At 50.5% G+C, this 57,671-nt stretch carries 52 protein-coding genes, 2 tRNA genes and 1 other RNA gene (2 of these 55 cut by a window edge); 31 read left to right on the forward strand and 24 right to left on the reverse strand.

Annotated elements, in window-relative coordinates:
• On the forward strand, window positions 1-1,061 hold the 3' portion of the coding sequence (gene dtpA / locus J1778_RS09270) for a dipeptide/tripeptide permease DtpA (protein WP_217172930.1). 454 nt of this gene lie to the left of the window's left edge; only the last 1,061 of its 1,515 coding nucleotides appear in the window; its start codon lies off the left edge, out of view; its stop codon occupies window positions 1,059-1,061.
• A 119-nt stretch (window positions 1,062-1,180) separates the two neighbouring features.
• Here the strand turns inward: dtpA and J1778_RS09275 are convergent, their stop codons facing one another.
• Window positions 1,181-3,076 carry a diguanylate cyclase domain-containing protein gene (locus J1778_RS09275; RefSeq protein ID WP_217172931.1) on the reverse strand — a complete coding sequence of 632 codons (1,896 nt, stop codon included), beginning with the start codon at window positions 3,074-3,076 and terminating at the stop codon, window positions 1,181-1,183.
• Between the two features lie 164 nt (window positions 3,077-3,240).
• Window positions 3,241-4,272 carry a helix-turn-helix domain-containing protein gene (locus tag J1778_RS09280; RefSeq protein ID WP_217172932.1) on the reverse strand — a complete coding sequence of 344 codons (1,032 nt, stop codon included), beginning with the start codon at window positions 4,270-4,272 and terminating at the stop codon, window positions 3,241-3,243.
• 304 nt (window positions 4,273-4,576) lie between these two features.
• Between J1778_RS09280 and J1778_RS09285 the strand changes: the two genes are divergently transcribed.
• The 5 genes from J1778_RS09285 (at window position 4,577) to gstA (ending at window position 9,755) form a co-directional block, all read left to right on the forward strand.
• The gene (locus J1778_RS09285; RefSeq protein ID WP_217172933.1) at window positions 4,577-4,846 is read left to right on the forward strand and encodes a hypothetical protein; all 270 of its coding nucleotides are present in this window, start codon (window positions 4,577-4,579) and stop codon (window positions 4,844-4,846) included.
• Between the two features lie 265 nt (window positions 4,847-5,111).
• A complete protein-coding gene (locus J1778_RS09290; protein WP_217172934.1) occupies window positions 5,112-6,122 on the forward strand; it encodes a GGDEF domain-containing protein in 1,011 nt (336 codons plus the stop codon).
• Between the two features lie 189 nt (window positions 6,123-6,311).
• On the forward strand, window positions 6,312-7,985 hold the full coding sequence (locus J1778_RS09295) for a putative bifunctional diguanylate cyclase/phosphodiesterase (RefSeq protein ID WP_217172935.1): 1,674 nt from the start codon (window positions 6,312-6,314) through the stop codon (window positions 7,983-7,985).
• Window positions 7,986-8,109: 124 nt separating this feature from the next.
• Window positions 8,110-8,976 carry a 4-hydroxy-tetrahydrodipicolinate synthase gene (gene dapA / locus J1778_RS09300; protein ID WP_217172936.1) on the forward strand — a complete coding sequence of 289 codons (867 nt, stop codon included), beginning with the start codon at window positions 8,110-8,112 and terminating at the stop codon, window positions 8,974-8,976.
• 173 nt (window positions 8,977-9,149) lie between these two features.
• Window positions 9,150-9,755: a glutathione transferase GstA gene (gene gstA, locus J1778_RS09305; RefSeq protein WP_217172937.1), complete on the forward strand. Its 606-nt coding sequence runs from the start codon at window positions 9,150-9,152 to the stop codon at window positions 9,753-9,755.
• Between the two features lie 86 nt (window positions 9,756-9,841).
• On the opposite strand, the gene pdxY is transcribed toward gstA, so the two are convergent.
• The 5 genes from pdxY to anmK all read right to left on the reverse strand — a co-directional run bounded on the left by pdxY (window position 9,842) and on the right by anmK (window position 14,656).
• Window positions 9,842-10,702 carry a pyridoxal kinase PdxY gene (gene pdxY / locus J1778_RS09310; RefSeq protein ID WP_217172938.1) on the reverse strand — a complete coding sequence of 287 codons (861 nt, stop codon included), beginning with the start codon at window positions 10,700-10,702 and terminating at the stop codon, window positions 9,842-9,844.
• Between the two features lie 102 nt (window positions 10,703-10,804).
• Window positions 10,805-12,079 (reverse strand): tyrosine--tRNA ligase, encoded by a 1,275-nt coding sequence (gene tyrS / locus J1778_RS09315; RefSeq protein ID WP_095921484.1) that lies wholly within the window; start codon window positions 12,077-12,079, stop codon window positions 10,805-10,807.
• 162 nt (window positions 12,080-12,241) lie between these two features.
• Window positions 12,242-12,907: a pyridoxamine 5'-phosphate oxidase gene (pdxH, locus tag J1778_RS09320; protein ID WP_217172986.1), complete on the reverse strand. Its 666-nt coding sequence runs from the start codon at window positions 12,905-12,907 to the stop codon at window positions 12,242-12,244.
• A gap of 235 nt (window positions 12,908-13,142) precedes the next feature.
• Entirely contained in the window at window positions 13,143-13,454 is a 312-nt protein-coding gene (locus tag J1778_RS09325) for an MliC family protein (RefSeq protein WP_217172939.1), read from the reverse strand.
• Between the two features lie 83 nt (window positions 13,455-13,537).
• Window positions 13,538-14,656 (reverse strand): anhydro-N-acetylmuramic acid kinase, encoded by a 1,119-nt coding sequence (gene anmK / locus J1778_RS09330; RefSeq protein ID WP_217172940.1) that lies wholly within the window; start codon window positions 14,654-14,656, stop codon window positions 13,538-13,540.
• A 396-nt stretch (window positions 14,657-15,052) separates the two neighbouring features.
• Here anmK and J1778_RS09335 point away from each other — a divergent pair, with 396 nt between their 5' ends.
• A complete protein-coding gene (locus J1778_RS09335) occupies window positions 15,053-15,523 on the forward strand; it encodes an outer membrane lipoprotein (protein WP_217172941.1) in 471 nt (156 codons plus the stop codon).
• Between the two features lie 104 nt (window positions 15,524-15,627).
• On the opposite strand, the gene slyA is transcribed toward J1778_RS09335, so the two are convergent.
• A complete protein-coding gene (slyA, locus tag J1778_RS09340) occupies window positions 15,628-16,062 on the reverse strand; it encodes a transcriptional regulator SlyA (RefSeq protein WP_101077051.1) in 435 nt (144 codons plus the stop codon).
• Between the two features lie 194 nt (window positions 16,063-16,256).
• Between slyA and J1778_RS09345 the strand changes: the two genes are divergently transcribed.
• The 3 genes from J1778_RS09345 to J1778_RS09355 are packed head-to-tail and all read left to right on the forward strand — an operon-like array spanning window position 16,257 to window position 19,401.
• Window positions 16,257-16,481: a DUF1656 domain-containing protein gene (locus J1778_RS09345; protein WP_217172987.1), complete on the forward strand. Its 225-nt coding sequence runs from the start codon at window positions 16,257-16,259 to the stop codon at window positions 16,479-16,481.
• 1 nt (window position 16,482) lies between these two features.
• The gene (locus J1778_RS09350; RefSeq protein WP_217172942.1) at window positions 16,483-17,340 is read left to right on the forward strand and encodes an efflux RND transporter periplasmic adaptor subunit; all 858 of its coding nucleotides are present in this window, start codon (window positions 16,483-16,485) and stop codon (window positions 17,338-17,340) included.
• 9 nt (window positions 17,341-17,349) lie between these two features.
• Complete coding sequence (locus J1778_RS09355; RefSeq protein ID WP_217172943.1) at window positions 17,350-19,401, forward strand: FUSC family protein; 2,052 nt, start codon at window positions 17,350-17,352, stop codon at window positions 19,399-19,401.
• Between the two features lie 54 nt (window positions 19,402-19,455).
• Here J1778_RS09355 and J1778_RS09360 read toward each other — a convergent pair whose 3' ends face one another.
• Together J1778_RS09360 and J1778_RS09365 are read right to left on the reverse strand one after the other, a co-directional pair.
• Window positions 19,456-20,352, reverse strand: a complete 897-nt coding sequence (locus J1778_RS09360; RefSeq protein ID WP_217172944.1) for an aldo/keto reductase — start codon at window positions 20,350-20,352, stop codon at window positions 19,456-19,458.
• A 129-nt stretch (window positions 20,353-20,481) separates the two neighbouring features.
• On the reverse strand, window positions 20,482-20,721 hold the full coding sequence (locus tag J1778_RS09365) for a DUF1289 domain-containing protein (RefSeq protein WP_112287932.1): 240 nt from the start codon (window positions 20,719-20,721) through the stop codon (window positions 20,482-20,484).
• A gap of 193 nt (window positions 20,722-20,914) precedes the next feature.
• On the opposite strand from J1778_RS09365, the gene nemA reads away from it, so the two are divergent.
• The 3 genes from nemA (at window position 20,915) to rnt (ending at window position 23,389) form a co-directional block, all read left to right on the forward strand.
• Entirely contained in the window at window positions 20,915-22,012 is a 1,098-nt protein-coding gene (gene nemA / locus J1778_RS09370; protein ID WP_217172945.1) for an alkene reductase, read from the forward strand.
• 161 nt (window positions 22,013-22,173) lie between these two features.
• On the forward strand, window positions 22,174-22,581 hold the full coding sequence (gene gloA / locus J1778_RS09375) for a lactoylglutathione lyase (protein WP_112287933.1): 408 nt from the start codon (window positions 22,174-22,176) through the stop codon (window positions 22,579-22,581).
• Between the two features lie 91 nt (window positions 22,582-22,672).
• On the forward strand, window positions 22,673-23,389 hold the full coding sequence (gene rnt / locus J1778_RS09380; RefSeq protein ID WP_217172946.1) for a ribonuclease T: 717 nt from the start codon (window positions 22,673-22,675) through the stop codon (window positions 23,387-23,389).
• Between the two features lie 95 nt (window positions 23,390-23,484).
• On the opposite strand, the gene J1778_RS09385 is transcribed toward rnt, so the two are convergent.
• On the reverse strand, window positions 23,485-23,826 hold the full coding sequence (locus J1778_RS09385; RefSeq protein WP_015697793.1) for a Grx4 family monothiol glutaredoxin: 342 nt from the start codon (window positions 23,824-23,826) through the stop codon (window positions 23,485-23,487).
• Between the two features lie 470 nt (window positions 23,827-24,296).
• Here J1778_RS09385 and J1778_RS09390 point away from each other — a divergent pair, with 470 nt between their 5' ends.
• A complete protein-coding gene (locus J1778_RS09390; RefSeq protein WP_217172988.1) occupies window positions 24,297-25,202 on the forward strand; it encodes a C40 family peptidase in 906 nt (301 codons plus the stop codon).
• A gap of 175 nt (window positions 25,203-25,377) precedes the next feature.
• Here the strand turns inward: J1778_RS09390 and cydH are convergent, their stop codons facing one another.
• Entirely contained in the window at window positions 25,378-25,539 is a 162-nt protein-coding gene (gene cydH, locus J1778_RS24855) for a cytochrome bd-I oxidase subunit CydH (RefSeq protein ID WP_112287936.1), read from the reverse strand.
• Window positions 25,540-25,801: 262 nt separating this feature from the next.
• Between cydH and purR the strand changes: the two genes are divergently transcribed.
• Complete coding sequence (gene purR / locus J1778_RS09400; protein WP_217172947.1) at window positions 25,802-26,827, forward strand: HTH-type transcriptional repressor PurR; 1,026 nt, start codon at window positions 25,802-25,804, stop codon at window positions 26,825-26,827.
• Window positions 26,828-26,877: 50 nt separating this feature from the next.
• Here purR and punR read toward each other — a convergent pair whose 3' ends face one another.
• Entirely contained in the window at window positions 26,878-27,783 is a 906-nt protein-coding gene (punR, locus tag J1778_RS09405; RefSeq protein WP_217172948.1) for a DNA-binding transcriptional activator PunR, read from the reverse strand.
• Window positions 27,784-27,919: 136 nt separating this feature from the next.
• Between punR and punC the strand changes: the two genes are divergently transcribed.
• Together punC and cfa are read left to right on the forward strand one after the other, a co-directional pair.
• Window positions 27,920-29,113, forward strand: a complete 1,194-nt coding sequence (punC, locus tag J1778_RS09410; protein ID WP_217172949.1) for a purine nucleoside transporter PunC — start codon at window positions 27,920-27,922, stop codon at window positions 29,111-29,113.
• 379 nt (window positions 29,114-29,492) lie between these two features.
• Window positions 29,493-30,644 carry a cyclopropane fatty acyl phospholipid synthase gene (gene cfa / locus J1778_RS09415; protein ID WP_217172950.1) on the forward strand — a complete coding sequence of 384 codons (1,152 nt, stop codon included), beginning with the start codon at window positions 29,493-29,495 and terminating at the stop codon, window positions 30,642-30,644.
• Between the two features lie 97 nt (window positions 30,645-30,741).
• Here cfa and J1778_RS09420 read toward each other — a convergent pair whose 3' ends face one another.
• Window positions 30,742-31,395 (reverse strand): riboflavin synthase subunit alpha, encoded by a 654-nt coding sequence (locus J1778_RS09420; protein ID WP_217172951.1) that lies wholly within the window; start codon window positions 31,393-31,395, stop codon window positions 30,742-30,744.
• Between the two features lie 256 nt (window positions 31,396-31,651).
• Here J1778_RS09420 and J1778_RS09425 point away from each other — a divergent pair, with 256 nt between their 5' ends.
• The 5 genes from J1778_RS09425 to J1778_RS09445 all read left to right on the forward strand — a co-directional run bounded on the left by J1778_RS09425 (window position 31,652) and on the right by J1778_RS09445 (window position 35,919).
• Window positions 31,652-33,025, forward strand: coding sequence for an MATE family efflux transporter (locus J1778_RS09425; protein WP_217172952.1), 1,374 nt, complete (start codon window positions 31,652-31,654; stop codon window positions 33,023-33,025).
• A 218-nt stretch (window positions 33,026-33,243) separates the two neighbouring features.
• A tRNA-Val gene (locus J1778_RS09430) sits at window positions 33,244-33,320 on the forward strand.
• 28 nt (window positions 33,321-33,348) lie between these two features.
• Window positions 33,349-33,425 (forward strand) — tRNA-Val (locus J1778_RS09435).
• A gap of 551 nt (window positions 33,426-33,976) precedes the next feature.
• Window positions 33,977-35,389 (forward strand): pyruvate kinase PykF, encoded by a 1,413-nt coding sequence (gene pykF, locus J1778_RS09440; protein WP_112287943.1) that lies wholly within the window; start codon window positions 33,977-33,979, stop codon window positions 35,387-35,389.
• Window positions 35,390-35,682: 293 nt separating this feature from the next.
• Complete coding sequence (locus J1778_RS09445; protein WP_056773575.1) at window positions 35,683-35,919, forward strand: major outer membrane lipoprotein; 237 nt, start codon at window positions 35,683-35,685, stop codon at window positions 35,917-35,919.
• A 207-nt stretch (window positions 35,920-36,126) separates the two neighbouring features.
• Here the strand turns inward: J1778_RS09445 and J1778_RS09450 are convergent, their stop codons facing one another.
• From J1778_RS09450 to sufA, 7 genes are all read right to left on the reverse strand, one after another.
• The gene (locus tag J1778_RS09450) at window positions 36,127-37,143 is read right to left on the reverse strand and encodes a L,D-transpeptidase family protein (RefSeq protein WP_217172953.1); all 1,017 of its coding nucleotides are present in this window, start codon (window positions 37,141-37,143) and stop codon (window positions 36,127-36,129) included.
• Window positions 37,144-37,404: 261 nt separating this feature from the next.
• On the reverse strand, window positions 37,405-37,818 hold the full coding sequence (gene sufE / locus J1778_RS09455; protein WP_217172954.1) for a cysteine desulfuration protein SufE: 414 nt from the start codon (window positions 37,816-37,818) through the stop codon (window positions 37,405-37,407).
• A 28-nt stretch (window positions 37,819-37,846) separates the two neighbouring features.
• Entirely contained in the window at window positions 37,847-39,067 is a 1,221-nt protein-coding gene (gene sufS, locus J1778_RS09460; RefSeq protein WP_217172955.1) for a cysteine desulfurase SufS, read from the reverse strand.
• A complete protein-coding gene (gene sufD, locus J1778_RS09465; protein WP_217172956.1) occupies window positions 39,067-40,368 on the reverse strand; it encodes a Fe-S cluster assembly protein SufD in 1,302 nt (433 codons plus the stop codon). Before sufD ends, sufS begins: the two co-directional genes overlap by 1 nt.
• A complete protein-coding gene (gene sufC, locus J1778_RS09470) occupies window positions 40,343-41,089 on the reverse strand; it encodes a Fe-S cluster assembly ATPase SufC (RefSeq protein ID WP_112287948.1) in 747 nt (248 codons plus the stop codon). The genes sufD and sufC overlap by 26 nt, the downstream gene beginning before the upstream one ends.
• Before the next feature lie 121 nt (window positions 41,090-41,210).
• Window positions 41,211-42,734 (reverse strand): Fe-S cluster assembly protein SufB, encoded by a 1,524-nt coding sequence (gene sufB, locus J1778_RS09475; RefSeq protein ID WP_120131974.1) that lies wholly within the window; start codon window positions 42,732-42,734, stop codon window positions 41,211-41,213.
• A gap of 52 nt (window positions 42,735-42,786) precedes the next feature.
• Window positions 42,787-43,158 (reverse strand): Fe-S cluster assembly scaffold SufA, encoded by a 372-nt coding sequence (sufA, locus tag J1778_RS09480; protein ID WP_217172957.1) that lies wholly within the window; start codon window positions 43,156-43,158, stop codon window positions 42,787-42,789.
• Window positions 43,159-43,616: 458 nt separating this feature from the next.
• Between sufA and J1778_RS09485 the strand changes: the two genes are divergently transcribed.
• Window positions 43,617-44,021, forward strand: a complete 405-nt coding sequence (locus J1778_RS09485; protein ID WP_112287950.1) for a hypothetical protein — start codon at window positions 43,617-43,619, stop codon at window positions 44,019-44,021.
• Window positions 44,022-44,126: 105 nt separating this feature from the next.
• Here J1778_RS09485 and J1778_RS09490 read toward each other — a convergent pair whose 3' ends face one another.
• On the reverse strand, window positions 44,127-44,555 hold the full coding sequence (locus tag J1778_RS09490) for a hotdog fold thioesterase (RefSeq protein ID WP_217172958.1): 429 nt from the start codon (window positions 44,553-44,555) through the stop codon (window positions 44,127-44,129).
• A 16-nt stretch (window positions 44,556-44,571) separates the two neighbouring features.
• Window positions 44,572-47,628 (reverse strand): D-2-hydroxyglutarate dehydrogenase YdiJ, encoded by a 3,057-nt coding sequence (gene ydiJ / locus J1778_RS09495; RefSeq protein WP_217172959.1) that lies wholly within the window; start codon window positions 47,626-47,628, stop codon window positions 44,572-44,574.
• A gap of 343 nt (window positions 47,629-47,971) precedes the next feature.
• Here ydiJ and ydiK point away from each other — a divergent pair, with 343 nt between their 5' ends.
• Both ydiK and rprA read left to right on the forward strand, forming a co-directional pair.
• Complete coding sequence (ydiK, locus tag J1778_RS09500) at window positions 47,972-49,069, forward strand: AI-2E family transporter YdiK (protein ID WP_217172960.1); 1,098 nt, start codon at window positions 47,972-47,974, stop codon at window positions 49,067-49,069.
• A gap of 195 nt (window positions 49,070-49,264) precedes the next feature.
• Window positions 49,265-49,375: antisense sRNA RprA (gene rprA, locus J1778_RS09505), an RNA gene on the forward strand.
• Window positions 49,376-49,555: 180 nt separating this feature from the next.
• On the opposite strand, the gene ppsA is transcribed toward rprA, so the two are convergent.
• On the reverse strand, window positions 49,556-51,931 hold the full coding sequence (ppsA, locus tag J1778_RS09510) for a phosphoenolpyruvate synthase (RefSeq protein ID WP_217172961.1): 2,376 nt from the start codon (window positions 51,929-51,931) through the stop codon (window positions 49,556-49,558).
• Window positions 51,932-52,451: 520 nt separating this feature from the next.
• Here ppsA and ppsR point away from each other — a divergent pair.
• The 6 genes from ppsR to J1778_RS09540 all read left to right on the forward strand — a co-directional run.
• The gene (gene ppsR / locus J1778_RS09515; RefSeq protein WP_112287956.1) at window positions 52,452-53,273 is read left to right on the forward strand and encodes a posphoenolpyruvate synthetase regulatory kinase/phosphorylase PpsR; all 822 of its coding nucleotides are present in this window, start codon (window positions 52,452-52,454) and stop codon (window positions 53,271-53,273) included.
• A 128-nt stretch (window positions 53,274-53,401) separates the two neighbouring features.
• Entirely contained in the window at window positions 53,402-54,448 is a 1,047-nt protein-coding gene (locus J1778_RS09520) for a 3-deoxy-7-phosphoheptulonate synthase (protein ID WP_217172962.1), read from the forward strand.
• Window positions 54,449-54,781: 333 nt separating this feature from the next.
• Entirely contained in the window at window positions 54,782-55,816 is a 1,035-nt protein-coding gene (locus J1778_RS09525; protein WP_217172963.1) for a hemin-degrading factor, read from the forward strand.
• On the forward strand, window positions 55,813-56,643 hold the full coding sequence (locus J1778_RS09530; protein WP_217172964.1) for a heme/hemin ABC transporter substrate-binding protein: 831 nt from the start codon (window positions 55,813-55,815) through the stop codon (window positions 56,641-56,643). Before J1778_RS09525 ends, J1778_RS09530 begins: the two co-directional genes overlap by 4 nt.
• Window positions 56,640-57,668, forward strand: a complete 1,029-nt coding sequence (locus J1778_RS09535) for a FecCD family ABC transporter permease (RefSeq protein ID WP_274388743.1) — start codon at window positions 56,640-56,642, stop codon at window positions 57,666-57,668. The genes J1778_RS09530 and J1778_RS09535 overlap by 4 nt, the downstream gene beginning before the upstream one ends.
• Window positions 57,661-57,671, forward strand: partial view of a heme ABC transporter ATP-binding protein gene (locus J1778_RS09540; RefSeq protein ID WP_217172965.1) — the 5' end (the start) only. The gene runs 778 nt beyond the window's last position; only the first 11 of its 789 coding nucleotides appear in the window; the start codon lies at window positions 57,661-57,663; its stop codon lies beyond the right edge, outside the window. Before J1778_RS09535 ends, J1778_RS09540 begins: the two co-directional genes overlap by 8 nt.

Consider the following 57,671-nt stretch of genomic DNA (forward strand, 5'->3'; position numbering starts at 1 on the left):
CATTTACCATGTATTACATGTCCGTCAATATCGGCTCATTCTTCTCCATGCTGGCAACCCCATGGCTTGCCGCGCAGTATGGCTGGAGCGTCGCGTTCTCTCTGAGCGTGGTCGGTATGTTAATCACCATCGTGAACTTCATGTTCTGTCGCAAATGGGTAAAACGTCAGGGTTCTAAACCAGACTTCTCCCCGCTGCAGTTCAAAAAGCTGCTGATGGTCCTGGTCGGTGTGGTTGCACTGGTCTTCCTGTCCAGCTGGTTGCTGCATAACCAAACTATCGCACGTATGGTTCTGGGTGTGGTTTCCGTAGGGATCATCATTGTCTTTGCGAAAGAAACCTTCTCTATGAAGGGTATCGCACGTCGTAAGATGATTGTGGCGTTCCTGCTGATGATGGAAGCCGTCGTGTTCTTCGTGCTGTACAGCCAGATGCCAACGTCTCTGAACTTCTTTGCTATTCATAATGTCGGCCATGACCTGCTGGGTATCAGCTTCCAGCCTGAACAGTTCCAGGCCCTGAACCCGTTCTGGATCATGGTAGCCAGCCCGATTCTGGCCGCGATATACACTAAAGTAGGCGACCGTATGCCTATGCCGCACAAGTTTGCCATTGGTATGGTGCTCTGTTCAGGCGCGTTCCTGGTTCTGCCATGGGGTGCAAGCCTGGCAAATGAACAGGGCATCGTTTCTGTTAACTGGCTGGTGCTGAGCTATGCACTGCAAAGTATCGGTGAACTGATGATTTCCGGTTTGGGTCTGGCGATGGTTGCACAGCTGGTACCACAGCGTCTGATGGGCTTCATCATGGGCGCATGGTTCCTGACTACCGCGGCTGCGGCGATTATCGCGGGCTACGTGGCGAACCTGACGGCTGTGCCTTCCGACATTGAAGATGCGCACGCTTCTCTGGCAATTTACAGCCATGTGTTCCTGCAAATTGGTATTGCGACCGCTGTGATTGCCGTGCTGATGCTGGTAACTGCCTCTAAGCTGCACCGCATGACGCTGGATCGTGACACTGACGAGAAGCAACCTGAACTGGCTTCTGCTGCTCAGTAAACGCAGAACGTCATTCTTGATGGTTGACGAACGCCTCCCCCGGGAGGCGTTTTTTATGGACGCATTTTTATGGACGCGTTTTTATGGACGCGTTTTTATGGACGAACGTCTCCCACGATTTACCCGAGATAATAACGCCCTTTTCCGCTTTGTTTTGCCCGATACATGGCGGCATCAGCGCGCGCCATCAGCGTATCGGGTAACAAAGGCTGACGCGCACGCCCTACCGCCACGCCAATACTGGCTGACAGCGAAACCGGCACGTCCGCTACGCGCTCCACACTGCGTAATGCGTTCATGAGACTGATGCAAATCCGGCTGACGTCGCTTTCCGTATTCACTAAATGACCCAGCAGGACCGTAAACTCATCCCCCGCCAGACGTGCAACCACGTCATGAGAACGCAGATTATCGCGCAAGGTATGTCCGAAAAACTTCAGGATCAGGTCGCCAAATTCGTGCCCGTAGGTGTCGTTGTAAGCTTTAAAGTTATCAATGTCTAAAAAAAGTAAGGCTATGTCTTTGTCTGCTTTTTCTTGTTGTCTGGCCGCGTAAATCAGGGATTGCTGAAATGCACGCCGGTTAGGAAGTCCGGTCAGCGAATCATGATTGGCTTCGAATTCCAGCTGCGCCTGGAGTTCTTTAATCTCACTGATGTCGGTCGAAAGGCCATAGTAGCCGCGGCCACCGTCATCACAAGGGATAAGCGTCGTGTGTAAAACGCCCCCCTTTCCGTGACGGGAATAACCGGGTAACTCGATGTCATAACTGACGGCAACGCCTTGCAGAACCTGACGAATATAAGGCTCGATTTGCTGGTACGTTGTATGCCCGACGACGTCTTTCACCTGCCGGCCACGCACTTCATCTTCTGCCACGCCATACCAGCTGGCATGAAAGTGGTTCACAAAAATGTATTCTTCATTCGCATCCACATGACAAATCAGTGCCGGAATGTTGTCGGTTATGGCCCGCAGCCGGTTTTTGCTTTCCGTCAGTTCCCGTTCCCGGTTCAGACGTTGTGCAATTTCCTGATGCAACTGATCCATCGCAACCTGCAGTTCATTGGTGCGCGCAGCCACCCGTCTCTCCAGATCGCCCTGCAACGAATACAGCGTCTGCTCAATGTTTTTGCGCTCAGTAATGTCGCTGATCACCACAATATAGTGGTGTGCCTCGCCGGCTGCGTTACGTACCAGAGAAGCGGTCAGCGTCACCCACAGCGTGCTGCCATTAGATCGCTGAAGCAGTTTCTCAACGCTGAAACTGTTAATTTCACCCGAGAGCAAACGAGGGATCAGACTATCTTCTGCATAGAGATCTTCAGGATGGGTAACGTCATGAAGCAGGCAACTGCGTAGCTGGTATTCGGCGTAACCCAGCATGTTACATACCTGAGGATTAATACGCAGCCACCGCCAGTCGAGTCCGACCAGAGAAAACCCGACAGCAGCGTGAGCGAATGTCTGCTCAAATAAGGCTTCGCTTTTCGCCAGATTATCCTCCACCCGCGCCGTGTACTGCCGGTTTTCCAGATGAAAAATGTAGCTTTGTACCAGCGCGGTCATATCCAGCAACGTTTGCCCGTCTTCCTCACTCCACTCTCTCGCCCGGTCATCAATCAGACACAGTGCTCCCAGAGCGGCACCCTGCTGGGAGTGCAGTGCGCAACCAGCATAGAACACAATATGCGGTTCGCCGGTGACAAGCGGATTATCGTGAAACCGTAAATCCAGCCTGGCATCTCTGACAATCAGGGGGCCGGTTTCAAGAATGGTATGGCCACAAAATGAGGTATCGCGCGGGGATTGATTGATATCAATGCCGGTATGGGACAAAAACCACTGCCGGTCGGCATCAATCAGTGAAACAACAACGGCTTTAGCCTGAAACTGGCGCGCAGCCATGCGGGTGATACGGTCGATCTCCTCAATTCTGGGGGAATCTAAGATGCCCAGAGAAGCCAGTATCGCAAGCCGAGCCTGTTCATCAACTGCCTGTTGAGGGACTAACATAATGCACTCTCAATGATAACTGGTGGATATGTCATCAAGTCTACTGCGTTTAACCGGAAAACCGGCTCTGATTCCGCCCGTGCCGGGCAAAAATCAGAATAGTGACAGATCACTAAAAACATCTTTATTTAACGAAATTGGTACAAACAGCGGCAAATTAACGGCTAAAGTGAGCTGACCCAATTCACATGCGTGGCATCAACCTGGTCGGATTGTTCTGCGTCACGGCGGTATTTCTGTCGCATTTCTGACGGCGTGGCGCCATAAAACTCCAGAAAGTAACGGCGCAGCGCAGCCGGTTCAAGCCCGCACTGACGGGCGATGACAGCCAGGCTCTGATCAGACATGGATGACGTACGCAGCAGACGTTTGGCGAGCAACAGACGGCGGCTGCGGATAAACTGCGCAATGCCACCCAGTGGCTCAAACAGCCGGTATAACCCCGAGCGCGAGATGGCAAAGTTTTTACACAGCACATCGACGCTCACCGGATGACTCAGGTGTTTTTCGATGAACAAACAAATGCGTTCCAGACGGGCACTTTGCTCAAACGGATGCTCAACTTTTTTGCCCGCCACCAGATGCAGAGTTTGCAGGAAAACAGAGGCCGCACCTTCACCGGTACTCAGCACTTCCTGCTCAGTCATCTGATCAAAGACCTGTACCATCGTCGCAAAATGATTGCGCAAAATGATGTTGACCGGCGATGTCGCAGGAATGCGTTTACCGTGCAGGGCAGCAATATCGACATTAAAATGCAGGCTGTGTTTGGGCATAATAATGTACTGATAGGAGCCCAGACGTGGTTTCTGATCACCCGGATACACATGAATTTTGATTGGCTGCGACATATCCTGGATCAGGATATCGCCCTGTGCCAGCGTGAAGCGCTCACCAAAACACTGGCACTCCATTCCGCCGATGATAATGATGAAAATGACAATGTGATCGGGCATGGAAAACAGATTGCCATACTGGCGGTTAATGTCGTGCTCGCTGACGGTCAGAACGCCGCCGATGACGCGCCCGAAATTGTATCCGGTTACGCCCCAGTCAAATTCATCCCTGTGACGATCGGGCAGTTCCAGCTTAAAGCCTGCGCTGGACATCCCGTCCTCCCATTCATAGAAACGGGTCTCGAAGTCCTGATAGATGTTGGCACCGTCTACTATCTTTCGTGAAGATGAATCGCTCATTTTCTCACCGAAAATTAAGATAATTCTGAAACGATAATCTACCTCCTGCTGATAAATCAATGCGTAGCAGCAATTGGCAATACTTTTTTCCTGAATTCTTATATTTTGGAGGGCGGAATAAACTGCGCAAAGGGTTGTAAAATCAGGGATTAAGCGCCGTTAATCACACGATTGATTTGTCAGGTTATTCGCGATAATTATTTTGGGATCGGTTAATATCATGTTGAAGATCCTCACTTTCGTGATTTGCTATTCTTAAAAAAACACGATCCATTTTTCACCCAACCGTCGCCAGGAAATGCCCATGGAAAAAAGAAAGGTCCTGGATGAAGGACGTCAGCTCAAGCGTATAAATGCGGAAACCCGCAGACAATCGCACATGCACAAATGGTTTGCCATAGTGGCCGCCCTCGATTGCGTGCTGGTTATTTTTTATGATCAGGACATGCGCAATATCGTTTTCTCAGCCAGCGTTTGCATCGTCTGTACTTTTCTGTGGCTCAAAGGCCGCAAACAATCCCGCAATTATCGTCGTGAATGGGACCAGAAATTCGGCACTAAAAAGCATCCCTGAGCATTTTCCCTGCGCCTTCGTCTGGTTTAATCCCCCTCGATCATAAAGAAATTCCTAAATTTGATAAAAGTGTTTCTGTCCCGTGCGATTAATAAGTCAAAATAACCACCGGCATACCCGCAAATAACAACTTATAAAATTTATGCATCTCGACGTTTACACGTTATTTATATTTGAGCTTTTTATTCTCATCCTGCTCACTACCGTTATGCTGTTCGCATGGATCGGAGGTCGCAGGGATCCTACGCTCGGGCTCACGGCCCTGATGCTGGCATTCTCCACCGCAGGCACGTTGCTCAGCAGCATGCGTTCAGGCGTGAGCGAAATTATTCCCGTGGTCTTCAGTAACATGATGATTTTGCTCTGTTACGGAATTATGTGGGCCGCATTAAGAATGTTTACTGGCCGCAGGGTATTTCTGCCGGTGGTATGTTCCGGACCCGTTATCTGGCTCCTGTTCTGCCTGTATCCGGCGTTTTACCACAGCCTTGAGCAGCGGATTTTCCTCACCTCATTGTTAACGGCGGCTTATACCCTGCTGGCGACACTCGAGCTCTGGCATGCACGCAGGCAACTGCATGTGACTTACTGGCCCGCACTGCCACTGAGTTTTTTCCACGCCTGTTTCTATCTGGCACGTCCTTTCTTTGATGACGGTTTGCCGTATGCCGAGATGGCGGGAGGTCATAGCAGCGGATTCTTCGCTATACTGATTTTTGAAGCCATTTTGTATGCTATCTGCCTGTCTTTCATTATTCTTGCCATGGTGTATGAGCGCGGTCAGCTGGGTTATAAGCAGGCCTCGTTGTCTGATCCGCTGACAGGCGTTGGCAACCGCAGGGCCTTTCTTGAGCGCGGCAATGAGCTTGTCAGGAAGCGTAAAAACAACGATTTTCCTTTACAGCTGATCTTATTTGATCTGGATAATTTTAAACGGCTTAATGACCAGTATGGCCATGCCGGCGGCGATTCGGCCCTGGTTTTCTTTTGTAATCTGGTCAACTCTTCCCTGGAGAAAAAAGATATTTTTGCCCGTATTGGCGGAGAAGAATTCGCCTGCCTGACGACACGGCCCAGAGATCAGGCGATACGGATGGCGGAGAATATTCGTTTTCAGCTGGCAGAGAATTCGCAGCACAATATTCCGATGACGGTCAGCGCAGGACTGGCGTTCAGTGAACCCGATCAGGACTCAATCTCACATTTATTAATTCAGGCAGATCATGCTTTGTATCGGGCTAAATCTGCCGGTAAAAACCGCATTGAGCTGAGTTGATCGTTATTCACCCGAACAAAATATCGAATACCTCACTTAGGGCGTGATAAGCGATTGAATTTTAGAATTTAAAAACATCGGTAATATTCTCGTCCAATTGTGAGTAATAATTGCAAAAACAACCTGATGAGTCACCGGCTTTGACACTGCGCCACACCACACTCATATTCTGCTCGGGGTAGTTAACTCATGCTTACTGATATTGCGATATGCCAGGCAGTTCTTGATGCGCTTCCCGAGGCAACGGTGCTGAAAGATGACAGCCGTAAATTGGTATTTCTCAATCAGAAAGCCAGTGAGTTTTATGGTCGTCCGCGTGAAGAGTTAATTGGTCAGGATGTTTCATTTTTTACCGAACCGGACCAGGCTGCCCGTCAGCGCGAGCGGGATATCGAAGTGCTGGAAACGGGTGAAAAAACGGTTAACGAAGAAACACTGGTGGATCCTTCAGGAAAGCGGCGCAATGTGCTGGTGCGCAAGTCACGCGTCACGCTTGAGACGCGGCATTTTATTCTGACCTCCATCATGGACATCTCCCTGCTGCGCAGTTCCGAAGCGCAAATCCGTTATCTTGCCCGCCATGATGTACTGACCGGTCTGCCTAACCGCACGGCGCTAAGTGAAGAACTCAGCCAGATTGCGGCACAGCGGATGTATCGTCCGGAACCCTGCGCACTGCTCCTGCTTAATCTTAACGATTTCAATTACATCAACGATACCTATGGTTATCAGGCCGGTGATGCGATTTTATGTGAATTCGGACAGCGTTTGCGTAATGAAGTGGGTAGCAGCGGCACGGTTTCACGCATCGGCGGCGATGAGTTCTCGATTATCTTGCGCAATAATCCGACCAGCGAAATGGCCAACAATCTGGCGCTGGAAATTCTGGTGATGATGCGCCAGCCTTTCACGCTGACGCGCGCTAACCCGATGATGACCCTTTCTTTCGGTATTGTGATGTTTGGCGCTGAAAATATTACTGCCGGGGAAATTATGCGTCGCGGGAATACTGCGCTGCTGGAAGCCAAGCAACGCGGCAAGAATATGTTCTCGTTCTATTCTGAATTGCTGGATGCCAGCAGCGTCAGTAAACGTATTATGGTGAAAGCGCTGGCAGAATCGCTGGCTAAAGAAGGCGATCTTTCCTGCGTATACCAGCCGATTTTGCGCAGTCGTGACGAAAAGGTCGTGTGCGTGGAAGCGCTCGCCCGCTGGAATCACGGTGTGCTCGGGCAAGTCTCGCCGGTGCAGTTTATTGCTCTGGCAGAAGAAACCGGTCTGGTGATCCAGCTCGGTGAAATCGTTCTCCGTCAGGCCTGCCGGGATATTAAGAACTTCAGCCAGCTCAATCTGGCGATTAATGTCTCCGCGGTACAACTGGGAGAACCTGATTTCGGGCCGCGAATTCTGGCCGTTCTGGCAGAAGAGAACTTCCCGCCTTCACGTCTGGAGCTCGAACTGACCGAAACTTCGGTGATGAACGCCAATGCCATCAGTCTCAGTCATCTGGTGAAACTGCGCAAAGCCGGTGTGAAAATTTCGCTCGATGATTTCGGTACCGGTTATTCCAGCCTCAGTTTATTGAAAGATATCTCAGTAGACAGCGTTAAAATCGACCGTTCATTTGTGCAGTACGTCACAGAAGTGAACGATACCGCTGCCATTGTTTCTGCCGTCTCCCAGCTCGGCAATAAAATGCATCTCAATGTGATCGCTGAGGGCGTAGAAAATCAGCTTCAAAAATCCTTTTTAGTATCAGCAGGTTGCTCGCATTTGCAGGGCTATCTTTTCTCACGGCCGGTACCGGTTGAAGTATTATCAACGTTGCTGACCACTGAGATGAATATGTCAGCCATTATCTGAAACGCTGATACATAAGCTTCATAGATAACTCAAAACGCCTTATTAATTCATTCAATTGGCGCTCGTCCCTGTTTTACTGACATGATCCGAGGCTGATAAATTACGCCGTTTAAGGAAATACATCATGTCATCGTTTTCAGGTATCTGGGTCCCGCTGGTCACACCTTTCCATGAGGGTGAGATCGACTTTACTGCACTGAAATCTTTGTGCACCCGGCTGCTCAAACGGGGCGTTGATGGCGTTGTCGTTTGCGGAACCACCGGTGAAGCACCGATGCTCACCAAAGAAGAACAACTTCAGGTTCTGGATGCCGTGCTGGAAATCGTACCCGGCCATCAGGTGATCATGGGGCTTTCCGGTACCCATATGCCGGTTATCCGCGAAATGCAGGATGCGATACTTCAGCGCCCTGTCGCAGGCCTGCTGATCCCCGCACCTTATTACATCCGCCCTTCTCAGGCCGCGCTGGTTGCCTGGTTTAGTGAAATTGCCGACCATTCAACGGTGCCGGTGGTGCTTTACAATATTCCTTACCGTACCGGCGTGCAGATGGAGCTGGACACATTCCGCCAGCTGGCTAAACATCCGCAGATCAGCGCAGTCAAAGATTGTGGCGGAAGTATTGATCTGACGCTTTCACTGCTCGCTGACGGGGAACTGGATGTGCTTTGCGGTGAAGACGTACAGATTTTCTCGACACTGAGTCTGGGCGGCGCCGGTGCCATTGCCGCTTCTTCGCATATTTTCCCGGAAGAGTTTGTTCAGCTTATCCGTCAGTTCAAAGAGCAGGATATTGTGGCGGCACGTAAAACATTTTTCAGCCTGCTGCCGATGATCCGACTGATGTTCTCTGCCCCTAATCCGGCGGCGATTAAATATGCCTTATCGCTAGACGGCCTGATGAAAAATGAGCTGCGTTCACCGATGCTCCCTGCCCCGCAAAATGTTGAAGTGGCAGTCCGTGATTACCTGAATCAGCATTCCCGCTAACAGCCTGAGGTTAAGCAGAATATGAGGAGTCAGGCTCATTGTCACAATTAAAACACTGACTTTTGCTCCCGCCAGTTCTAGGATAGAAGCAGTTTTTATATAGCCGAATCGCTGTCCCGTGAAACCTTTGTGTTTTACGGGATCAGACGGGTTGCTCATCAAATGGAGTGTTTATGAAACTGTATTATAAATCCGGTGCCTGTTCTCTTTCCCCGCATATCGTCCTGCGTGAAGCAGGTCTGGACTTCAGCATTGAGAAAGTTGATCTGGCGACCAAGAAAACCGAAACCGGTGATGACTTCCTCGCAGTGAACCCGAAAGGGCAAATCCCGACACTGTTGCTCAATGATGGCAGCATTCTGACCGAAGGCGTGGCTATCGTGCAGTATCTGGCCGATCAGAAACCTGATCGTCAGCTGATGCCGGAACAAGGTACGCCGGCTCGCTATCATGCGCTCGAATGGCTGAACTATATTGCGACTGAGCTGCATAAAGGCTTCTCTCCGCTGTTCAATCCAAAAACGCCGGATGATTTCAAAGCTGTGACCCGTGAAGCCCTGAGCAAAAAATTTGCTTACGTCAATGAGTCACTGAAAGACAATCAGTTCCTGCTGGGTGCCCGTTTCAGCGTGGCTGATGCCTATCTGTTCACCGTGATGGGCTGGGCAAAAGCACTGAAGTTTGACCTGAGCGCACTGACCGAACTGAATGCGTATCTGGATCGCGTGGCTGCACGCCCTGCCGTTGACGCGGCACTGACGGCAGAAGGCCTGAAGTAATTATTGAGTCTGTTGACTGAAAAAATGAGTACAAACAAAAACGCCCCGGCTGCATCAGCACGGGGCGTTTTTTATGCAGGTTAATATCAGAGTTTAACCGCCGGGAAATGGTGCTCAGGTTTGACCATCTTGTCCTGCGCCGCCACGATTTGGAGTTCATACTCACCCATCGCGTGGGTAGTCAGCATCACTTCGTAAACCGCCGCCGTGACGTGTTCCAGCGCTTTATCCAGCGCTTCGCCTTTGAGCAGATTAACCAGCAGCAAGCCGCTGGTCAGGTCACCGACACCGACCGGCTGACGCACACCAAAATCCACCAGCGGACGGTCGATATGCCAGGCTTCATCTGCCGTTACCAGCAGCATTTCAAAGCGATCGCTGTGATAACCGGCGCGGCTTAAATGTTTCACCAGCACAATTTTCGGGCCTTTGCTGATGAGCTCACGAGCCGTTGTGACCGCTTCTTCAACACTTGCTACCGCATGGCCGCTGAGTAATTCCAGCTCCAGCAGGTTCGGGGCGATAATATCGCAGTTAACCAGCGCCTGATTGCAATGGAACTCAGCCACGCCCGGTGCCACGATACAGCCCTTTTCTGGATGCCCCATGACCGGGTCGCAAAAATACCAGGCATCCGGATTGGCCGCTTTCACCAGTCGGACAATCTCCAGAATGCTCTGCCCCTGCTCCGGCGAGCCGATATAGCCACTCAGCACCGCGTCACAATCCTTCAGACGGTCAATGTCCGCAATCCCCTGCGCGATTTCAGTCAGATGCGCAGCAGGCATCACGCAGCCAGTCCAGTGGCCATACTGAGTATGATTGGAGAACTGAACGGTATTCAGTGGCCAAACGTTTGCGCCCATACGACGCATAGGGAATTCCGCCGCGCTGTTACCCGCGTGACCAAAAACCGTGTGTGACTGGATAGAAAGAATGCTTTTCATGAGGAATTTCCGATTGCAACGTCATCGGGAGATGGCGGAATAACTGATATCAGTGAACAAAAACGGGAGGCCATTCAGCCCCCCGTTTTGCTGGCTTAAAACTTATGCCCAGAGCAACAGGGTGTAGTTCTTTTTACCGCGACGCAGCAAGGTATAACGACCAAACAGACGATCGCTGTCAGTGAAGCTGTATTCAGTGTCAGTCTGTTTTTCTCCGTTTACGGAAACTGCGTTTGAAGAAATCATGGTACGCGCCTGACCTTTCGACGGTGCCATCCCCGCAATCACCAGTGCCTGTTGCAGGTCAGTGTCGCGTGGCACTTCAAACAGCTCCAGACCATCCTGCGCCAGCTGACCGAAATCGACTTCTGTCATTTCACTCAGGGAACCGGAGAACAGGCTCTGCGTGATACGTTTCGCTGCCGCCAGACCTTCTGCGCCGTGAACCATACCAGTCACTTCTTCCGCCAGAACGTACTGCGCGCGAGGCGCTTTGCCGCTGGTTTTATCTTCTTCTTCCAGCGCATTGATGTCCTCAATGCTCATGAAGGTGAAGAACTTCAGGAAGCGGTAAACATCGGCATCCGCGGTGTTGATCCAGAACTGGTAGAATTTGTACGGGCTGGTTTTTTTCGGATCCAGCCAGACTGCGCCGCCTTCGGTCTTACCGAATTTGGTACCGTCAGATTTGGTGATCAGCGGAACGGTCAGGCCGAACACTTGTTTCTGATGCAGACGACGGGTCAGATCGATACCTGACGTGATATTGCCCCACTGGTCTGAACCACCGATTTGCAGCTCAACTTTATGCAGATCGTAAAGGGACGCAAAATCGTAACCCTGCAACAGGTTGTAAGAGAATTCGGTGAAGGAGATGCCGCTGTCATCGCGGTTCAGACGCTGTTTCACCGCTTCTTTGTTGATCATCTGGTTAACGGAGAAGTGTTTACCGATATCACGCAGGAAGGTCAGCACGTTCATGCCACCGAACCAGTCGTAGTTGTTGGCGGTGATCGCGCTGTTTTCGCCGCAGCTGAAATCCAGGAACGGAGAAACCTGCTGGCGGATTTTCTCAACCCACTCGTTCACGGTTTCATTGGTGTTCAGCTTACGCTCGGTCGCTTTAAAGCTTGGGTCACCGATAAGGCCGGTTGCGCCACCGACCAGCGCCACAGGCTTGTGGCCGTTCAACTGGAAGCGTTTCAGGCAAAGCAAAGGCACCAGATGTCCCAAATGCAAGCTGTCTGCGGTAGGATCGAAACCGCAATAGAGTGCAATTGGCCCTTGCGCCAGTCGCTCTGCTAACGCTTCTTCATCCGTTACCTGGGCAATGAGGCCCCGCTCTTGCAGTTGTTTAATCAGGTTGCTGCTCGCCATCAAAGACTCCGTTTGTTTGTACTTAGAAAAATGTACTGAATGTGTGCAGATTCATGTCTGACATCATGCCGCGCATGTGCCTTTTATCTCACCTTTACGGGGAACGACATAGAATAAAGCGCTCGTCGCCCGAGCGCTAGGAAATCGCGCGTTTTTTCGCGGTTAAGGTGCGAGGCGGTCTATTTTCCAGCCAGTTTCCGTCCCGGCTTCATCACGCTGATAAATGAACCGGTCGTGCAGACGATGTTCGCCGCCCTGCCAGAATTCCATTGAATCAACTTTGACGCGAAAACCGCCCCAGAAACTTGGCAGCGGCACTTCGCCCTGGCTGAATTTCTGTTTCAGTTCGAGGAATTTACTTTCCAGCACACCGCGCGCCGAAATACGGCTGGACTGCTGAGACACCCACGCGCCGATCTGACTGTCTTTCGGACGGCTGGTGAAGTATTTCATGACTTCCAGCGTCGATAAACGTTCGGCCTGACCGAGAACGGTCACCTGCCGGTCAAGCATATGCCACGGGAACAACAGGCTGATACGGGAGTTGCCCGCCAGTTGCTGTGCCTTACGGCTGCCGAGATTGGTGTAAAACACCAGCCCCTTTTCATCATAATGTTTGAGCAGCACGATACGCTGGAAGGGTTGACCGTTTTCATCCACCGTCGCCACCACCATTGCCGTCGGATCGGCAAGACGGGCATCACACGCCTGTTTAAGCCAGTGTTCAAACAAAGGCAGCGGTTCCGGCGTTAAATCAGCACGACGTAATCCGCCACGGGTGTATTCACGGCGCGAGTCCGCAATATCAAATTCTTTATTATCAGCCATATGGGTCGAATGCGTATCAAAGGAAGGTAAACGCATTGTGCACCCGCCGCATCAGGATCTCAACGTTCCTGACACGGGGTTTAGAAAGAGAAATTATGAAAAATGAAGCTACCCAAAATAATTCGAGATGCAAAAAGGCGGCAAGTGAGGGAATCCCCGGGAACATAGATAACTCTATGACCGGGGTGAGCAAACGCAGCCAACGCGTTTGCAGTTCGAAGTATGACGGGTAGGTTTATTTTTGAATGCAATCATCGATGATGACGTTCTCACCACGCTGGACGAAAGCCTGATCGCCTTTCGACCAGAATGTGTAACGGCCATCGCTGTATTTGGTACCAGAAGCGGACTCAACTTGTTTCAGTTTCAGCTGCTCGCCGTCCATCAACATATTGACCTGCTGTGCCGGTTTATCCAGCGTGACGGTCAGCGGCAATGTTCCACACTGGTAGTGCAGTTCCTGCGTCGGGCTTTCGGTCTGATGACTGAACTGGCTACATCCGGCCAGCGTTAATCCTGCAAGAGAAGCGATGATCGCCTTTTTCATTCTGAACTCCCTGAGTGTTCTCGGTTTATCTGTTATGTACCATGCCGCGTTGCACAACACATTGAGATAAAACCGAGAACGCGTCAGGCGCGGGTTGAAACTACCGGATAAATCGCCCCGAGTAAGGTTTCGCGGCTGGCACCTGTGACGGAAGGCAAATTACCTGACTGACCCGATAAGGTTCTGAACGCCAGCCAGGCAAACGCCAGCGCTTCCATATCATCACCGCTGATCCCGCAGGCATCCGTGGTACACACTTCAGTGCCCGGCAGCATTGCGGAAAGGCGCGTCATCAGCAGAGGATTACGCGCACCACCGCCGCAGACCATCAGACGATCACATCCGCCTGCCAGCTGAACCTGCTCGGCGATACTGACTGCCGTGAGTTCAGCCAGCGTGGCCTGTACGTCGGCAGGAGAAATTTCCGCTGCGCGCGCCAGCTGCTTTTCCAGCCACGCCATATTGAAGTATTCACGGCCGGTGCTTTTTGGCGCTGGTTCTGCAAAGTATGGGTCGGACAACATCTGCTGCAGCAGACGCAAATTCACCCGCCCCTCATTCGCCCACTCCGCGCCTTTATCATAAGGTTGCGCTTTATGACGCCAGATCCACGCATCCATCAGCATATTGCCAGGGCCGGTGTCGTAGCCGCGCACCGGTTGTCCCGGCAGTAACATGGACAGGTTCGCAATGCCGCCGATATTAAGGATCATTCTGCGCTCAGCCGGATCGGACAGCAGAGCCTGATGGAACGCCGGAACCAGCGGCGCACCCTGTCCGCCCCATGCCATATCGCGACGACGGAAATCCCCGACAGTCGTAATGCCGGTCATGGCGGCAATACGGTTGTTATCGCCCAGTTGCATCGAAAACGTGGTATCGCCTTTAGGCTGATGCCAGACCGTCTGCCCGTGGCAGCCAATCGCGGTCACTTCTTCCGGTGAGATATCGGCGCTTTTCAGCAGCCCTAAAATGGCCTCACCAAATAATATCCCCAGCTGAGTATCGAGCTTACCGACCTCTTCCAGCGTCACCTTCTGTCCCTGGCACATACCGAGAATGGCATTCTTCAATGCAATAGGGATAGGATGCGAGTAGCTGGCCTGTTGCGCGACCAGCCGCTCGTCGATTGCAGCCAGTACCACATCCACGCCATCAAGACTGGTGCCGGACATCACGCCGATATAACGACCTGACTTCATAGATAACATCCTCAACTCCCGGAAAACATCCGACAAAAAGTAATAGTGACAGAGTAATCGGTATAGGAAGCATTGCGCCATGAGTTACTCAGTTTTTATTACACCCTGTGATGGCTTCGTGTTTTTCTTGTTACGAATTTTAATTTTTGAAAACAGGATGGCGATAAATCAGCCAATAACAACATTAAGGGCAAACATATTTGATTGCACTCACTGCTGTCTAAAACTTAAACCTGCGTTTATTATTAGTTGAACACGCCTCCTGTATACTTGGAGAAAGTGAAGTAAATATGGTATACGACCACCCTCGACACTGATGTTGAACTGTGTACTGTTTTTTCTCTGTTGTTGTGGCTAGTCTGAACGCCGTACAGCAGCATAAAAAAGGAGCTATTTATGATTAAGCGTTTACTCGTCGTCGCCCTTGCCGGCATTTCTCTTGCTGGCTGCGTCAGCGATAACTCACTGTCTGGCGACGTTTACTCCTCGTCTCAGGCGAAGCAAATTCAACAGGTGACCTACGGGACTATCGTTTCTACACGTGCGGTACAAATCCAGGGCGGCGATGATTCAAACATCGTGGGTGCTTTGGGTGGTGCGGTACTGGGTGGTTTCCTCGGTAACACGGTTGGCGGCGGTACGGGTCGCAGCCTGGCAACGGCTGCAGGCGCAGTTGCCGGTGGCGTCGCAGGTCAGGGCGTACAGAGTTCTCTTAACCGTTCAAACGGTGTAGAACTGCAAATTCGTCGTGATGACGGCACAACCATTCAGGTTGTCCAGAAAGCCGGCGCAACGAAATTCAGCGTAGGTCAGCGTGTCAGCATGGCGAGCAGCGGCAGCACCATTACCGTTTCCCCAAGCGCCTGATTTGTTCTGCAGCGCAAACAAAAAACCGAAGCCAATGGCTTCGGTTTTTTTATGGGTAGAGCAAATATGACGCTGTGTGACAAAAATAGATAAAAAATCGGTTCTTATGATTTGCTTTGCAGTGAAGCAATATTTTTTTCCAGCCGGGATAACATCCCGCCCAGTTGTTCAATTTCTACCGAAGACATGCCAGACAAAATTTCTTTACGCGTGGAATCAATAACGGATTCCATTTCATTGATGATTGGCGCGGCTTCTTCAGTCAGCTTGATGCGCTTAGCACGGCGATCGCTCGCACAAGTCTGACGGGTAATCAGTTTCTTTTCTTCCAGTTGATCCAATGTACGAACCAAAGACGGCTGCTCAATCCCGATGGCTTTCGCCAGCTGAATTTGAGACTGCTCCGGAGGCAACATGTTGATATTGTGCAGTGTTACCCAGTGCGTTTGCGTGAGTTCCAACGGTTTTAACCGATCGTCAATCAACGCACGCCAGGCACGAACTAATCGTGCTAGATCTGACCCCAGATTCGATTCCAATTATCCCCTCCTTATAATTAGCATGCTAAGATAACTCCCCAGAGTTTAGCTTAGTTTTTGGAACTTTATTCGAGAAATTACAATTCTATATATAATGATAGGTACTAATGCATCCGGCAGCGGTATCCCCGCTTTCAGATCTGAACTTGTTTATAACACAATCACCGGCAGAGATTAATATTGTGAATGCGCAAATGTTTCACTCAGGCTTCCCGCTACCGGATCTGGTCCTGGGTGCCTCACTTTATTTCCCCCCGATGTTCAAAGCGCTTTTACTGGGGCTGGTATTCTGGCTTCTGATACACCGGCTAGTGCGCGACTGGATTTATTCCGGCGAAGTCTGGCATCCCACCCTGATGGATTTATCTCTTTTTGTTATCTCTATTTGCGCCGCACTGATACTTATGGTGAACCTCTGAAATGAAATTTAAGACCCTCAAATATTTCTCGACAGTGCTGGTTTTCGCCGTCGCAATTTGCGCCGGATGGTGGATGTGGAATTATTATATGCAGTCGCCCTGGACGCGGGATGGCAAAGTTCGCGCCGAAATTGTGGATATCACACCGGAAGTCTCCGGACGGATCACTGAAATAAATATCCATGACAACCAGTTTGTTAAAAGTGGAGATCCCCTTTTCAGTCTCGATCCTGTGCCCTTTAAAATCGCCGTCGATAATGCCGAAGCTGAAGTCGCGAAAGCGGCAGCTGATTTAGCCAAAGCCAATCATGAAGCCCGGCGACGTCGCGGGCTCGGCACGAACGTTATATCCGCTGAATCCTTAGATGAATCCAATATCAGCGCCAAAGCGATGCAGGCACAATATCAGGCTGCGCAGGCGTCATTAGAACAGGCGAAGTGGAATCTGAGTAAGACCCGAATTGTCGCGCCGACTGACGGTTATATCACCAATCTGCAAACCCGCAGAGGAAACTATGCCACCGCTGGTACGCCGCTGGTCGGGCTGGTGGATATCCATTCTTTCTATGTGCTGGGATATTTCGAAGAAACCAAACTTAAAAATATTCGCGAAGGAAATATGGCGGATATCACCCTCTTTAACGGCAATATTCCGTTGCAGGGGCGGGTCGAAAGTATTGGCCGTGCTATTTACGACCAGAGTCTCGATTCACAGGAAGATTTACTAATGAACGTAAAACCGAATGTACCGTGGGTGCGACTTGCGCAGCGAGTCCCGGTAAGAATTAAGCTTGAAAATGTGCCAGAGCATGTTGTTCTGGTGGCCGGAACCACCTGTACGATTTCCGTGCGTAATTAAGGTTTCGTCGTGAATCTTTCCTGGCTCGACTGGAAAAATACCCCGTGGGGAAAGGCCACGGGCGGCCAATGGCGGTATGCTTTACGCAATTCCATTGCGATGATACTCGCGCTCTATATCGCTTTTGAATTCCAGATGGACGAACCTTACTGGGCGCTGACATCCGCAGCCGTGGTCAGTTTTCCGACCGTGGGTGGCGTCATCAGTAAAAGCATCGGCAGGATTATAGGCAGTTTGCTGGGGGCCACAGGCGCGGTATTTATTGCCGGGCATTGTCTGAACGAGCCGTGGCTATTCACTTTTGCCATTGCGGCGTGGCTGGGGATTTGTACTTATGTCTCCAATCATTATCAGAACAACGTTTCTTACGCGTTTGCTCTTGCGGGGTATACAGCCGCCATCATTGCGTTTTCAACGGTAGATGTCGCCGATCCGACTCAGATTTTTGATATCGCTCAGGCCCGTGTCGGAGAAGTCGTCACCGGTATTTTGTGCGGCGGTTTTATGATGATGGTGCTGCCCAGCACCTCGGACGGCGATGCCCTGCTCACCTCGCTGCGTAAAATGCATACCCAGCTGCTGGAGCATGCGCAGTTGCTGTGGCGCAGCGAAATCTCCGACCAGATACGCACCTCGCACGAAGGTTTGATCGGGCAAATCCTGACTATGAATCTGTTGCGCATTCAGGCCGTCTGGAGCCATTACCGTCTGCGCCGTCAGAATAATGTGCTCAATTATCTGCTTCATCAGCAGTTGCGCATGACCAGTTATATTTCCAGCTTGCGCCGCATGTTACTTAACTGGCCGACGCCGCCAGAAAACCTGACTGAGGTGCTCAGTGTTTTACTCGATGAACTGCGTAAACCCGATACCGATAAATACAAACTGTCGAAAATTCTTCAACACATTAAACCTCACGACACCTCTGATTTTCGTCATCAGGCATTCTGGCAGCGGTTACGTGACTTTTGCTGGCTGTATCTGCGCAGTGAACGCTGGCTTCGCCGTGTGGAAAACGCCAATGTGGCGGAAGCTGAAACACTCCAGCCTCCCAAAATCAGCCATCTTGCACAGCACACTGATACGCTGGAAGCCGCATATAACGGACTGCGAACTTTTTTATGTATCCTGATTGGCTGCGCGTTCTGGATGAGCACACAGTGGGATTCCGGCGCCGGTGCTGTGGCACTGACTGCGGTCAGTTGCGTGCTTTATTCCTCGACGGCCTCCCCTATCAGCAGCGTCACCCTGTTAATTAAATCGCTGGGCTTACTGTTTGTCGGCTGTTTTCTGCTCAAGTTCGGGCTGATGGTCCAGATCGACAACTTTTGGGTATTCTGCGCTTTCTTCCTGCCGATGCTGGTCACGATGCAGATGATGAAATTGCAGTACAAACGTTACGCCGGTTTGTGGGGACAAATGATTGTCTTCATGGGGTCTTTTTTAGCGGTGACTAACCCGCCGGATTTCGACTATCAGTCGTTAATGAACGATGGCGTGGCCAAGATTGCCGGTGTGATGCTGGCGGGCATTGCGTTTCAGGTCTTACGGCCAAGTTCTGATAAGCGTAAGAGCCGCCGTATTATCCGCGCCCTGCGTCGTGATTTTATGGATCAGCTCAGCCGCAAACCTTCGCTAAGCCATTTTCATTTCGAATCGCTGATTTACCACCGGATGAATCAGCTCAGTCAAAGTAAGGATCAGATTTCCCGCACCTGGCTGCTGCGCTGGGGCGTGGTGCTGCTCAATTGCAGTCATATTGTCTGGCAGCTACGTGAATGGGAAACCCGGTCTGATCCGCTTTCCGCGGTGCGTGACGTGTGTATTCATTGTCTGAAAGGCGTCATGACAGAGCGCGGCGTCAGCCACGAGAATCTGGATGCCACGCTGGCAGAGTTACTGCGAATGAGCAATTCCCTGGCGCATCACCCTGAAGCGGCGGCACGCGAACTGGCTGGGGTTATCTGGCGTCTCTACTGCTCACTGTCGCAATTGCAGCAGGCCATTTCAACGGATGAGGGCCCGGCCGCGCCGGTGGTCACAGCCACCAAACCTGCCTGACCTTTCAGCATTTAACGCTTCAGGCTGCGGATGCGCAACCTGAAGCAGACGCGATTAAGGAACGTCGTAGCCCAGGGCGGCTTTACGGATGCGGAACCATTGCTGACGGGTCATTTCCAGTGACAATGATTTCCAGGCTGATTTCACACGTTCAATTTTACCCGAACCGATAATCGGCAAAGGCTGCGACGGAAGACGCATCACCCAGGCGTAAACGACCTGTTCGATCGTATCGGCACCCATTTCGTTTGCCACAGCCTGAAGTTCATCGCGCAACGGCTGGAATTGTTCATCGCTGAACAAACGACCGCCCCCCAGGCAGGACCACGCCATCGGCCTGATGCGCAATTGCTGGCAGAGATCCAGCGTGCCGTCCAGAATCGCCGGCTGATGAACCGGGGAAATTTCCACCTGATTCGTGGCAAGCTGGAACGGCAGACGTGATTGCAACAGGCTGAACTGAGCCGGAGTGAAGTTTGAAACACCGAAATGTTTTACTTTGCCGCTTTTATGCAACTGCGTGAATGCCTCAGCGACTTCATCGGCATCCATCAGCGGATCCGGACGATGGATCAGCAGCAAATCCAGATAATCTGTATGCAGATTACTGAGCGATTTCTCAGCACGTTCCACAATGTATTTTGTGTCAGTGATGTAGTGACCGATTTTGTTATCAGGATTTGCCCGCGTCGCAATGCCACATTTACTGACCAGCTGCATTTTTTCGCGTAAAGCAGGCTTGAGTCGCAGAGCCTCGCCGAATGCGGCTTCACACTGATAATCTCCGTAAATATCCGCATGATCAGCCGTGGTGATGCCCAGTTCGATGTGCTGTTCCATGAAGGCCAGAATCTGTTGCGGCGTCATGTTCCATTCCATCAGACGCCAGTAACCGCAAATCAGTTTTGAGAATACCGGACCTTGAGGAGAAATCGGGGTACGCGCTTCCATTTTGAATCCCTTAAGTTTTTGATTTTCGCCCAACAGAATACACAACGCCTGCGGCGCTGTATTGATGCGGTGCGTAAGAATTACAAAGAAGCAGACGACCGTCACGGCACTGGCTGCTGGTATGAAAAATCAGAACAATTCCGGTTGTTCCGGCAAAGGTTCGTCGGGCTGTTTCCCGGCCCGCTGCTGACGCAAAAGTCTCTGCTGGCATAAACGCAGGACATGACGTTTTTCCGTATCCGTCATTTTCATCCAGCCGAAACGTTCCTCACGGCTGCGCAGGCAACCGCGACAATAACCGCGCTCATCGGCCTGACATATGCCACGGCACGGACTGGGGATTTCGAAAAATTCAAGTTGCTGGGCCACGCGCCCTCCGCAAATAACGGTGAACTTTTATTCAAGACGTTTTCTGCTCATCCTGCAAGAGGATCTGCAAAAAGGCACAGGGCGCGTAGTCAGGCAGAGGCCGGATGCGATAGAAAGAGGCATTGCAAACGGTCGCATGGCAGGAATTATGTTCCTAAATGCCATACCGATCAGTCTATTAAATCCGGAGTTTTTGAAAATGACCAAGCTTTTTACCCCGATTGTTGTCGGCAAAAATACCCTGCCTAACCGTGTCTTTATGGCACCGCTAACCCGCCTGCGCAGTATCGAACCGGGTGACATTCCTACCCCACTGATGGGCGAATATTACGCACAACGCCACAGCTCCGGCCTGATCATCACCGAAGCCACTCAGGTGTCCTTCCAGGCGAAAGGTTATGCCGGTGCACCGGGTCTGCATACACCAGAACAGGTGGCTGCGTGGAAAAAAATCGTCGCCGGCGTGCATCAGAAAAATGGTCACATCGCGGTTCAGCTTTGGCACACAGGCCGAATTTCTCATAACAGCGTTCAGCCGGATAATCAGACTCCCGTCGCGCCTTCTGCTGTGAATCCTGAAACCCGCACCAGCCTGCGCGATGAGCAAGGCCACGCCGTTCGCGTCGATTGCCCGACGCCGCGTGCGCTTGAACTGAGCGAAATCCCGGGGATCATCAACGATTTCCGTCACGCTGCAGAATGTTCTGCCGAGGCGGGTTTTGATTACATTGAGCTGCATGCGGCACACGGTTACCTGTTGCACCAGTTCATGTCCCCGGCGTCTAACCTGCGTGAAGACGAATACGGCGGCAGCATTGAAAACCGCACCCGCCTGACGCTGGAAGTGGTCGATGCCGCTATCGGCGCTATCGGCGCAGACCGTGTAGGTATTCGTATTTCACCAATGGGGCCGTTTAACGGGCTGGATAACGGTGAAGATCAGGAGCAGGCTGCTATCTATCTGCTGGATGAACTGAACAAACGTAAACTTGCCTACCTGCATATTTCTGAACCCGACTGGGCTGGCGGCAAACCTTACTCAGCGGAATTCCGCGCTGTGATCCGCGCTCATTATCAGGGCGTGATTGTCGGTGCCGGCGCTTATACCGCTGAGAAAGGCGAAGAACTTATCGAAAAAGGTTACATCGATGCCGTCGCTTTCGGTCGCAGCTATATCGCTAACCCGGACCTGGTTGAACGTCTGAAATCTCATGCTCCGCTTAACGAGCCAAAACCAGATACCTTCTACGGCGGTGGTGCTCAGGGTTATACCGACTACCCGACGCTGTAATGATTTAAAAGAGTGATCCCATTCTTGCAGCAGAAGACGCCCTCCTTCTGCTGCTTTTTTTGGTCAGGCCTTCAGCAACTGAGCGTCATGTTACAGACAAAATGGCCTCTATCAGTTAGGCTTGAACCGATAATTCTCATCCTGCAAATAAAGAGGAACCTATGCGTTTACTCCATACCATGCTTCGTGTTGGCGATCTGCAACGCGCGATCAGCTTCTATACCGATGTGTTAGGCATGCGCCTGCTGCGCACCAGTGAAAACACTGAATACAAATACTCTCTGGCATTCGTTGGGTACACCGATGAAAGCGAAGGCGCAGTCATTGAACTGACCTACAACTGGGGCGTTGACAGCTACGACATCGGCACCGCTTACGGGCACATCGCTCTGGGCGTCGATAACGTGGCACAAACCTGTGATGACATCCGCAATGCGGGCGGCAAAGTGACCCGTGAAGCCGGTCCGGTTAAAGGCGGCTCCACCATTATCGCGTTTGTTGAAGATCCGGACGGTTACAAAATCGAGCTGATCGAATCCAAACATGCGGGCCAGGGTCTGGGCAACTGATCCCCCTGAATACTGAAAGGGGCGCAAATGCGCCCTTTTTTATTGCCCAATTTTTGCCGCAGTCCTGCAACGGACGGCAAAATTTGTCATAATGCGCGCTGAATTCGATGAAGATAAGAAACTAATGGCCGAGAATAGTGACATTAACGCCCTGAGAGGCCGTTTTCGTGGTTTTTATCCGGTAGTAATTGATGTTGAAACTGCCGGATTTAATGCCAAAACCGATGCGCTGCTGGAAATTGCAGCAATCACACTGAAGATGGATGAGGACGGCTGGCTGCAAAGCGATGAGACCGTGCATTTCCACGTAGAACCTTTTGAAGGTTCGGTACTGGTGCCGGAAGCGCTGGCGTTTAACGGTATCGACCCGACCAATCCGTTGCGCGGCGCGGTCAGTGAATATGAAGCCCTGCACGAGATTTTTAAAGTCATCCGCAAAGGGATGAAAGAGCAAAACTGTAACCGCGCAATCATCGTGGCGCATAACGCGAATTTCGATCACAGTTTTCTGATGGCGGCAGCCGAGCGCGCCGGGCTGAAACGTAACCCGTTCCACCCTTTCGCCACATTTGATACTGCGGCGTTAAGCGGGCTGGTGCTCGGGCAAACAGTGCTGGCTAAAGCCTGTATCAGCGCGGGAATGGTGTTTGACAGCAGTCAGGCTCACTCTGCCTTGTATGACACCGAACGCACTGCTGAGCTGTTCTGTGAGCTGGTGAATCGCTGGAAGCGTCTTGGTGGCTGGCCGTTGCCGCTGACTGCAGAAGAAGCAGAAGGCGAAGCCGCACAGCAGGAAAATCAGCATTAAATCCGTGACTGACGCAATTCAGACATAAAAAAAGAGCGACGCAATGTCGCTCTTTTTGTTTCCGCCATACTCAAGGGATGGCAGCTTTCTTCGAATTACTCTTCAGAAGATTTGTATTTTTCAGCAGTTTCTTTAATCAGCTGCTGCAGTTCGCCGCGCTGGAACATCTCAACCACGATGTCACAACCGCCGACCAGTTCACCATCAACCCACAGCTGCGGGAAAGTTGGCCAGTTAGCAAACTTTGGCATTTCAGCGCGAATATCCGGGTTCTGCAAAATATCAACGTAAGCGAAACGTTCGCCACAGGCTGAAAGTGCCTGAACAGCCTGAGCGGAAAAACCGCAGCTTGGCAGCTTTGGAGAACCTTTCATGTAAAGCAGGATCGGGTTTTCAGAAACTTGTTTCTGAATTTTTTCAATAGTTGGAGTGGTCATTTCTTGCTTCCTCAAGCCGGTACAGGCTGTCACGGTCATTACTCATTACTCATTACGCGCGGCACCCAAAGACGGTGCGCAAACACAATACTTTCTATTGTAACGACGCCAGCCCTCAGATAAAAACGCCATTTTTTGTGGGGTCTTTCTCAATACTGGTATTTTATTAAACAATTTTTGGCGGCTGCGCCGGGCATCACATATTTAAAGATTCATCGAGAATAACATTTTTGCCGTACGACGATAATGTCAGATTTGCAAAATCGCATTATTTATCTCAAATATTAACCTGATGAAAAATGGTTATTTTTTTGACTGAAAATGGCGGTTATTTCGACATAAAAAAAGCTATTAACTTTTTCTCACAATATGATCTAGAATCGAGTCAATTCGTGCTTTTTTGTCGGGTTCTTTTAGGCAATACTCTGACATCCCTGATGTTTAACCCAACCACTCATGGTAACGAAGCTATGCGCTTACTGTTCACGCTTTTTGTGCTGCTCTTTACCCAGCTGTTTCTTAATATGGCTCATGCGTCGCCACAGACACGCGTCGCTGCGGATCAGCGAAAGAGTCATGTTAATTCCGTGGCGCCGGAAGAACGGCGAAAGCGAAAAACAGCGGCTGCGAAAACCAGTAAAAAAACAAAAGTCGCACCGGTGACAGAGAAAAAGACTCAGGAAAAAATATCAAAATCGAAGAAGGTCAGCAGCACCGAACTGGTCAAGCGAAAGACAACTTCTGAGAAAAGCGTTAAAACGACCCGGGCCGAAAGTAAAAAAGAAAAAACACTCAGGACTACGCGAGCCGAGAGTAAAAAAGAGAAAGCCAGTCAATCACGGACGCTTGCCAAAAACAGCAGTGAAAAGGTCAGTAAAAAAGAAGTGTATGGCCGACACCGTAAAGGCAAAAAACTACGCGAAGAAGACACCAAACCTATTACGCTGAGTGCGACACACAAAAAACGCTATCAGCATGCACAACAAACGGCCATGACCAAGTTGATGCACCAGGTCGGCAAACCTTATCGCTGGGGAGGAACCTCTCCGAATACCGGTTTTGATTGCAGTGGTCTGGTCTATTACGCTTACAAAGATTTGATCCGCATTAAAATGCCGCGCACGGCAAACGAGATGTACCACCTGCGCGATGCGGCGCCGGTCAAACGAGGCGAACTTGAAAGCGGTGATCTGGTGTTCTTCAGGATCAACAACCGCGGCGCGGCGGACCACGTGGGTGTTTATGTCGGCAACGGCAAATTCATTCAGTCGCCAAGAACCGGTGAAGATATAAAAATCACCTCACTGGGCGATGATTACTGGCAAGATCACTATGTTGGCGCACGTCGGGTAATGACCCCTAAAACAATCCGATAATAAACAATTCGTTAAGTCTGAAGTTTCGCTAATCAGCCTATGAATAGCATTTAACGAAGAGTTTCTGCAGGGAAGAGTATCGGCGGTAACGGTCACTGCGTAATATTGAAAAGGGCGATTCCTGTGAAAGGTATCGCCCTTTTTTGTTGCGTCTCACTACTGGCTTACTGCCGAATTAGTTCATCACTGCCGTGAAGCTGAAAGCGATAATCATGAGCAAAGCGCATACCGTGGTGATCAACGATAATTTCAGGTTGCTGTCCATCAAACCCCCTTTCGGATCAAGTTGTGGCGTTTCTTTTAGCCACACTAAATGTGTGCCAACGCATTTTCGCATAATTCACTTCTAAAATCTTCTGCTGAATGACAATGCGAACATGACAATTTTACTTCCACTTTCATGCATTATAAGAGAAAATTGTCGGTTAACACGCTTGTGTGCCGGTCGATTTCACCCGAGAGCATTTCACGCCTCATTCTGAAGGATCCACCCAATGATTTCACTGCCCTTTAAGATGTCCGCAGTGTAATCAGCGCAGGCAAACGATTAACATAATGCTAACGTGCTGAAGCACGGAAGTTCAGGAGTCATTCTTTACATGGCAACGATTAAAGATGTCGCAAAGCGCGCTGGCGTTTCCACTACAACCGTGTCGCACGTCATCAATAAAACACGTTTCGTCGCCGAAGAAACCAAAGATGCGGTTCTCCTTGCCATCAAAGAGTTACATTACTCACCAAGCGCTGTAGCACGTAGTCTTAAGGTGAATAACACTAAAACGATTGGTCTGCTGGCGACCTCCAGCGAAGCGCCCTATTTCGCCGAGGTGATTGAGGCCGTTGAAAATAGCTGCTTCTCCAAAGGCTATACGCTTATTTTGTGTAACTCGCACAATAACCTGGAAAAACAGCAGGCCTATCTGCAAATGCTGGCGCAAAAACGCGTCGACGGTCTGCTGGTCATGTGCGCGGAATATCCTGACGAATTACTCAATATGCTTGAGGAATATCGTTCGATTCCTATGGTTGTAATGGACTGGGGCGAAGCGCGTAAAAACTTCACCGACAGCATTATCGACAACGCTTTCGAAGGCGGTTACATGGCTGGACGCTATCTGATTGAACGCGGGCATCGCGATATTGGCGTGATCCCGGGTCAGCTGGCGCGCAACACCGGTGGCGGCCGCTTTCAGGGATTCGTCAAAGCGCTGACGGAAGCTAATATCCCGCTTCGCGAAGAATGGGTGGTTCAGGGCGATTTCGAGCCGGAGTCAGGTTATCAGGCGATGCATAAGATTCTGATGCAGAAACAACGTCCGACCGCCGTATTCTGCGGCGGTGATGTCATGGCGATGGGCGCAATTTGTGCTGCGGATGAGCTCGGATTGCGTGTTCCGCAGGATATTTCAGTGATTGGTTACGATAACGTGCGTAATGCGCGGTACTTCTCTCCGGCATTGACGACCGTACATCAGCCGAAAGAACGACTCGGTGAGATGGCCTTTACGATGCTGCTTGACCGCATCGTCAGCAAACGCGAAGAATCACAGACCATTGAGGTGCATCCGAAACTGGTTGAGCGCCGTTCTGTGGCCGATGGCCCGTACCGTGACTACCGCCGTTAATGTCTGTCTTTAATGATTAATAGCGCCTGCTTTTGCAGGCGTTTTATTTCTTAATCCCGCAGCCATTCACGGTTCATCGTTTCAGTATCACCCATATATTCCAGCAACCAGGCCAGTGAAGGTGACGGATTACTTTGATCCCACGTCAGACAACACGGGCTGTCAGGAAACGTATTCTCCAGCGCCAGAACCTGTAATTGCTGCTGTTCAATCCGATGGCTTACGCGATGTACCGGCATCATGCCTACGCACAAACCTTCACTCAGACATTCAAGTGCGCAGGTCCAGTCCGGGACAACCAGACGTCGCTGATTATCGAGCGTCCAGGTATCACGCTTAGGCAACGTCCGCGAGGTATCTTCAAGACACAATGCGGGATAAGGCCTGAGCTGGTCATCACTGAGGGCGCCCGGTAACTGCGCCAGAGGATGCTGCGGACTGACCACGCAGTGCCAGTCCATAAACCCCATATCGCGAAAACTGAAACGGCCACCCGCCGGTATCGCCCGCGTCGCACCGATTGCCACATCAGCACGTCCGTCAACCAGTGCGTCCCACACGCCATTAAACACTTCGGAATGAATGATCAGTTCGGTATCCGGAAAATGGCGATAGAAATCCAGCACCAGCCGCCGGGTTCTTGCCGGTTTAACGATTCTGTCGACAGCAATACGTAACTCGCCCCGCCAGCCGTTGGCAACCTGCTGACACTGGCGTCGTGTAGCTATCATTTTTTTTATCAGAACCCGTGCTTCATCCACGAAAACTTTGCCCGCAGGCGTTAAAATCACGTCACGATGACGACGTTCAAACAAGGGCACCGCCAGCCATTGTTCCAGCTGACGAACGGTATAGCTGATGGCAGAAGGCACGCGATGTAGATCCTGTGCCGCGGCACTGAAGCTGCCAGTTCTTGCCACAGCATCAACGACTTCCAGAGCATATTCTGACCACATAATTTAGCCTTCAATATTTTTGATAGCAGAGTGCAAATATTAGCGTTTCACAACGCTGTTATCAAAGCGTTAAAATCCGTCCCCGAACTGATTTCTGCCTCAAATCATCTGCAATAAACACATTAACGAGATAATAATGAAACCCTCCTTTGGATTTATGCTCTATCTGGCTGGCCTGAGCATGCTCGGCTTTTTAGCCACAGATATGTACCTTCCTGCGTTCAGCGCAATGCAAACCAGCCTGATGACCAGTCCGGGAATGATCAGCGCCAGTCTGAGTATTTTTCTCGGCGGATTCGCTATCGGACAATTGCTTTGGGGACCGCTGTCAGATCGCATTGGCCGTAAACCGGTTTTACTGCTGGGTCTGACCCTGTTTGCTGTCGGTTGTCTGGGCGTGATTTGGGTCGAAAACGTGCGCGCCCTTCTGGCTCTTCGTTTCTTACAGGCCATGGGCGTCTGTGCAGCTGCAGTAACCTGGCAGGCGATCGTGGTTGACCGTTTTTCAGCGGATGTCGCTAAAAAAACTTTCGCCAGTATCATGCCGCTGGTAGCGCTTTCTCCGGCGCTGGCTCCTTTGCTGGGCGCATGGGTGCTCAATCATTTTGACTGGGAAGCGATCTTTGCCCTGCTGACGGCGGTCGCCGCCCTGTTGCTTATCGCCACCTTCACGCTGCGGGAAAACAAGCCGGCAGAACAAAAACCGGCTGACAAAGCAGGTTTTGGCACCTTGCTGAAATCGCGCGTTTACAGCGGTAACGTCATGATTTACGCCGCCTGCTCTGCCGGTTTCTTTGCCTGGCTGACAGGTTCACCGTTTATTTTGAGCGATATGGGCTATTCGCCGGGCGTGATTGGTCTGAGTTATGTTCCGCAGACCATTGCTTTCCTGCTGGGTGGTTTCGGCTGCCGGTTGCTGATCAGCAAGTTGGATGGGAATAAAATTTTACCCTGGCTGCTGACAGGGTATGGCCTGAGTGTTGCGGGTCTGTTCTGTGTCGCTATGTTCACTGATGCCGGGTTAGTGAGCTTGTTGATCCCGTTCTGTTTCATGGCTCTGGTGAATGGCGCAATCTATCCAATTGTTGTGGCAAATGCATTAATGCCATTTCCTGCTAATACAGGGAAAGCCGCCGCGTTGCAGAATACCCTGCAATTAGGGTTATGCTTCCTCGCCAGTCTCCTGGTTTCCGCATTTATTGTGCAACCATTAATAGCGACAGTCACCACCATGCTGTCTACACTATTGTTGGTAGTTTTGGGTCGGTGGATGTCCATGCGGCATGAAAACCCGCAATATAACGGGCAAAAGTCAGAGCAGCAAGTCTAAGCGAGCCTCGAAAGTTAATCGTTATAATGACCTTAAGTAACAATCACTTAACGGACATTTCCATTCATAACGATTAACTATTGAGAATGCCCGCTGGCGAGCCTATACTCAACAAAACCCAATAAAATAGCATTTTTACAATACTTTTATTACATACTTAAGCCGGACGCGCGGAATGCGTCACACTATTTTTTCTAGTACGTTGTTCAGGGATGATTTTCCTGCGTGACTTTTGACCGCAGGCGTTCTTCTAAATTTCCTCTGTTGGTGTCGGATATCGGACGAGGCGCTAGTCGTCTGTTCTCATAAAGACCTGCAAAAATAGCCTTTGCTTTTCCCGGCAGGTTAATAAGTCAGAAGAGAAAGTGATGGAGAAGCTATGAGTTCATCGTGTATAGAAGATCTAAGCATTCAGGACAATCAGTGGTATCGGATAGCCAGTGAAATGCTGGCTATGGCGGGCATCCAGGTTAATGGTAATCGCCCTTTCGACCTTAAAGTAAAAAACACTGACTTTTTCAAGCGTGTTTTACAGGAAGGTTCTCTGGGACTGGGTGAAAGTTATATGGATGGTTGGTGGGAATGCGACCGACTTGATATTTTTTTCCAGCGTGTTCTGCGTGCAGGTTTGGAAAATAAACTCCCCCACCATTTTAAAGACACGCTTCGGGTCGCCGCGGCACGCCTGACCAATTTGCAATCGCGTAAACGTGCGTGGATTGTCGGCAAAGAGCACTATGATCTGGGCAACGATTTATTCACTCTGATGCTCGACCCGTATATGCAATATTCCTGTGGCTACTGGAAAGAAGCGACAACGCTGGAAGAAGCGCAGGAAGCTAAACTCAAAATGATCTGCGACAAACTGCAATTACAACCGGGGCAGCGTTTGCTCGATATTGGTTGCGGCTGGGGTGGATTATCAGAGTTTGCGGCACGCAATTATGGTGTCAGTGTTGTGGGTGTCACTATTTCTGCAGAACAACAAAAGCTCGCGCAAAAAAGATGTCAAGGACTGGATGTCACGATCCTTTTACAGGATTATCGTGACCTCAACGATCAGTTCGACCGGATTGTCTCGGTCGGGATGTTCGAACATGTTGGTCCGAAGAATTACCAGACTTACTTTAATGTCGCCAAACGTAATATCAAACCTGACGGCATTTTCCTGCTGCACACTATTGGTTCTAACAAAACAGATCTTAACGTCGACCCGTGGATTGATAAATATATCTTCCCGAACGGCTGCCTGCCTTCAATTCAGCAAATTGCGCAAACCAGCGAATCTTTGTTTGTAATGGAAGACTGGCACAATATCGGCGCGGATTATGACCGTACCCTGATGGCGTGGCATGAACGTTTCCAGAAACACTGGCCTGAACTGGCAGAAAAATATGGCGATCGTTTCCACCGCATGTTCACTTATTATCTCAATGCCTGCGCAGGGGCATTCAGGGCTCGTGATATTCAGCTCTGGCAAGTGGTATTCAGTCCTGAAGGCGTTGACGGCGGAATGCGCGTTCCACGTTAATCCCCTTTGACAGCCACTGAGCCACATAAAAAAACCGGACCTGAAAGTCCGGTTTTTCTTTTTGCAGCCTGTGGAAAAAATCTGGCTGAAAATGACGTTATTCAGACTTCTCGATCATGGCTTGCGCAGTAGCAATTGCAGCTTCACGGCTGGCCAGAACGCGTTCGACTGTATCGACAATGGCCTGAGTCTGCGGGTCGATTTCGATATTGATTTTATCGCCAAGACGTTTAGTCCCAAGCGTAGTGCGCTGCAACGTTTCCGGAATTAAATGTACGCAGAAACGGGTACGGGTGACTTCCCCGATGGTCAGGCTAATACCGTCAATGCCGATATAACCTTTATGTAATACATATTTCATCAGATCTTCATGGGGCATACGGAACCAGATCTGACGATTATTTTCTGACGTCAAAATCTTCGCCACTTCCGCGGTACAAATAATATGTCCCGACATCAGATGGCCGCCGATTTCATCATTGAAACGCGCGGCACGTTCCAGATTCACCTGGTCGCCGACATTAAGATCGCCCAGATTGGTCAGGCGAAGAGTTTCTTTCATGAGATCAAAGCTGACCAGGTCGCCATTAACCTCTGTCACCGTCAGGCAGCAGCCATTATGTGAAACCGAAGCGCCCAGTTGCAGATTGTCGAGCATATCCTCCGGCAAGCGAACAACATGGGTTCTGAAATTAGGTTTTTCGTCGATCGATACGACCGTTCCCGTTCCCTGAACAATTCCGGTAAACATAGCCCTTTCCTCAATTCATAAGTCTGTTGTATTAAAAACGACACTGCCGTCAGTTTGCCGCAGATTTAATGGAAAGCCAAATCCTCGCGGGAAGAAATAGCACCGTCTGCTTTCATTTCATTAATTAACCACTCGTTAACACCTTTGTTTGCTTAAAAATACCGACAATGTACAATCTTCGGACTATTTCCCAGTCTTTATGGCCACCTTTTGTGGCGACTTTTATTCAATATAATCAACAAAAAAAGGTGTATCTGTGCAGAAGTACCTTGCAGAGGCGCGGGTTTTATTAGCGCTTGCCATTCCGGTCATCCTTGCGCAAATCGCTCAGACTTCCATGGGCGTTGTCGACACTATAATGGCCGGCTCAGTCAGTGCCACGGACATGGCCGCCGTCGCAGTCGGTACCTCCATCTGGCTGCCCGCGATCTTATTCGGACATGGTTTGTTACTGTCCCTGACGCCAACCATCGCGCACTTAAACGGTGCCGGTCGTCGCGATAAAATCGGGCATCAGGTTCAGCAGGGATTCTGGCTGGCCTCCGGTGTGTCCGTTCTGGTCATCGCCGTATTATATCAATGCGACCATATCCTCAGTCTGATGCACAACATTGATCCGGAGCTGAAAGAAAAGGCTGTCGGTTATTTGCACGCCATCATGTGGGGCGCACCGGGATATTTGTTCTTCCAGGTGCTGCGCGACCAGTGCGAAGGCCTGTCAAAAACCAAGCCGGGGATGGTATTTGGTTTTATCGGTTTGCTGGTGAATATTCCCGTTAACTATATCTTCATCTACGGTAAATTCGGCGCGCCTGCCCTCGGCGGTGTCGGCTGCGGCGTCGCCACGGGAACCGTCTACTGGGTAATGTTCTTTATGATGCGATTTTATGTCCGTCATAACCGTGCCCTGCGTGATACTCAGCCTGTTTCGCGCTTTGCTAAACCCGACTGGGCAACATTACGCCGTCTGTCTCAGCTCGGCCTGCCTATTGCGCTGGCATTATTCTTTGAAGTCACACTGTTCGCCATCGTGGCTCTGCTGGTTTCTCCGCTGGGGATTGTGGCCGTAGCCAGCCATCAGATAGCACTTAACGTCGGTTCACTGATGTTTGTCGTGCCACTTTCACTGGGTGTGGCGGCAACGATTCGGGTAGGTTCAAAGCTTGGTGAATCTTCTGTAGAAGGCGCGAAAGTTGCCGCTTATACCAGTATTTTGACCGGTATTCTCATGGCCTGCTGTACCGCGACGACGGCGATTTTGTTCCGCGAACACATTGCCGCGTTGTACAACGACAGCCCTGAAGTCGTGATGCTGGCCTCGCATCTTTTGATTTTTGCCGCGTTGTTCCAGATTTCAGACGCAATCCAGGTTATTGGCAGTGGCATTCTGCGTGGCTATAAAGATACCCGTTCTATCTTTTACATCACGTTTATCGCTTATTGGGTGCTGGGACTGCCGGTCGGATACATGCTGGGTCTTACCGATTTGCTGGTACCGAGAATGGGGCCAAGTGGTTTCTGGTGCGGATTTATTCTGGGACTGACCTTTGCAGCGCTGATGATGACGTTGCGTATGCGCTGGTTACAGAAGCAACCCTCCTACACGATTTTGCAAAAAGCCGGGCGCTGATCCTCTGTTCTCTCCCATGCGCTGAACGTTCTCTTACGGCGCGTGGGATTTTTAGTCTTCACAGTGGCTGTTATGCCTAAAAAAACAACGCAATGCACATTAGCTCGACAGTCACACACAATATGACAGGAAAATGTCTTTTTTCCCTTGCCAGTATTCAGAGAGGTCGTTAATATTCGTCCCCGTCGCCAACACTGGCTGACAAAAAGAAAAACGATGCGTCCGTAGCTCAGTTGGTTAGAGCACCACCTTGACATGGTGGGGGTCGGTGGTTCGAGTCCACTCGGACGCACCAATTTTCTCGCAGTACTGTTGCATGATGTGCGTCCGTAGCTCAGTTGGTTAGAGCACCACCTTGACATGGTGGGGGTCGGTGGTTCGAGTCCACTCGGACGCACCAAAGCAACCTTCTCTCCTTCCTCTCTGATTTAAACCTGATTCAACTCCCTGTACGACAATACCTGAACAAACCTTCTGGTTTAGCTCATTGCTTTCAACATCATCCGTCTGTATTTTTTGAGATTCTTTGTCAGTCGTGTCATTTTTGATCGTCGGGTGAAAAAAATGTTGTGATTAGCTGATTTATCCGCTGCCCGCATTGGATGAATTCAAAACAACGTTCCGATATCTGCCCTAAGCTTGCGCAACATCACGTTTTTTATTTGGTTTCCCAACCCGTTCCCCTCTATAATACGCATCGTCTCTTCGATTGAATGGTTTCAGCCCCTTGATCTGTCGATATCGCCCTTATAAAAGCGTGACTACTCCAGTAGCGATGATAAATCGCACAAATCGCTATGCTTTGGCTGAACTTACTACACCATTCCTTTCACAGTCTTCTACGCTTAGTAATGATTTGATTCAACCAGGCACCACCTCAATTCCGCGCGGGCAGCCATGCTGTCAGGCAAACACTTTTCCAATCCATCACAACTTGTAGATAAAATCGTCATGAAAAAGACCAAAATTGTTTGTACCATCGGCCCGAAAACCGAATCCGAAGAAATGCTGACCAAACTGCTTGATGCAGGCATGAACGTTATGCGTCTGAACTTCTCCCACGGTGATTATGAAGAGCACGGTCAGCGCATTCAAAATATCCGCAACGTGATGGCGAAGACCGGTCACAAAGCGGCAATTCTGCTGGACACTAAAGGTCCTGAAATCCGCACTATGAAACTGGAAGGCGGCAAAGACGCTTCACTGGTTGCGGGTCAGACTTATACCTTCACCACTGATCAAAGCGTTATCGGTAACACCCAGCGTGTAGCCGTTACCTATCAGGGCTTCGCAGCTGACCTGAAAATCGGCAACACCATTCTGGTCGATGACGGCCTGATCGGTATGGAAGTGACCAACGTCACTGAAACCGAAGTTACCTGTAAAGTGCTGAACAACGGCGACCTGGGCGAGAACAAAGGCGTTAACCTGCCAGGCGTTTCTATCGCACTGCCAGCGCTGGCTGAGAAAGATAAACGTGACCTGATCTTCGGCTGCGAGCAAGGCGTTGACTTCGTCGCGGCTTCCTTCATCCGTAAACGTTCTGACGTTCTGGAAATCCGCGAACACCTGAAAGCACACGGTGGCGAGCACATCCAGATCATCTCCAAAATTGAAAACCAGGAAGGCCTGAACAACTTCGACGAAATTCTCGAAGCTTCTGACGGCATCATGGTTGCTCGTGGCGACCTGGGCGTTGAAATCCCGGTTGAAGAAGTTATCTTCGCTCAGAAGATGATGATTGAGAAATGTAACCGTGCACGCAAAGTGGTTATCACTGCTACGCAAATGCTCGATTCCATGATCAAAAACCCACGCCCTACCCGCGCTGAAGCAGGCGACGTAGCTAACGCCATCATCGACGGCACCGACGCAGTGATGCTGTCTGGTGAAAGTGCGAAAGGTAAATACCCGCTGGAAGCTGTGACCATCATGGCCACCATTTGTGACCGTACTGACCGCGTAATGCAAAGCCGTATCGATGGTCAGAACGACAACCGCAAACTGCGTATCACTGAAGCCGTTTGCCGCGGCGCGGTAGAAACTGCTGAAAAACTGGATGCGCCACTTATCGTTGTTGCAACCAGCGGTGGTAAATCTGCTAAAGCTGTGCGTAAATACTTCCCGCATGCCACTATCCTGGCTCTGACCACCAATGAAATCACAGCACGTCAGCTGATCCTGACCAAAGGTGTTGTCACTCAGTTGGTGAAAGAAATTGCCTCTACTGATGATTTCTACCGTATCGGTAAAGAAGCCGCCATCGAAAGTGGTCTGGCTCAGAAAGGCGACATCGTAGTGATGGTTTCTGGCGCACTGGTTCAGAGCGGCACAACAAATACTTCATCGGTGCATGTTGTTTAATTAAAAACGTGACCAGAAGCATTAATGAACGCCGCGAAAAGTGGCGTTCATTTATTCAAAAAGTATCTTGTTTCATAAAAAGTGCGAAAAGCGGTAGCGGCAAAATTGGGATAAGTCCCATGGAATACAGCTGTTTTCGCTGCAATTTTTAACTTTTTCGAAAAAAAAGGTGCTTCTTTGAGCGAACGATCAAAATATAGCGTTTACCGGCAAAAAATTATTCTCATTAGAAAATAGTTTGTGTAATACTTGTAACGCTACATGGAGATTAACTTAATCTAGAGGGTTTTATAATGAATCGCACTAAACTGGTACTGGGCGCTGTAATCCTGGCTTCAACTATGCTGGCTGGTTGTTCAAGCAATGCTAAAATCGACCAACTGTCTTCAGACGTTTCTACTCTGAACTCTAAAGTTGACCAACTGAGCAACGACGTGAACGCAATGCGTTCTGACGTTCAAGCAGCTAAAGACGATGCAGCTCGCGCTAACCAACGTCTGGATAACCAAGCTCACGCTTACAAGAAGTAATATTTACTTCTCTAGTTCAATGGCGCACTCAGTGCGCCATTTTTTTTGCCTGCAATTCCCCCGCTCCTGCCGGATTTCATCTGACCCTACCTTCGTCGTTAGATCTTCTTTAAACTCACTCTATGCCATGCCTGAGCACCTGATATAAAAAAAGGAGCCATGATAGCTCCTTCAGAGAAAATCGCTTCTTAATCGTTTCTGTAACGTTTACTGCGCAATTGCGGTTGTCACGTCAGATGTCTTTGCTGAAGCAGCCGTCTGCGGCTCATTAACAGGCGGTGGCGTATCTGTTGCCTTATCACCCACACTCACCACCACAGGCATGCCAGAGCGGCGAGTAATTGCCTCCTTCACCATTGCAGCGTTAGTCTCATCGTTTTTAATGAATTTCTTCATTGCTGCGGTCAGCGGGATCGGCTTGGTCTGCGGATCATCCTTTTCGGTGTGCGACAAAGGCTGATGCACTTCGATATAACGCTTACCGTCCGGCTCCACGTCATATTTGATTGGCTGATTCACTATCTGCACGCGTGTACCTTTTGGTACCGAGTTAAACAACGCTTCGATATCGTCAGGACGCAGGCGGATACAGCCTGAACTCACGCGCATACCGATACCAAAGTTGGCATTGGTTCCGTGGATAAGATACTGCCCTGTTCCGGCCGACAGACGCATTGCAAACAGCCCCATCGGATTATCCGGGCCAGCTGGCACCATTCCCGGCAAGGTAATGCCGTCTTTCAGATACGCTTTGCGGATGTTAGCCGTCGGGGTCCAGGTTGGGTTAGGGATTTTCTGGCTGACAGAGGTAACCATTTCCGGCGTATTACGTCCCAGCTGACCAATACCAATCGGATAGACGATGACTTTGTCCTCGCCTTTCGGATAATAGTACAGACGCAGCTCCGCCAGATTCACCACAATGCCTTCGCGCTTCGTGTCAGGTAACAGCATCTGTGAAGGGATAGTCAGTACGGTTCCCGCTTTTGGCAGATAAGGATCCGTGCCGGGATTGGCTTCCAGCATAGCGATCAGGCCAATCTGATATTTAGCAGCCACGTCTTCCAGCGGTTTGCCGTCATTTGGCACCACATAAGTCGTGTTTTCACCAATCAGGCGGCTGTTATCCGGCGGCAAAGGGTATTCTGCTGCACTGGCGGTCATGGAATGTGCTGCCACAAATGTGCCAACTAACATTGCCAGAAGGGGTAATGCGCGTCTCATACTCAGTCCTTTTTCGGCCTGCACTCAGACAATCTGAGGCAGGACAATTATCTCGTCTGGTAATACTAGCAGCGCAGAATCTGGTGGCAATCAAACCACAGAAAATCAGAAAGTTACCTGAAGGGAGTCTGGCGAAAATGGCAAAGATAGTGAATTGAAAAATCAGACTAAAAAAGGAAATACAAAAGGCAGTGCGGGGAATTTGCTTTGCTCATTAGCAGACAATTCCTAATGAGCAAAGCAGCAAGGCGGGAAGCTTATTTAAGCCAGCTCAGCAGCCTTAGCACGAATCGAGCGGATCATCGCTTCCAGCCCTTGCGAGCGTGAAGGCGTCAGATGCTGGCTCAGCTCCAGTTCAGTAAAGAACGGACGCACATCAAAGTCCACCACATCACGCGGTGTTAATCCCTGATACAGACTGAACACGATAGCAACCAGACCTTTTACGATGGCAGCATCACTGTCACCCTCAAAGGTCAACGCACCGTTTTCATCGGTACGCATCACAATCCACACCTGGCTCTGGCAACCGGAAATCAGGTTTTTATCCTGACGATGTTCTTCCGCCAAAGCCGGTAACTGGCCACCCAGTTCAATCACATACAGATACTTCTCTTCCCAGTTCGGGCACCGGGAAAAGTTTCTGACTAACTTATTTTTATCTGGCAAAGCCATAACAACATCCTGATCTAGGCTGGCGGGATTAACCCAGCAGCCGGTGAATACGTTGCAGTCCTGCGACCAGACGGTCGACTTCTTCACGGGTATTGTACATCGCAAGCGACGCACGGCACATAGCCGGTACACCGTAGAAGGACATTAACGGCATCGCACAGTGATGACCGGTACGAATGGCAATACCGTATTGATCAAGGAAGCTGCCGACATCATAGGCGTGATGTTTACCCAGATTAAACGCAATCACCCCGGCACGCGTCGCCGGGCCATAGATTTGAATATCCGGCACCTGCTCCATCGCTTTAAGCGCGTAGGCCATCAGTTCCTGTTCATAAGCGTGGATATTCTCCAGACCCAGTTCAGTCACATACTCGATGGCTGCGCCCAGCCCCATGATACCACCGGTATTCGGGGTACCCGCTTCAAAGCGCCACGGAGCCGCTGCAAAAGTCGTTCCTTCGGTCAGGCTGACATGCTTAATCATTGAGCCGCCGCCTTCCCAGGGTGGCATCTGATCCAGCAACGCTTTGCGACCGTACAGAATGCCGATACCGGTAGGCCCGTAAAGTTTGTGCCCGGACCAGACATAGAAATCACAGCCCAATGCCTGAACGTCAACCGCATGATGCATGACCGCTTGCGCGCCATCTACCAGAACGGTCAGTCCTGCGGCTTTCGCCTGAGGAATGATCTTTTCGATCGGGTTAACCGTGCCCAGCACGTTAGAAACATGCGTCAGGGTCAGTAATTTAGTGCGTGGTGTGATCAGGGACTCAAGCTGTGATAAATCCAGCTCGCCTTGCGGCGTCAGATGCCAGACATCGATATGCAGACCGCGTTCTTTCGCCAGCATCTGCCATGGCACGATGTTCGCGTGGTGTTCCATTTCGGTCAGAATGATGTGGTCGCCGGGCTGTAAAAACTCACGCCCCCAGGTATTGGCGACCAGGTTGATGGCTTCCGTGGAACCTTTCACGAAGACAATTTCTTCTGCCGACGCAGCATTCATGAATTGTGCGGCCTGCGTGCGGACGTTTTCCATCTGCTCGGTCGCTTCCGCGCTCATGGTGTGAATGCCGCGGTGAACCGCAGCATAACCTTGCTCGAAGAAAGACATTTCACGTTGAATGACCTGGCGCGGTTTCTGTGCGCTGGCCGCGCTGTCGAGATAGGCCAGCGGCTGGCCGTTCACTTCACGGCCCAGCACAGGGAAATCGCTACGTACTCTTTCCAGTGGAAAACTCATTACTTACCTCGATTAAGCCGGCCTGCAATACGGGCAATCACGACTTCACGCAGGGTTTCATTCTCAATGGCTTCCGTCAGTTCAGCGGCAAAAGCAAAGATGATCATTTGCTGAGCATCCTGCCCGCTGATCCCACGGGTACGCAGATAGAAAAGCTGTTCGTCGTCGATACGACCCACAGTAGCACCGTGACTGCACTTCACATCATCGGCATAAATTTCCAGCTGCGGTTTGGTATCAACCTCAGTGTGTTTGCCCAGCAACAAGTTGTTGTTGGTCATTTTGCCGTCGGTTTTCAGTGCGTGCTGCGCCACTTTGATCATGCCGTTGAAAATCGCTTTAGCACGATCGTTCACGATCACTTTATGCAACTGATTGCTGTTGCAATAACCTTTGTTGTGTTCCAGATAAGTACGGGTATCAGCAATCTCAGAATCAACCGGCAGAACCAGGCTGTTAATGTTGAGGTTGCTGTTTTCACCGTTCAGCTGCGCACTGGTATTGTTACGGGTCAGACCCGCACCCAGCAGGAAGCTATGGCTGGCAACACGCGCATCGCGACCGATGACCAGATCGTTATGCGAGAAGTGGAAACTAGCCTGGCTTTCAAAGGCCAGTTTGTAATGCGTGAAATCGGCATTATCACCCACATTCACCGTCATGCGTGCTCCGGTGAAATGGCCGTGATCGTTCAGGCTGAGATAATGTTCGATAACTTCTGCATTCGCACCACCTTCAATCGACAGATGATAGCGATGATGCACGGTATTCATTTCGCGTGACTGGTCACGGCCACTGCTCAGATGTAAAAGATACAGCGGTTTTTCTGCCTGTTTGCCCGCAGGCAAGCGTACAGAAAGAGAATCTTGTGCCAGGCTCTCCGTCAGATGCAAAAACACTTCTGACTGAATCGGATCCGGCAAGGTCTGCTGTGCTGCCGGGCTCAGTTTTTCAATTTCAAAAGCCCCGGTGTCTGAATCACTGAGATCCGCATCGAAACGACCATCAATGAACACCAGACGGTAGCAATCGAGTGGCAGCGCCAGCGATTTAATCTGTTCAACAGTCAAAGCCTGTTGTTGCGGAGCAAAGAACTGATTACCCAGCAGTGAAGAAACCGGGGTGTATTTCCAGTCTTCCAGTTTTGCGTGCGGGAAACCCAGACGCAGCACCTGTTGCCAGTGTGCATGAGCGTGGGTGGATTGTTCACCGCCACGGCTTTCAAAAAGACGGTAAAGCTGCTGCATGGCGTGCGAACTGCCCGCCGCAGGTGCATTACTCTTCGTCGGTAAGCCAGCCATAACCCTGCTCCTCTAACTGTTTAACCAAGGTGAAATCGCCGGATTTAACAATGCGGCCCTGATACAGAACGTGCACGTAGTCAGGCTTGATGTAGTCGAGGATACGCTGGTAGTGAGTCACGATAACGAAGGAACGTTTGCCGTCACGCAGTGTGTTAACACCGTCAGAAACGATTTTCAGGGCATCGATGTCAAGACCGGAGTCGGTTTCATCAAGAATGCACAGGTTTGGCTCAAGGGCTGCCATTTGCAGAATGTCGTTACGCTTTTTCTCACCGCCGGAGAAGCCAACGTTCACTGAACGGGTCAGCAAATCGGCAGGCATTTTCAGCATTTCGATTTTTTCTTCGATGAAATCAGCGAAGTCAAAACGATCCATCGGTTCCTGTCCGCGGTATTTGCGTACGGCATTCACCGCAGTTTGCAGGAAGAAATGGTTAGTCACACCGGGAATTTCTACCGGATACTGGAAAGCCATAAAGACGCCTTCACCAGCACGGTCTTCCGGAGCAAGTTCCAGCAAATCTTTACCGTTGAAGATTACGGAGCCATCGGTGACTTCGTAATCTTCACGGCCAGCCAGTGTCGCGGAGAGCGTACTTTTACCTGAGCCGTTCGGGCCCATGATGGCGTGTACTTCACCCGGTTTGATCTCCAGATCAAGGCCTTTCAGAATTTCCTTTTCTTCGACACGGACCTTCAAATTCTTAATGCTTAACATACGTATCCTTGAGTTTGCGCCTGCGCGCTCATAATTCTGTTTATGCTTTGACTTTGCTGAACTAAAACCTGCCCGGCGCAGACGTCACACCACGCTACACCGGGAGGAAAACGTCGGCGAATTAACCGACGCTATGTTCAAGACTGATGGCCAGCAGTTTCTGTGCTTCGACAGCGAACTCCAGCGGCAGCTCGGAAAAGACATCCTTACAGAAACCATTAACAATCATGGAAATCGCGTCATCTTCGCTGATACCACGTTGCAGACAGTAGAACAGCTGGTCATCGCCGATTTTTGACGTTGTGGCTTCATGTTCCAGCTGCGCGGTATTGTTACGCACTTCGACATACGGGAAAGTATGTGCTGCGCTGTCTGCGCCGATCAGCATCGAGTCACACTGCGTAAAGTTACGCGCGTTTTCTGCACTTGGCAGGATCTTCACCAGGCCGCGATAGCTGTTCTGACTGTGACCCGCAGAGATACCTTTAGAGATAATGGTCGACTTGGTATTTTTACCAATGTGGATCATTTTGGTACCAGTATCCGCCTGCTGTTTGCCACTGGTCAGTGCCACCGAGAAGAACTCACCGATTGAGTTATCGCCTTTCAGGATAACGCTTGGGTATTTCCAGGTGATCGCTGAGCCGGTTTCAGACTGCGTCCAGGACATTTTCGAGCCTGCACCTTCGCACAATGCGCGTTTGGTCACGAAGTTCAGAATGCCGCCGCTGCTGTCTTTGCTGCCGGAGAACCAGTTCTGCACGGTGGAATATTTCACTTCCGCGTCCTTGTGCAGAATGACTTCAACCACCGCTGCATGCAGCTGGTAGGTATCTCGAACCGGCGCCGAACACCCTTCGATGTAGCTGACGTAACTGCCTTCGTCGGCAATCAGGATAGTACGTTCAAACTGGCCAGTTTTCGCGGCGTTGATGCGGAAATAGGTCGACAGTTCCATCGGGCAACGCACGCCTTTTGGCACGTAGACAAAGGTCCCATCAGAAGCAACGGCAGCATTCAGTGCGGCAAAGAAGTTATCCTGCGCAGGCACCACAGTACCGAGGTATTTGCGCACCAGATCAGGATATTCGTGAATGGCTTCGCCGAATGAGCAGAAAATAACGCCAGATTCCGCCAGCTTTTCACGGTAAGTGGTGGAGACTGAAACGGAGTCAAAGATTGCATCGACCGCCACTTCTTTGCCTTCACGAACCGGAACGCCCAATTGCTCAAACGCTTTTTCCACTTCACTTGTCAGGTAATTCTTACCATCGAGTGCAGGAATGCTGTGAGAATCAGCCGGAGGTTGCTGCGTGGCGCCAGGCTGAGAACCGCAGGTATCATCGCAGCTGCCACATGATGGCGCGGAATAATAGCTGTAATCCTGGTAATCAAGAGGCGTGTAATACGCTTTGAGCCAGTGCGGTTCTTCCATTTTCAACCAGGCATGATAAGCCTGCAGACGGAACTCCAGCATCCACTCAGGCTCATTACGCTTCGCGGAAATGGCACGCACCACATCTTCATTGATGCCTGATGCTAATTCATCGGTTGCCAGCTGGGTAAAGAACCCTTCTTTATAGTTCGTTCCCTCGCCGACCCAAGACTGCACATCATCTGGAATTTCTACGTTGCTTCGTGACATGTTGGTTACATCGCTTTGTTTACAATAATCTTAAAAACTGAAAGCCGTTTTCTTAGAGACCGAAACTTTCGCCACACCCGCAGGCATGCTGAGCTTTAGGATTATTGAATTTAAATATCTGATTCAGTCCTTCACGGACAAAATCTACCTCAGTTCCGTCGATGAAAGGCATGGCCTTCAGCGGAACAAACAGCAAAGCGCCGTCATGTTCAAACACCAGGTCGTCGCTGGCTGGTTGTTTGGTTAAATCCAGAACGTAGCCAAAGCCGGCACAGCCCGATTGTTTCACCGAGAGCTGGAGACCTTTGACGTCAGGATCCTGCGCCGTCAGAGTATTAATCTGTTGCGCGGCAGAATCAGTCAGGCTCACACCTTGCCATACGTTGTCGTCTAAAGAGAAAGAGCCGACAGTTTCAGTTTGCATCTGTCTTACCTCATAATTTTACGGTCATAGACAAGACCTATTGTCTCTATTCTAGTGATAACAGGTACCACTTCAACCTCTTGTTTTAAGAGGGTATAGCGATTGCCCATGAGGAAAGTCGCTCAATGTGCATCGGGTTAACACCTGGCCGCTGGCGGGTCTTGAACACCGCAACCATCAACTGATTGAATAAATTGTCAATTTTTTGTTAAAAATTAAAATTAACCTTATAAACATTGCGGGTTAATAGCTTTCATTGTGTCTATTATAAAACATTCATCGGAAATGCCTATTTATGAATTCGCCACAAACGAAAAAATTAAAGCTCTTATTGCTTATCTGCTTTCGCACGACTCAATAAAAAAAACCCGATGAAAACGTTGATCAGGTTATTTTTTGCCAATATGATGGTCATTCTTTGATAATGATTATCATTCAGATAACCCGGAATACTGAGAATGGCTCAATCGGTAAATGCGTGGTTGCAAGGCAAGATCGACGAATACAAATCGAATGTCCGCGATGCCACCGTGGATTTCTACATGGCTGATGCGGCCTTACGACGCCCTGATGCACACTTGTGTCAGCTCAAACGTTTCAACAACATTTGTCTGGAAATGGCGAACCTGTGCCTGCAAAACGGCGATGATCACAGCTATCTGCATGCGCTCTGCAAATTGCATAACCGCCTGATTCTGGAAATCAACAGTGTTGTCCGCTGTGAGCTCTTTCGTGTTCAGAGTTATCATTTTGCGCGGCATACGTTAAAACTCATTTGTCAGTATTATGCCATGATGGGCATCTGGGAAAAAGCAACGGCATTTCAAACTGACTTTGCAAAACGAGTTCCTTTCCAGCTTTGATTGCAGATCAATGTGTTACGTCGCTCCCTAAACCAAATAAAAAAGGCGGACACATTTTTGATGTATCCGCCCTTCCCTTTAACACGGCGCAGTCAAGCTGATGAATTACCGGTTTGAGTTATCAATCACCATAGTAGTCAGCCTCGACACGCAGCAAAGATTTCCTTTGTCATCAAAAATCTCAATTTGCCAGACCTGACTGCGACGCCCGGCGCGCAATGCACGGCAAACACCGCGCACATGTCCGTCGCGCGCTGAGTGCATATGGCTGGCGTTAATCTCCACACCGACCACCGTCTGACTGCCTTCAGAACACAAATAGCCCGCCATCGATCCCATGGTTTCCGCCAGAACAACCGACGCCCCGCCATGAAGCAGACCAAAAGGTTGCGTCGTGCGGTTATCCACCGGCATGGTTGCTTCCAGAAAATCCTCACCAAGCTGAGTGAATTCGATTCCCACATGCCCGACCATACATCCCTGACTGCGCTGATTCAGGGCATCCAGCGTGGTACTGCGTTTCCAGAGTGACATAATGCTTCCTTAATGGTCAGGGAATGATTTCAAGCAATGCCTGCAACGGATGGCGGACACCGTTACCCTCAATACGTTTAACCTGACTGCGGCATGAATAACCCGTCGCCAGACAACGCTGGCGAGGTAATCGCTGCAAAGAGGTATGCCAGGAAAGCTCGTAAATCCCTAACGAGTTCTCAAGATTTTTAGTTTCATGGCCGTACGTTCCGGCCATTCCGCAGCAACCTACACTTACGTTTTCCAGCTTCGCGCCATAGCGGGCAAAAATATCCCCCCATTGCTTGCCGCTGTTTGGCAAGGCCGTACTTTCCGTACAGTGACCAAACAGATACCAGGATTCGCCGCTTTGCTGCTGTGCCGGACGTTCAGCCAGCCACGCATCCAGCCATTCATGGACCAGTTGTACCTGGAATGAGCCACGTGACTCGCCCAGAATTTCCTTGTATTCATCGCGATAGCACAGCACCAGCGCAGGATCGACGCCGACCATCGGCATACCTAATTGCGAAACACGGTTGAGGAACAGCGACGTTTTCTTAGCCGTTTTCGCAAAACGGGTGAGGAAGCCTTTAATGTGCTGGGCTTTACCGTTAGGCGAGAATGGCAACAGAACAGGTTTTAGACCTAGCTTTTCGATCAACCGGACAAAATCTGCCACCACCTGCGCGTCATAGAAACTGGTGAACGGATCCTGTACCACCAGCACATATTCGCCGCGCTGCACGGGAGGAATGGCCTCAAGTTGTTCCAGCGTCATGGTACTGGCGCGATGCCCAAGCAGTTGCTCACGCAAAGTCGGAGAAGAGAGTAAGGGCAGATCCACCATGCCAATACTTTTCCGGCTCATTTCACGCAACCACGGTTGTTTAAGGAAGAAATTAAACAACTTCGGCGCTTTCGCCATCAGCGGTGCGTAGCTTTCCACACCGGCCACAAAATGATCACGGGCAGGACGCAGATAACGTGTGTGATAAAGCTGCAGGAAACGCGATCGGAATCCGGGAACATCAATTTTAATCGGGCACTGCGTGGAACAGGCTTTACAGGCCAGACAGCCGGACATCGCCTCTTTCACTTCATGCGAAAAATCATACTCGCCTTTATTGGCGTGCCAGGTGTTACGCGTGCGGTCAATCAGGGTGCGCAAACTAAGCCCTTTTTCAGGCAGGGCATTTTCCAGCGCCAGCGGATCAACGCCCTGTTCTGACAGCAGGCGCAGCCATTCGCGCACCAGACCTGCGCGACCTTTTGGCGAATGAATACGGCTGCCGGTGATTTTCATAGACGGGCACATCGGGCTTTTGGCATCGAAATTGAAACATAACCCGTTGCCGTTACATTCCATCGCACCGCGGAAAGACTGACGTACTTCCAGCGGAATACGGCGATCCAGTGTGCCGCGTTTCGCCGCATCCACTTTCATCATCGGTTCATCGCAATCCAGCGGCGCACAGATCTTACCGGGATTGAGGCGGTTGTCCGGGTCGAACACGGTTTTGATCCGGCGTAACTCATGGAACAACTCTTCACCAAAGAACGCCGGGCTGTATTCAGCACGGAAACCCTTTCCATGTTCGCCCCACAACAGCCCGCCATATTTTGCCGTCAGCGCGACGACTTCATCGGAAATTTGCTTGAGCAACATTTCCTGCTGCGGATCGCACATATCCAGTGCCGGACGTACGTGTAATACGCCCGCATCTACGTGACCGAACATTCCGTAGCTCAGATTATGGCTGTCGAGCAACGCCCGAAATTCAACGATGTAATCGGCAAGGTGCTGAGGCGGAACACAGGTGTCTTCGGCAAACGGCAATGGTTTTGCCTGCCCTTTCGCATTGCCCAGCAGCCCGACGGCTTTTTTGCGCATGTTGTAGATGCGCTCTATACCAGGCAGGTCGGCGCAAATCTGATAGCCAATCACACCGCCTTCTTTATCACTCATCAGCCCGTCCAGGCGCTCGCACAATGCGCTCACCTGGTTTTCGATGAGGTCAGCATCATCGCCGGCGAACTCGACAATGTTCAGCCCCTGCATATCTTTGCCTTCAACATCCGTGATGTAGTCACGCACGCTGTGCCAGACAATATCTTCACGCGCCAGATTCAGCACTTTTGAGTCGACGGTTTCCACTGAAAGGGCTTTCGCTTCCACCATAAATGGTGCGTTGCGCAGGGCCGAATTGAAAGAGTCATATTTGATATTGACCAGACGACGCACTTTTGGGATTGGCGTGATGTTCAGACGGGCTTCAGTTATAAACGCCAGCGAGCCTTCTGAGCCGGTCAAAATACGGGTCAGATTGAAGGTTTGCAGATCATCACTCAGCACGTGACGCAAATCGTATCCGGTCAGGAAACGGTTAAGTTTCGGGAATTTCTCTATCACCAGCGCACGGTTGTCGCGGCAGCTGTCGAGAACCGTGCGGTAAATCCGCCCGATGACCGAATCCTCTTCACCCAGTTTATCTGCAAGCTCTGTCGGGATCGCCGTGGTATCCAGCATATCGCCCCCAAGCACAATGGCCCGGACTCCAAGCACGTGATCTGAGGTTTTGCCATACACCAGCGAGCCCTGCCCGGATGCATCGGTATTAATCATCCCGCCGAGCGTGGCGCGGTTACTGGTCGAGAGTTCCGGCGAGAAGAAATAGCCAAACGGGCGCAGATAATCGTTGAGCTGATCTTTAATAACCCCGGCTTCAACTTTTACCCAGCCCTGCTCTGTATTGATATCGAGAATGCGGTTCATATGACGGGACATATCAACCACAATCCCGCGGTTCAAAGACTGACCGTTGGTACCGGTACCGCCACCGCGCGGAGTGAATACCAGCGTTTTAAAACGTTCCTGCCCCGCAAGACGGGCAATCAGTGCCACGTCTGACGTGGCAATCGGGAATAGGACAGCATCCGGCAACAACTGATAGACGCTGTTATCTGTCGCCATCGTCAGCCGGTCTGCATAAGTTGTTGTGACATCACCCGTAAAACCATTCTTTTTTAACGCTTCCAAAAAATCGAGCACCAGCTGGATAACACCCGGCGCCTGAGAAATCTGTGGGATCATTGAATTATGACTCTGTCTTTGTTGTATGCCTGGCGGGCCCGAGGCGACCTGCCGGATCTGACTTGCAGATCCACCTGTTATTTACCCAGAATAAAAACTAACATACTTCGTTTTTCCGCGCTCCGTCTGGTTGCCCTTTGTTGCATTACTTTCATGATGAATCGCAAAAAGCGCGTATCAGCAAAACGCGTTGCAACTAATCTTGCGGCGAGCTATCCAAAAGCAACCGGATGTTCCATGCTTATTTCAGACAGTATGGAGCTTGAATATCCCGGGTTTGAAATACAAAGTATGGAGGCACAGGGTTCGTGCCTTACTTCGTTTATCACATTGAGAAACATGAATGAATCTCCCAATTAAACGTTACGATTTACCTCAGATTATGTTTGGGGTGTTGTTTATTGCACTGATGACCATCGCCAGTATCTGGATCGTTCAGCCCTTTATTCTTGGGTTTGTCTGGGCTGGCATGGTGGTTATCGCGACATGGCCGCTGATGATAAAGCTCCAGCGCCTGCTTTGGGGACGCCGGTTCCTTGCCGTCATCATCATGACTTTGTTGTTGATTTTACTCTTTGTTTTACCTATTGCGATGCTGGTCAGTAGCGCAATTGAAAATGGAGCGCCTCTGGTAGAAATTGCCAGCCATCCTTCCTCATTGCATATGCCCGATTTCCACTGGCTCAATTCCATTCCGCTGGTCGGCCATAAGCTTTACACCGGCTGGCATGCACTGATCAACGGCGGCGGCAATGCGCTGGTGACTAAAGTTCAGCCCTATGTCGGACAAACAGCTGCGTGGTTTGTCACTCAGGCCGGTCATCTGGGACGATTTATTGTTCACTGTTCGCTGATGCTATTATTCAGTGCCTTGCTGTACAGCCGCGGCGAACAGGTTGCTTTAGGGATCCGCCACTTTGCCATTCGCCTGGCCGCAGAACGCGGTGACGCTGCCGTCATCCTCGCAGGTCAGGCCATCCGCGCTGTGGCATTAGGCGTAGTCGTAACGGCAATTGTGCAGTCAATTCTTGGCGGTATCGGGTTGGCGATCGCAGGCATCCCTTATGCTACCGTGCTGACGGTGGTGATGTTCGTTTGCTGCGTTGCGCAAATTGGCCCGCTGCTGATATTAATACCGGCAATCATCTGGCTTTACTGGTCCGGCGACAACACCTGGGGCACCGTGCTTTTGATCTGGAGTTGCGTGGTCGGGTCACTCGATAACGTACTGCGCCCGGTTCTGATCCGCATGGGTGCAGATTTACCTATGTTACTGATTCTCTCTGGCGTTATCGGGGGCTTATTTGCCTTCGGTATGATCGGGCTGTTCATCGGACCGGTCGTGCTGGCCGTATCCTATCGCCTGATTTCCCTCTGGGTACATGAAGCCCCTGAACCAGAGATGGATCCGGAAGAAGCATTGAAAGCACTGGATGAATAATAGCTTAATTAAGTAACTCACTGCGGCGTTGCCAAAATGAATATGGCAGCGCCACTTTTAATTTCCTTCTCATATCCCTGCATTCTACAACCCTCGCTACCGCCTTCATTACCTGCCCTCACTAAATAGTATGAGAATAAACTCTATTAGGAAAATTCTTACAGACTAAATACCTTGAGAAACTTAGTATTATTAACAGTTAGGATTTCAACTCACTGATTTATATACAGGCTTTCCCCTGAGCCGGTATACCCCAAATTGCTGTGTGTAGTCTTTGCCTGTCTCCTATGACGGGCCTTTTTTTTATTTATTGTGCGGTAATTTTTAATTATTTCATGGTTAAATGGCCAGACAAAAATCCCGATTTTTCTGTCACTCCTCCCGGTATAAATATTCACCCGTTAATTTTCAGCAAAAAAGAGAAGGCCATCACTTGTAAGTGACAGCCTTTACTTTATTGTTTTAGGAATTACTTTATGAATCGAATTACTTTTCCGCTAATGCCAGCCACGTTTGTACAACGGTATCCGGATTCAGCGACAGACTGTCGATTCCCTCATCCATAAGCCATTGCGCAAAGTCCTGATGGTCTGAAGGTCCCTGCCCGCAGATACCGACATACTTGCCCTGCTTTTTCGCGGCTCTGATTGCCATCGACAGCAGCGCTTTAACGGCGTCATTTCGCTCATCAAAGAGTTCAGAAACCACCCCGGAATCACGATCCAGACCCAGAGCCAGCTGAGTCATATCATTTGAACCAATCGAGAAGCCATCAAAGTGTTCGAGGAACTGATCCGCCAGTAACGCATTCGACGGAATTTCACACATCATAATCACTTTCAGCCCATTTTCACCGCGCTTCAGTCCCTGATTTGCCAGTTCGGCTACCACGGCTTCCGCCTGAGCCACAGTGCGCACAAAGGGAATCATCACCTCAACATTAGTGAGATCCATATCATTACGCACGCGTTTCATTGCCTCGCATTCCAGTGCAAAACAATCACGGAAGTTGTCTGAGACGTAACGGCCGGCACCACGGAAGCCGAGCATCGGGTTTTCCTCATGGGGTTCATACTTCTCGCCGCCTACCAGATTGGCATACTCGTTTGATTTGAAATCAGACAAACGAACAATGACGCGTTTTGGCCAGAAAGCCGCGCCGAGCGTCGCGATCCCTTCCGTCAGGCGTGCCACATAATATTCACGCGGGCTGTCATAGCCCTGGATCATCTTATTGATGGTTTCCTGCAATTCTGCAGGCTGCTGGTCAAACTCCAGCAAGGCTTTAGGATGGACGCCAATCATGCGGTTGATAATAAATTCCAGGCGCGCCAGCCCGACACCTTCATTCGGTAAGCAGGCGAAATCAAAAGCACGATCCGGATTACCGATATTCATCATAATTTTCAGCGGTAATTTTGGCAGCTCATCGATTTCAGAACTTTGCACACTGAAATCCAGTTCATCCTGGTACACGTATCCTGTATCTCCTTCTGAGCAGGAAACCGTGACTTTCTGATTTTCGGTGAGTTTCTCGGTGGCATCCCCACAACCGACAACAGCAGGAATACCCAATTCACGGGCAATAATTGCAGCATGACATGTACGGCCACCGCGATTAGTCACAATGGCTGATGCTTTTTTCATGATCGGCTCCCAGTCGGGATCCGTCATATCAGTTACCAGAATATCGCCTGCCTTAACGTGATGCATTTCACTGATATCGTGGATGATTTTAACCGGTCCCGCACCGATACGGTGACCGATAGCACGTCCTTCCACCAGTACTTTGCTGCTGCCATTGAGCTGGTAACGTTCCATCACCTGACCGTTTGAACGTACGGTCTCAGGACGCGCCTGCACAATATAGAGTTTGCCGTTATGACCATCTTTAGCCCATTCGATATCCATCGGGCGGCCATAATGTTTTTCGATCAACAGTGCCTGACGTGCCAGCGCCTGCACTTCTTCATCCGTCAGGGAGAATCGTGTGCTCAGTTCGGCCGGCACATCTTCAATCTGGACTTGCTTGCCGTGCTCCTGGCTTGGTGCATAAACCATGCGGATCTTCTTTGAGCCCATGGTGCGACGAACAATCGAAGGTTTTTTCTTTTCGAGCGTTGGCTTGTGTACATAGAATTCGTCTGGATTCACCGCCCCCTGCACGACCATTTCACCCAGACCATAGGCAGAAGTGATAAAGACCACCTGATCAAAACCCGATTCCGTATCAATGGTAAACATTACGCCAGCCGAGGCGAGATCTGAACGCACCATACGCTGGACACCGGCAGATAACGCCACACCGCGGTGGTCGTAACCCTGATGCACGCGATAAGAAATCGCGCGATCGTTAAAGAGGGAGGCATAAACATGTTTCACGGCAGTCATCACCGCATCAAAGCCCTGAACGTTCAGGAAAGTTTCCTGCTGCCCGGCAAAAGAGGCATCGGGCATATCTTCGGCTGTCGCCGATGAACGCACAGCGAAAGAAGCATCCGGCTCGCCTTCAGAAAGCTGCTGATAAGCCTCGCGGATAGCCTGCTCGAGTTCTGGCTGGAATGGCGTCTCAATGATCCACTGACGGATTTGCGTGCCCGCTTTGGTCAGTTGCGCGATGTCGTCCACATCCGTTTTATCCAGCAATTCATGGATACGGTGGTTTACGCCGCTCTGATCGAGAAAATCATTAAATGCCTGAGACGTCGTTGCAAAACCATTCGGAACGGAAACACCCAAATCAGACAAATTGGTGATCATTTCCCCGAGGGATGCGTTCTTGCCCCCGACTTTATCAACGTCGTTCATACCCAGTTGGTTGTACCAGATAACATTGCGTAAATCGGGATCGAGATGAGCCATGAAACAATCCTTTCTTATTTATTTACAGTAATAGTCAACAGGAGTGTAAAACCGGTTATTCAACGGTTGCCTGAAACACTTTTTGTGTCATTAAACAACGCTGTCTTTTTGAGACTAGCATAATGATCCATAGAAGATGGAAAGGTGAATCGATCCAGCAAATCAAACTATTTTTGTTTAGGAAAAATCCAGAGTTCGTACTTTAGTTACTGACGTGGAATGAGCATTATTCCTTATGAATCATGAAGAAGTTATCTCTCTCTCCGGTCTGTGATTCATGCTAACAGAGCTGCTGAAGCTGTGCTGAAGCAAATCAAAAACCTGCGAGGAATCGCGGAAAATTTAAAATGGCATTTCATTTATTACAGCCATTTTGCGCAGTATCTCGCAGCAATGAAGATAAGATGGAAATGCGGAGGAATTACTCTTTTTATTTCCTTCAATTCTGGTTATTACTTAATAAGCACCAAGAGATCGGCGCGAATAAATAAAATGAAGTGATTTAATTCAGGAGACATTTGTGGACAGATGTGTGTTTTACATTTCCGATGGTACTGCCATTACAGCTGAGGTTTTGGGCCATGCGGTGCTTTCTCAATTCCCGGTCAATGCGACCACTTACTCGTTACCTTTTGTAGAAAGTGAGGAGCGTGCGAGAGCTGTCTGCAAACAGATCAATGAAATTTTTGAGAAAACCGGAGCCCGTCCGCTGGTGTTTTACTCGATTATTTCCCCCAACATCCGTGACATCATTCAGGGCAGCGAAGGATTCTGTCAGGATATTGTTCAGTCGCTGGTGGCGCCTCTGCAAAATGAGCTGGGTGTCGACCCCACGCCCATTGCCAACAGAACGCACGGACTGACGGCCAGCAACATCACCAAGTACGATGCGCGTATTGCCGCCATAGATTACACGCTGGCACACGACGATGGCATTTCACTGCGTAATCTCGATCAGGCACAGGTGATTTTACTGGGCGTGTCGCGCTGCGGTAAAACCCCGACCAGCCTGTATCTGGCCCTTCAGTTTGGGATCCGTGCCGCTAACTACCCTTTTACTGCCGACGATATGGATAACATCCAGTTACCAGCGGCACTGAAACCACATATGCATAAACTGTTTGGCCTGACGATTGATCCGGAACGGCTAACCGCAATCCGACAGGAGCGCGTTGAAAACAGCCGTTATGCCTCTTTACGCCAATGCAGGATGGAAGTTTCGGAAGTCGAAGCGCTGTTTCGCAAGAACAAAATACGCTATCTCAACAGTACGAATTATTCCGTTGAGGAGATATCAGCAAAGATTATGGACAGCTTCGGCATGAGTCGTCGTATGTTCTGAATCCATTTCCTGATTTGGGTGGCATATCCTGGCGACAGTGGTTGAATTCATCTGTTTTTGGGTTATTGTGATCGCCATCACTTCCCGGTATTCCTGCCGCAGAGAAGAAACAAATTTTTGAGAGCACCATGTCACAAACAGATGAACTGCGTACGACGCGCATCGACAGCCTGATTACGCCTCAGGCACTGGCAGACAAATTGCCAATTTCCCCGTCGGTCGCACAACACGTGATGGAATCACGTAAACGGATTGAAAAAATTGTCAGCGGCGAAGATCAGCGTTTGCTGGTTGTCGTCGGTCCCTGCTCTATCCACGATATTGAAGCAGCAATTGATTACGCGGGAAAACTGCGCGTATTACGTGATAAGTATCAGGATCGCCTTGAAATCGTGATGCGCACGTACTTTGAGAAACCGCGTACCGTCGTCGGCTGGAAAGGATTGATTTCTGATCCTGAGCTGAACGGTTCGTGCCGTGTGAATGACGGTATTGAGCTGGCGCGCAAAGTCCTGCTGGCCGTCAATGAGCTGGGAATTCCCACTGCCACTGAATTCCTGGATATGGTGATCGGCCAGTATATCGCTGACCTCATCAGCTGGGGCGCGATTGGTGCACGTACCACAGAAAGCCAGATCCATCGTGAAATGGCCTCAGCGTTATCATGCCCGGTTGGTTTCAAGAATGGCACTGACGGCAATACGCGTATCGCCATTGATGCCATTCGTTCTTCACGCACCAGCCACATGTTCCTGTCACCGGATAAAAGCGGTCAGATGACTATTTATCGCACCGCAGGCAACCCTTATGGCCACGTGATCATGCGTGGCGGTAAAAAGCCTAACTATCATGCAGAGGATCTGGAACAGGCTTGCCAGAATCTGGCTGAGTTTGATTTGCCGCAGCGTCTGGTGGTCGATTTCAGTCACGGCAACTGTCAGAAGCAGCACCGCCGTCAGCTGGATGTGGCAGAAGATATTTGCCAGCAGATCCGCAATGGTTCTTCAGCGATTGCCGGTATTATGGCAGAAAGTTTCCTGATAGAAGGCACTCAGGCGATTCATCCTGGTAAACCGCTGGTTTATGGCAAATCTGTGACTGACCCTTGCCTAAGCTGGGAAGATACTGAAACGCTATTGTCGATGCTGGCTGAGGCCACTGACAGCCGGTTCTGATCACTTTCTGATAACCTTTAAAGGGCAACGCTGTTGCCCTTTTTTATACCTGCCGTTCTCCGCGTCTGTCTGATTATCTGCATTTTCTTAAGATCCCCCCGCTATTCCCCTGAAATTAAAGGGTTACCTTGCAGAAATTACATTCCATCAACAAAAATTTTCTTGATGTGTACTTGCAATGATTTGATAATGATTATCAAATTGATATTAATTACTATTACCATATGCGAATTTTCGGGCTACTGACCCGAATGTTTTTACAAATCATTCACATAACATCGCGAGTTTTTACCTGCCAACGGGCAGGTGACTTAGGCTAACGAGGAGACAGCAATGCATTCAGTTCACTATCAGGATTATTTACAGGCTAAAGACGCTAACCCAGGTAAATACGCCCGCGATCTGGCGGCGATTTTGGGCATCAGTGAGGCGGAATTAACCGCATTACGCGTTTCCCATGATACCGCACGACTTGATGTGGACGCCCGCACATTGCTGGCTGCTCTGGAAAATGTCGGTGGAACAAAATCGATTACCCGTAACGATTTTGCCGTTCATGAACAGCAAGGTCGTTATGAAAATCAGCATCTGAATGGTCACGCAGGACTGATTCTGAACCCGCGCGCACTGGATTTGCGCCTGTTCCTGCAACACTGGCAGCATATTTTCAGTATGTCTGAAACCACGGCCCGTGGCGTTCGTCACAGTATCCAGTTTTTTGATGCTCACGGCGATGCAGTGCATAAAGTCTATAACACCGATGAAACCGATATGGCAGCATGGGACGCACTGATTGCTCAGTACAAAAGCGACGTCAATCCGCCATTGCAAATTGAAGCAGCTCCATCGGCTCCGGCCCTGAAAGTGGCCGATGCCCATGCTATCGATGCAGAATGGCGTGCTATGACTGATGTTCATCAATTCTTCCAGTTGCTGAAACGCCATGGCATCACCCGTCAGCAAGCCTTTGAAGCAGCAGGTGATGACCTTGCATGGCGCGTTGAAAACGGCTCCCTGACCCGTTTACTGAATATCGCCAAAGAAGACCAAAACGAAATTATGATTTTCGTGGGGAACCGTGGCTGTGTGCAAATCTTCACCGGCCAGATTGAAAAAGTGCTGCCGCACGGTGAGTGGATCAACGTATTTAATGAACGCTTCACACTGCATCTGGTGGAAAGCGCCATCGCGCAAAGCTGGATCACCCGTAAGCCAACCAAAGACGGTTTCGTCACCAGCCTTGAGTTGTTTGCCGCCGATGGCACTCAGATTGCGCAGCTTTACGGACAGCGTACCGAAGGCACGCCGGAACAGACTCAGTGGCGCGAGCAACTGGCTCAGCTCAGCGGCGAAGGCGTTGCGGCATGAAACTCTCCCTGAAAGCTCTGCTCGCTGCCAGCACTTTGCTGGCGACACCTTTGCTGCATGCGGCTGAAAAGCTGGTCAGTATAGGCGGAGATGTCACTGAAATTGTTTACGCCCTTGGGGCGGGCAATGAACTGGTGGCACGCGACAGCACCAGTCTGCGTCCGAAGGCGGTACTGGCACTGCCGGATGTCGGTTATATGCGCCAGCTGAATACCGAAGGCATTTTATCTCTGCATCCTTCAATGGTACTAAGCAGCGAGCTGGCAGAACCTTCGCTGGTATTGCAGCAGTTATCGCAAAATGGCGTAAAGGTTGTCCGCGTACCAGGTACGCCTTCAATTACTACCGTTCCTGAAAAAATCGAAGTGATAGCCGGTGCCCTGAACCGTCAGGCTGAAGGCGAAAAACTGATTGCCACTTATCGTTCACAGCTTTCGACCATTCGTCATGACGCGCTGCCGGTGAAAATGCTGTTTGTAATGAGCCACGGTGGCATGTCTTCTATGGCGGCTGGTCAAAATACAGCGGCGGATGCGATGATCACTTCCGTTGGCGCAAAAAATGCCATGCAGGGATTCAGCCGCTACCGCCCGCTTTCTCAGGAAGGCGTGATTGCCAGTGCCCCGGATATTCTTTTGCTGACTGCAGACGGTGTAAAAACGCTCGGCGGGCTGGATCAGGTGTGGAAATTACCGGGCGTGGCGATGACCCCTGCGGGCAAGAACAAACGCGTTTTAGTGCTGGATGATATGTCGCTGCTGGGCTTTGGTCTGCAAACTCCGGTCGTAATGGCGCAACTTCGTCAGGCCGCGGAACAAGTGAAATGAGCAGCATGAGCCCTCCAATGCCATCACGACGGCGCTCGCCGGTTTGGGCGCTGATTGCACTCGGCGGCGCTCTGCTGGTTCTTGCTATTCTGGCAGCCAATACCGGCGCGATGGCATTGTCGCTCAGGACGTTAATTTCGCGTCCTTTTGACGATGACCTTTGGCAGGTCTGGCTGAGCATACGCTTGCCACGTGTGTTACTGGCTGTGGTGGTCGGCTGTGCGCTTGCCAGCTCAGGTGCGGTAATGCAGGGGCTTTTTCGCAATCCTCTCGCGGATCCCGGCCTGCTTGGGATCAGCAGCGGTGCGGCGCTGGCCGTTGCACTAACGATTGTCATGCCGCTGGCCCTGCCTCCCCTTCTGGCTCTTTACAGCCATATGATCAGCGCCTTCTTCGGCAGTCTGGCGATTTCAACCATTGTCTTCACCCTGAGCCGCTTCGGGCATGGCGGATTATCGCGTTTATTACTGGCGGGGATCGCCATCAATGCACTATGCGGTGCCGCCGTAGGCGTGCTGACTTATGTCAGCGACGATCAGCAGTTGCGTCAGTTCTCGCTCTGGAGCATGGGCAGTCTGGGACAGGCACAATGGCCGACGCTGGCCGTTGCCTCTTCGCTGATCCTGCCAGCGTGCATTGCAGCGTTTTTCATGGCGCGTCGTCTGAATATTCTGCAACTGGGTGAAGAAGATGCGCATTACCTGGGCGTGAATGTCCGCCGTACCCAGTTGCAGTTATTACTGCTCAGCGCGTTGCTGGTGGGTGCTGCGGTAGCGGTTTCAGGCGTTATCGGCTTTATCGGGCTGGTGATACCGCACCTTTTGCGTATGCGCATTGGTGCCGATCACCGCTGGCTGTTGCCGGGTTCAGCCATGGCCGGTGCCTGCCTGTTGTTACTGGCGGACACGCTGGCCCGCACGCTGGTCGCTCCTGCAGAAATGCCGGTGGGCCTGCTGACCAGTTTGATCGGCGGCCCGTATTTTCTCTGGCTGATCCTGCGGCCGGGAGTACCACGTAATGTCTGATAT

Origin of the sequence: Rahnella bonaserana, from assembly GCF_019049675.1 — a bacterium.
GTDB lineage: Bacteria > Pseudomonadota > Gammaproteobacteria > Enterobacterales > Enterobacteriaceae > Rahnella > Rahnella bonaserana.

Excerpts from the sequence above, each read along its gene's own strand:
- J1778_RS09275 (WP_217172931.1), bottom strand. The coding sequence starts at position 3,076 with ATGTTAGTCCCTCAACAGGCAGTTGATGAACAGGCTCGGCTTGCGATA.
- J1778_RS09280 (WP_217172932.1), bottom strand. The coding sequence starts at position 4,272 with ATGAGCGATTCATCTTCACGAAAGATAGTAGACGGTGCCAACATCTAT.
- J1778_RS09285 (WP_217172933.1), top strand. The coding sequence starts at position 4,577 with ATGGAAAAAAGAAAGGTCCTGGATGAAGGACGTCAGCTCAAGCGTATA.
- J1778_RS09290 (WP_217172934.1), top strand. The coding sequence starts at position 5,112 with ATGCTGGCATTCTCCACCGCAGGCACGTTGCTCAGCAGCATGCGTTCA.
- J1778_RS09295 (WP_217172935.1), top strand. The coding sequence starts at position 6,312 with ATGCTTACTGATATTGCGATATGCCAGGCAGTTCTTGATGCGCTTCCC.
- dapA (WP_217172936.1), top strand. The coding sequence starts at position 8,110 with ATGTCATCGTTTTCAGGTATCTGGGTCCCGCTGGTCACACCTTTCCAT.
- gstA (WP_217172937.1), top strand. The coding sequence starts at position 9,150 with ATGAAACTGTATTATAAATCCGGTGCCTGTTCTCTTTCCCCGCATATC.
- pdxY (WP_217172938.1), bottom strand. The coding sequence starts at position 10,702 with ATGAAAAGCATTCTTTCTATCCAGTCACACACGGTTTTTGGTCACGCG.
- tyrS (WP_095921484.1), bottom strand. The coding sequence starts at position 12,079 with ATGGCGAGCAGCAACCTGATTAAACAACTGCAAGAGCGGGGCCTCATT.
- pdxH (WP_217172986.1), bottom strand. The coding sequence starts at position 12,907 with ATGGCTGATAATAAAGAATTTGATATTGCGGACTCGCGCCGTGAATAC.
- J1778_RS09325 (WP_217172939.1), bottom strand. The coding sequence starts at position 13,454 with ATGAAAAAGGCGATCATCGCTTCTCTTGCAGGATTAACGCTGGCCGGA.
- anmK (WP_217172940.1), bottom strand. The coding sequence starts at position 14,656 with ATGAAGTCAGGTCGTTATATCGGCGTGATGTCCGGCACCAGTCTTGAT.
- J1778_RS09335 (WP_217172941.1), top strand. The coding sequence starts at position 15,053 with ATGATTAAGCGTTTACTCGTCGTCGCCCTTGCCGGCATTTCTCTTGCT.
- J1778_RS09345 (WP_217172987.1), top strand. The coding sequence starts at position 16,257 with ATGTTTCACTCAGGCTTCCCGCTACCGGATCTGGTCCTGGGTGCCTCA.
- J1778_RS09350 (WP_217172942.1), top strand. The coding sequence starts at position 16,483 with ATGAAATTTAAGACCCTCAAATATTTCTCGACAGTGCTGGTTTTCGCC.
- J1778_RS09360 (WP_217172944.1), bottom strand. The coding sequence starts at position 20,352 with ATGGAAGCGCGTACCCCGATTTCTCCTCAAGGTCCGGTATTCTCAAAA.
- gloA (WP_112287933.1), top strand. The coding sequence starts at position 22,174 with ATGCGTTTACTCCATACCATGCTTCGTGTTGGCGATCTGCAACGCGCG.
- rnt (WP_217172946.1), top strand. The coding sequence starts at position 22,673 with ATGCGCGCTGAATTCGATGAAGATAAGAAACTAATGGCCGAGAATAGT.
- J1778_RS09385 (WP_015697793.1), bottom strand. The coding sequence starts at position 23,826 with ATGACCACTCCAACTATTGAAAAAATTCAGAAACAAGTTTCTGAAAAC.
- J1778_RS09390 (WP_217172988.1), top strand. The coding sequence starts at position 24,297 with ATGCGCTTACTGTTCACGCTTTTTGTGCTGCTCTTTACCCAGCTGTTT.
- cydH (WP_112287936.1), bottom strand. The coding sequence starts at position 25,539 with ATGCGAAAATGCGTTGGCACACATTTAGTGTGGCTAAAAGAAACGCCA.
- purR (WP_217172947.1), top strand. The coding sequence starts at position 25,802 with ATGGCAACGATTAAAGATGTCGCAAAGCGCGCTGGCGTTTCCACTACA.
- punR (WP_217172948.1), bottom strand. The coding sequence starts at position 27,783 with ATGTGGTCAGAATATGCTCTGGAAGTCGTTGATGCTGTGGCAAGAACT.
- punC (WP_217172949.1), top strand. The coding sequence starts at position 27,920 with ATGAAACCCTCCTTTGGATTTATGCTCTATCTGGCTGGCCTGAGCATG.
- cfa (WP_217172950.1), top strand. The coding sequence starts at position 29,493 with ATGAGTTCATCGTGTATAGAAGATCTAAGCATTCAGGACAATCAGTGG.
- J1778_RS09420 (WP_217172951.1), bottom strand. The coding sequence starts at position 31,395 with ATGTTTACCGGAATTGTTCAGGGAACGGGAACGGTCGTATCGATCGAC.
- pykF (WP_112287943.1), top strand. The coding sequence starts at position 33,977 with ATGAAAAAGACCAAAATTGTTTGTACCATCGGCCCGAAAACCGAATCC.
- J1778_RS09445 (WP_056773575.1), top strand. The coding sequence starts at position 35,683 with ATGAATCGCACTAAACTGGTACTGGGCGCTGTAATCCTGGCTTCAACT.
- J1778_RS09450 (WP_217172953.1), bottom strand. The coding sequence starts at position 37,143 with ATGAGACGCGCATTACCCCTTCTGGCAATGTTAGTTGGCACATTTGTG.
- sufE (WP_217172954.1), bottom strand. The coding sequence starts at position 37,818 with ATGGCTTTGCCAGATAAAAATAAGTTAGTCAGAAACTTTTCCCGGTGC.
- sufS (WP_217172955.1), bottom strand. The coding sequence starts at position 39,067 with ATGAGTTTTCCACTGGAAAGAGTACGTAGCGATTTCCCTGTGCTGGGC.
- sufD (WP_217172956.1), bottom strand. The coding sequence starts at position 40,368 with ATGGCTGGCTTACCGACGAAGAGTAATGCACCTGCGGCGGGCAGTTCG.
- sufC (WP_112287948.1), bottom strand. The coding sequence starts at position 41,089 with ATGTTAAGCATTAAGAATTTGAAGGTCCGTGTCGAAGAAAAGGAAATT.
- sufB (WP_120131974.1), bottom strand. The coding sequence starts at position 42,734 with ATGTCACGAAGCAACGTAGAAATTCCAGATGATGTGCAGTCTTGGGTC.
- sufA (WP_217172957.1), bottom strand. The coding sequence starts at position 43,158 with ATGCAAACTGAAACTGTCGGCTCTTTCTCTTTAGACGACAACGTATGG.
- J1778_RS09485 (WP_112287950.1), top strand. The coding sequence starts at position 43,617 with ATGGCTCAATCGGTAAATGCGTGGTTGCAAGGCAAGATCGACGAATAC.
- J1778_RS09490 (WP_217172958.1), bottom strand. The coding sequence starts at position 44,555 with ATGTCACTCTGGAAACGCAGTACCACGCTGGATGCCCTGAATCAGCGC.
- ydiJ (WP_217172959.1), bottom strand. The coding sequence starts at position 47,628 with ATGATCCCACAGATTTCTCAGGCGCCGGGTGTTATCCAGCTGGTGCTC.
- ydiK (WP_217172960.1), top strand. The coding sequence starts at position 47,972 with ATGAATCTCCCAATTAAACGTTACGATTTACCTCAGATTATGTTTGGG.
- ppsA (WP_217172961.1), bottom strand. The coding sequence starts at position 51,931 with ATGGCTCATCTCGATCCCGATTTACGCAATGTTATCTGGTACAACCAA.
- J1778_RS09520 (WP_217172962.1), top strand. The coding sequence starts at position 53,402 with ATGTCACAAACAGATGAACTGCGTACGACGCGCATCGACAGCCTGATT.
- J1778_RS09525 (WP_217172963.1), top strand. The coding sequence starts at position 54,782 with ATGCATTCAGTTCACTATCAGGATTATTTACAGGCTAAAGACGCTAAC.
- J1778_RS09530 (WP_217172964.1), top strand. The coding sequence starts at position 55,813 with ATGAAACTCTCCCTGAAAGCTCTGCTCGCTGCCAGCACTTTGCTGGCG.
- J1778_RS09535 (WP_274388743.1), top strand. The coding sequence starts at position 56,640 with ATGAGCAGCATGAGCCCTCCAATGCCATCACGACGGCGCTCGCCGGTT.